This is a genomic window from Lactobacillus sp. A27, from assembly GCF_016742815.1.
Taxonomy (GTDB): Bacteria; Bacillota; Bacilli; order Lactobacillales; family Lactobacillaceae; genus Lactobacillus; species Lactobacillus gallinarum.
In genome coordinates this window covers 1-47902 of the sequence record NZ_JAEHNT010000004.1, presented here as the reverse complement: position 1 = coordinate 47902, position 47902 = coordinate 1, and the positions used below count along the sequence as shown (strand labels likewise).

At 37.4% G+C, this 47902-nt stretch carries 44 protein-coding genes, 1 tRNA gene and 1 other annotated feature; of the genes, 30 read left to right on the top strand and 15 right to left on the bottom strand.

Going from position 1 to position 47902, the window contains the following annotated elements; genetic code table 11:
- Positions 1-139: 139 nt before the first annotated feature.
- Both JEM49_RS00815 and JEM49_RS00810 read left to right on the top strand, forming a co-directional pair.
- Positions 140-1240, top strand: coding sequence for a serine hydrolase domain-containing protein (locus tag JEM49_RS00815; protein ID WP_342211661.1), 1101 nt, complete (start codon positions 140-142; stop codon positions 1238-1240).
- A 9-nt stretch (positions 1241-1249) separates the two neighbouring features.
- The gene (locus JEM49_RS00810; protein ID WP_025006154.1) at positions 1250-1873 is read left to right on the top strand and encodes an NUDIX hydrolase N-terminal domain-containing protein; all 624 of its coding nucleotides are present in this window, start codon (positions 1250-1252) and stop codon (positions 1871-1873) included.
- 36 nt (positions 1874-1909) lie between these two features.
- Here the strand turns inward: JEM49_RS00810 and JEM49_RS00805 are convergent, their stop codons facing one another.
- Positions 1910-3520 carry an Mbeg1-like protein gene (locus JEM49_RS00805; protein WP_201873188.1) on the bottom strand — a complete coding sequence of 537 codons (1611 nt, stop codon included), beginning with the start codon at positions 3518-3520 and terminating at the stop codon, positions 1910-1912.
- Between the two features lie 323 nt (positions 3521-3843).
- On the opposite strand from JEM49_RS00805, the gene JEM49_RS00800 reads away from it, so the two are divergent.
- Together JEM49_RS00800 and JEM49_RS00795 are read left to right on the top strand one after the other, a co-directional pair.
- Positions 3844-4113: an FMN-binding protein gene (locus tag JEM49_RS00800; protein ID WP_025006152.1), complete on the top strand. Its 270-nt coding sequence runs from the start codon at positions 3844-3846 to the stop codon at positions 4111-4113.
- A gap of 10 nt (positions 4114-4123) precedes the next feature.
- Positions 4124-4639 carry an SA1002 family membrane protein gene (locus JEM49_RS00795; RefSeq protein ID WP_087175821.1) on the top strand — a complete coding sequence of 172 codons (516 nt, stop codon included), beginning with the start codon at positions 4124-4126 and terminating at the stop codon, positions 4637-4639.
- Between the two features lie 50 nt (positions 4640-4689).
- Here JEM49_RS00795 and JEM49_RS00790 read toward each other — a convergent pair whose 3' ends face one another.
- A complete protein-coding gene (locus JEM49_RS00790) occupies positions 4690-5619 on the bottom strand; it encodes a nucleoside hydrolase (protein WP_087235613.1) in 930 nt (309 codons plus the stop codon).
- A gap of 137 nt (positions 5620-5756) precedes the next feature.
- Between JEM49_RS00790 and JEM49_RS00785 the strand changes: the two genes are divergently transcribed.
- Positions 5757-6677, top strand: coding sequence for an aldo/keto reductase (locus tag JEM49_RS00785; protein ID WP_201873185.1), 921 nt, complete (start codon positions 5757-5759; stop codon positions 6675-6677).
- Positions 6678-6752: 75 nt separating this feature from the next.
- Here the strand turns inward: JEM49_RS00785 and JEM49_RS00780 are convergent, their stop codons facing one another.
- Entirely contained in the window at positions 6753-8198 is a 1446-nt protein-coding gene (locus JEM49_RS00780; RefSeq protein WP_201873182.1) for a 6-phospho-beta-glucosidase, read from the bottom strand.
- Between the two features lie 84 nt (positions 8199-8282).
- Entirely contained in the window at positions 8283-8987 is a 705-nt protein-coding gene (locus JEM49_RS00775; RefSeq protein ID WP_025006149.1) for a GntR family transcriptional regulator, read from the bottom strand.
- 308 nt (positions 8988-9295) lie between these two features.
- Between JEM49_RS00775 and JEM49_RS00770 the strand changes: the two genes are divergently transcribed.
- The 4 genes from JEM49_RS00770 (at position 9296) to celB (ending at position 12191) form a co-directional block, all read left to right on the top strand.
- A complete protein-coding gene (locus JEM49_RS00770; protein ID WP_025006148.1) occupies positions 9296-9631 on the top strand; it encodes a PTS sugar transporter subunit IIB in 336 nt (111 codons plus the stop codon).
- 27 nt (positions 9632-9658) lie between these two features.
- Positions 9659-10021 carry a PTS lactose/cellobiose transporter subunit IIA gene (locus JEM49_RS00765; RefSeq protein ID WP_014918983.1) on the top strand — a complete coding sequence of 121 codons (363 nt, stop codon included), beginning with the start codon at positions 9659-9661 and terminating at the stop codon, positions 10019-10021.
- A 105-nt stretch (positions 10022-10126) separates the two neighbouring features.
- On the top strand, positions 10127-10639 hold the full coding sequence (locus tag JEM49_RS00760) for a PTS cellobiose transporter subunit IIA (RefSeq protein WP_201873179.1): 513 nt from the start codon (positions 10127-10129) through the stop codon (positions 10637-10639).
- 199 nt (positions 10640-10838) lie between these two features.
- A complete protein-coding gene (gene celB, locus JEM49_RS00755; RefSeq protein WP_087235609.1) occupies positions 10839-12191 on the top strand; it encodes a PTS cellobiose transporter subunit IIC in 1353 nt (450 codons plus the stop codon).
- A gap of 342 nt (positions 12192-12533) precedes the next feature.
- On the opposite strand, the gene JEM49_RS00750 is transcribed toward celB, so the two are convergent.
- The 7 genes from JEM49_RS00750 to JEM49_RS00720 form a co-directional block, all read right to left on the bottom strand.
- Entirely contained in the window at positions 12534-12944 is a 411-nt protein-coding gene (locus tag JEM49_RS00750) for a DUF3284 domain-containing protein (RefSeq protein WP_025006145.1), read from the bottom strand.
- Between the two features lie 104 nt (positions 12945-13048).
- Positions 13049-14530, bottom strand: a complete 1482-nt coding sequence (locus JEM49_RS00745; protein ID WP_201873176.1) for a family 1 glycosylhydrolase — start codon at positions 14528-14530, stop codon at positions 13049-13051.
- 9 nt (positions 14531-14539) lie between these two features.
- Positions 14540-15262: a GntR family transcriptional regulator gene (locus JEM49_RS00740; protein WP_201873173.1), complete on the bottom strand. Its 723-nt coding sequence runs from the start codon at positions 15260-15262 to the stop codon at positions 14540-14542.
- A gap of 122 nt (positions 15263-15384) precedes the next feature.
- Entirely contained in the window at positions 15385-15627 is a 243-nt protein-coding gene (locus tag JEM49_RS00735) for a hypothetical protein (protein WP_013437702.1), read from the bottom strand.
- 18 nt (positions 15628-15645) lie between these two features.
- Positions 15646-17061, bottom strand: a complete 1416-nt coding sequence (locus JEM49_RS00730) for a PTS sugar transporter subunit IIC (protein WP_201873170.1) — start codon at positions 17059-17061, stop codon at positions 15646-15648.
- On the bottom strand, positions 17061-18443 hold the full coding sequence (locus JEM49_RS00725; protein WP_201873167.1) for a glycoside hydrolase family 1 protein: 1383 nt from the start codon (positions 18441-18443) through the stop codon (positions 17061-17063). Before JEM49_RS00725 ends, JEM49_RS00730 begins: the two co-directional genes overlap by 1 nt.
- A gap of 177 nt (positions 18444-18620) precedes the next feature.
- A complete protein-coding gene (locus JEM49_RS00720) occupies positions 18621-19481 on the bottom strand; it encodes an ROK family protein (protein ID WP_087175832.1) in 861 nt (286 codons plus the stop codon).
- Positions 19482-19604: 123 nt separating this feature from the next.
- Here JEM49_RS00720 and JEM49_RS00715 point away from each other — a divergent pair, with 123 nt between their 5' ends.
- Together JEM49_RS00715 and JEM49_RS00710 are read left to right on the top strand one after the other, a co-directional pair.
- Positions 19605-20093: a nitroreductase family protein gene (locus JEM49_RS00715; protein WP_201873165.1), complete on the top strand. Its 489-nt coding sequence runs from the start codon at positions 19605-19607 to the stop codon at positions 20091-20093.
- A 109-nt stretch (positions 20094-20202) separates the two neighbouring features.
- Positions 20203-20856: a DUF4767 domain-containing protein gene (locus JEM49_RS00710; RefSeq protein WP_239442187.1), complete on the top strand. Its 654-nt coding sequence runs from the start codon at positions 20203-20205 to the stop codon at positions 20854-20856.
- Between the two features lie 78 nt (positions 20857-20934).
- Here JEM49_RS00710 and eno read toward each other — a convergent pair whose 3' ends face one another.
- Entirely contained in the window at positions 20935-22221 is a 1287-nt protein-coding gene (gene eno / locus JEM49_RS00705; protein ID WP_098045964.1) for a phosphopyruvate hydratase, read from the bottom strand.
- 226 nt (positions 22222-22447) lie between these two features.
- Between eno and JEM49_RS00700 the strand changes: the two genes are divergently transcribed.
- On the top strand, positions 22448-23281 hold the full coding sequence (locus tag JEM49_RS00700) for a DegV family protein (RefSeq protein WP_201873162.1): 834 nt from the start codon (positions 22448-22450) through the stop codon (positions 23279-23281).
- 52 nt (positions 23282-23333) lie between these two features.
- On the opposite strand, the gene JEM49_RS00695 is transcribed toward JEM49_RS00700, so the two are convergent.
- Positions 23334-23909, bottom strand: a complete 576-nt coding sequence (locus tag JEM49_RS00695; protein WP_013437709.1) for a phosphatase PAP2 family protein — start codon at positions 23907-23909, stop codon at positions 23334-23336.
- Positions 23910-24012: 103 nt separating this feature from the next.
- Positions 24013-24990 carry a choloylglycine hydrolase gene (gene bsh, locus JEM49_RS00690; protein ID WP_087175835.1) on the bottom strand — a complete coding sequence of 326 codons (978 nt, stop codon included), beginning with the start codon at positions 24988-24990 and terminating at the stop codon, positions 24013-24015.
- A 148-nt stretch (positions 24991-25138) separates the two neighbouring features.
- Between bsh and JEM49_RS00685 the strand changes: the two genes are divergently transcribed.
- The 5 genes from JEM49_RS00685 to JEM49_RS00665 all read left to right on the top strand — a co-directional run bounded on the left by JEM49_RS00685 (position 25139) and on the right by JEM49_RS00665 (position 31401).
- Positions 25139-25227, top strand: a tRNA-Ser gene (locus JEM49_RS00685).
- A gap of 134 nt (positions 25228-25361) precedes the next feature.
- Positions 25362-26750 carry an amino acid permease gene (locus JEM49_RS00680; RefSeq protein ID WP_201873159.1) on the top strand — a complete coding sequence of 463 codons (1389 nt, stop codon included), beginning with the start codon at positions 25362-25364 and terminating at the stop codon, positions 26748-26750.
- Positions 26751-26891: 141 nt separating this feature from the next.
- The gene (locus tag JEM49_RS00675; protein WP_098045980.1) at positions 26892-27848 is read left to right on the top strand and encodes a thymidylate synthase; all 957 of its coding nucleotides are present in this window, start codon (positions 26892-26894) and stop codon (positions 27846-27848) included.
- A gap of 9 nt (positions 27849-27857) precedes the next feature.
- Positions 27858-28364, top strand: a complete 507-nt coding sequence (locus JEM49_RS00670) for a dihydrofolate reductase (protein ID WP_087175838.1) — start codon at positions 27858-27860, stop codon at positions 28362-28364.
- Between the two features lie 622 nt (positions 28365-28986).
- The gene (locus JEM49_RS00665; protein WP_087235601.1) at positions 28987-31401 is read left to right on the top strand and encodes a cation-translocating P-type ATPase; all 2415 of its coding nucleotides are present in this window, start codon (positions 28987-28989) and stop codon (positions 31399-31401) included.
- Between the two features lie 46 nt (positions 31402-31447).
- Here the strand turns inward: JEM49_RS00665 and JEM49_RS00660 are convergent, their stop codons facing one another.
- A complete protein-coding gene (locus JEM49_RS00660) occupies positions 31448-32380 on the bottom strand; it encodes a DNA/RNA non-specific endonuclease (protein WP_098043861.1) in 933 nt (310 codons plus the stop codon).
- Between the two features lie 136 nt (positions 32381-32516).
- Positions 32517-32756 (top strand) — a binding site (T-box leader).
- A 42-nt stretch (positions 32757-32798) separates the two neighbouring features.
- Between JEM49_RS00660 and JEM49_RS00655 the strand changes: the two genes are divergently transcribed.
- The 13 genes from JEM49_RS00655 to citF all read left to right on the top strand — a co-directional run bounded on the left by JEM49_RS00655 (position 32799) and on the right by citF (position 47659).
- Positions 32799-33653 (top strand): MetQ/NlpA family ABC transporter substrate-binding protein, encoded by an 855-nt coding sequence (locus tag JEM49_RS00655; protein WP_013437716.1) that lies wholly within the window; start codon positions 32799-32801, stop codon positions 33651-33653.
- Between the two features lie 11 nt (positions 33654-33664).
- Entirely contained in the window at positions 33665-34726 is a 1062-nt protein-coding gene (locus JEM49_RS00650) for a methionine ABC transporter ATP-binding protein (RefSeq protein ID WP_087363398.1), read from the top strand.
- Entirely contained in the window at positions 34719-35420 is a 702-nt protein-coding gene (locus JEM49_RS00645; protein WP_098045755.1) for a methionine ABC transporter permease, read from the top strand. Before JEM49_RS00650 ends, JEM49_RS00645 begins: the two co-directional genes overlap by 8 nt.
- A gap of 130 nt (positions 35421-35550) precedes the next feature.
- Positions 35551-36954: a class II fumarate hydratase gene (locus JEM49_RS00640; protein WP_201873156.1), complete on the top strand. Its 1404-nt coding sequence runs from the start codon at positions 35551-35553 to the stop codon at positions 36952-36954.
- Positions 36955-36965: 11 nt separating this feature from the next.
- Entirely contained in the window at positions 36966-38342 is a 1377-nt protein-coding gene (locus JEM49_RS00635; protein ID WP_087235598.1) for a flavocytochrome c, read from the top strand.
- Positions 38343-38505: 163 nt separating this feature from the next.
- Positions 38506-39432: an L-lactate dehydrogenase gene (locus JEM49_RS00630; protein ID WP_025005791.1), complete on the top strand. Its 927-nt coding sequence runs from the start codon at positions 38506-38508 to the stop codon at positions 39430-39432.
- 125 nt (positions 39433-39557) lie between these two features.
- A complete protein-coding gene (locus JEM49_RS00625; RefSeq protein ID WP_087175846.1) occupies positions 39558-40874 on the top strand; it encodes a C1 family peptidase in 1317 nt (438 codons plus the stop codon).
- 576 nt (positions 40875-41450) lie between these two features.
- Positions 41451-42917, top strand: a complete 1467-nt coding sequence (locus JEM49_RS00620) for a DASS family sodium-coupled anion symporter (protein ID WP_056945425.1) — start codon at positions 41451-41453, stop codon at positions 42915-42917.
- A gap of 78 nt (positions 42918-42995) precedes the next feature.
- Positions 42996-43787 carry an alpha/beta fold hydrolase gene (locus JEM49_RS00615; RefSeq protein ID WP_201873152.1) on the top strand — a complete coding sequence of 264 codons (792 nt, stop codon included), beginning with the start codon at positions 42996-42998 and terminating at the stop codon, positions 43785-43787.
- Between the two features lie 90 nt (positions 43788-43877).
- Positions 43878-44930 carry a [citrate (pro-3S)-lyase] ligase gene (gene citC, locus JEM49_RS00610; protein WP_025005794.1) on the top strand — a complete coding sequence of 351 codons (1053 nt, stop codon included), beginning with the start codon at positions 43878-43880 and terminating at the stop codon, positions 44928-44930.
- Entirely contained in the window at positions 44920-45213 is a 294-nt protein-coding gene (citD, locus tag JEM49_RS00605) for a citrate lyase acyl carrier protein (RefSeq protein WP_025005795.1), read from the top strand. Before citC ends, citD begins: the two co-directional genes overlap by 11 nt.
- On the top strand, positions 45214-46128 hold the full coding sequence (locus JEM49_RS00600; protein WP_201873149.1) for an aldolase/citrate lyase family protein: 915 nt from the start codon (positions 45214-45216) through the stop codon (positions 46126-46128).
- The gene (citF, locus tag JEM49_RS00595; RefSeq protein ID WP_342211660.1) at positions 46118-47659 is read left to right on the top strand and encodes a citrate lyase subunit alpha; all 1542 of its coding nucleotides are present in this window, start codon (positions 46118-46120) and stop codon (positions 47657-47659) included. The genes JEM49_RS00600 and citF overlap by 11 nt, the downstream gene beginning before the upstream one ends.
- Positions 47660-47902 lie beyond the last annotated feature (243 nt).

The following is a 47902-nucleotide window of genomic DNA, read 5'->3' as shown; positions in this document are numbered from 1 at the left end:
AGGCTTATGCCTCTTTTTTTCTACCAAAAAATCCCATTGATAGAATATCATAGAAATCTATCAACAGGATTTATCATAGAGCCTTTTAATTTTGTGGTAGAATATGTCAGGATTAAATGGCAGAGGGGGATTTTTTAGATTGAAGTCAAAAAAGATAATGTTAGCCATTTCATTTTTATCTTCATTTATTTTTTTAGGTAATAGCGCAACAGTTAATGCCAAGACATATTCTAATAGTCAATTACGTAAATATGCTGTTAAAACAATGAATAAGCATCATTTACGCGGCACGATTGAAATTGTTAAGGATGGACATCGTCAAACTGCTAATGTTGGTTATGGCTACTACAGACGTAAAATTAAAAATGGTAATAAGAAATTATTATATCCTGTTGGCTCATTGCAAAAATTTGTAACAGCGGCAATTATTACGCAGTTAATTTATCAAAAAAAGTTTTCACAAAATACTAAAATCTCACGGTGGTATCCAAGATTAAATCAGGCTAAGCATATTACAGTAGGTCAATTAATGACCCATACTTCAGGAATTAATGTGATTGGTACCGAGTCTAGTCATGGTATTAATTTCTCTGAAAAGGGCGCAATTAATTGGACTGTTGCTAAGGCCAATGCTGCATCTCACACCAAGCGGGGAGCTTTTAATTATAATAATGCCAATTATGTTTTGCTTGCAGGTATCATTCGCAAGGTAACAGGCAAATCTTATGCAGCAAACGTAAAAAGCAGAATTATTAAACCACTTCATTTAAAACATACATATATTTATCAAAATATTCCTCGTTCAAAGACAGATGCTATTTCATATCTTTATCGTCATGGTAAAAACTATCAAAGCGCTTCTTATGCTAATAGATATGTAGTGTCTCAACTTACAGGTGCGGGAAACTTATTCTCTACCGCTGGTGATTATTATAAGATTCAACGAGGATTGCATAATGGCAAAGTTTTAACTGAGAAGAAATTCAATTATTTAAGTCATTTAAAATCCAAAGTTAATACATACTCTGGCGGTTTTTATTTAAAAGATGGTGGTAAACTGAAATTAGCTTATGGTAATTTTGGAGATACTCATTTTACTAATTGGATGCAACTTACTACAGACAATAAAAATGGAATTGTGATGTTTTTAAATCAGTCATATGGTAGTAAAAATCAAATTAAAAGCGTAGGTTATAGCATTTTAAAACATATTAAATCTAACACTTTTATTAAAAGATAGAGGCTAAAGATGAAAACAGGAGATCAATTTACTGATTGGGCAATTGAATTACAGAGCATTGCTCAAAATGGTTTGAAATATGGTCATGATGTCTTTGATCGTGAACGATATGAACAGATTCGCCAAATTGCGGCTGAAATGATGACTGTTAAAACAGAGATACCAATTGAAAAGGTGAAAACTTTATTTTGCGGTGATGAAGGTTATCAGACTCCAAAAATAGAGACAAGAGCTGCAATTTTTAAAGATGATCAGATTTTATTAGTTCATGAGAAACTATCTGACGATTGGTCACTTCCGGGTGGTTGGTGTGAAGCCAATCTTTCTACAGAAGAAAACTGTATTAAGGAAGCAAAAGAAGAATCAGGTAGAGATGTCAAACCAATTAAATTGATCGCTTTACAAGATCGAAATAAACATAATAAGCCAATTCGAGCTACTGGAATTATAAAAGCTTTTTATTTGTGCAAGGTAATAGGTGGCGAATTCGAAAAGAATATTGAAACTACAGATTGTCGTTACTTTTCATTAAATAATCTGCCTAAGTTATCACTTGGTCGAAATACGCCTGAACAAATAAAGATGTGTTATGAGGCATCCAAAGATCCCAATTGGCAAACTGTTTTTGATTAACGAAAAAGCAAGATGGAAAAATCCATCTTGCCTTTTTCATCTGTGATTTTTTGGCATCTTGGGCCGCTGATCAAATAATTCTCCAATAAGTTTGAAGAAACCGTAGATAATTAATAAAATTCCCATTATCAGGATAGATTTGCGATCGAATGCTCGTGGATTAATGATGACGATAATTCCTAAGGCAAAGGCGATAACTGCTTCCGTAGCCACGACTGTGATCCGGAATACGCCTGATATTCTATGAAGAATTAGTTGCCGCAGTCTGACATAAGAATAAATAATTAAAAATATTCCCAAGAAATAGTGAGCTAAGAAGATTAACAAACGATTATTAGAAATTAAAGCCGTTGATAGAGCAAAAACAACTAAGTATGAAATAATAAAGAACTGTTTCTGCTTCTCTTTTAAACTAGAATTTGCCGTATCTAAAATTTGATGGACACTAAAGCCAATTCCAGCAAATGCTACTAGAACACCAAAAGCACGTAATGCATATTGAGGCATGGTTAAACTGATGATACCCAGCACTACCAGGATCCAACCAACGATTGTATCAGTCGAAAACAGTACTTTAGTTAGATGGCGACTTTTGATTGTTTGCCAAATTGATGAAAACAAGGAGCCAAAAACGAAGCGAGTTCTACGAGAAGAATTTGTGAATGACAGCAGAATAGCCCCAAAACCACCGAAACCATTTTTATCTAATTCGTTGATCTTGGTAGCGCCACTTGCGCCTAGTGCAGCAAATAAATCATTGGTTAGAGATTCGCGTTCTTCAAGCGTTGCGTTTCCAATCCATTGGTTGATTAGTTGATTGTAAACTTTTGATTGCGGATTTCTATGCCTTTTAGTATCAAAGCTCGAACCAATGATTTGCCAACTGAAAGTATCATGTTGACTCAAATTATTGCGCGTACTATTCACAATAGTTGGATGGATTCCTTCAGGTTCAAATAAGCGGCCGATAACGCTAAACTCTGGCACAAATCTTCTTAACGTGTTTTGTAGATATTTTAATGGAAGCTGTGCACCTACTTCTTCAGCGATACCAGGAGAATCAAAAGTGTAGATCCGCTTAATTCGTTTACGAAGTTTGGGCTCAATATTAATTGCAGCATATTCGGCTAAATTGCCACCTTTTGAGTGACCACAAAGATAATAATCTTGATTGTCCGCTTTTAAAATACGTTCGAGTAATTTAACTGCTTGCTTTTGTGCAACAGTAATTCTGAAACTAATTTCAAAGTCTTCTTTCCAACCGATAAGTGAATCATCTGTACCACGAAAGGCGACGAAATTAGTTCCATCAGTTAATTCGATTTTAATGGCACTAAATTGAGTATGTTTAGTTAACGTGCTAGTAAAATAAGATAATTGCGCCTTTTTAAAACGCTCGGCTCGTGCCATTAATTTAAATAGTTCTTGATATTGCAAATTATCATTACGTGGGTGATCATCTGCAAAATAGAGCTTAGCTGCTTCATCTACAGTAATTGTTTTAGCATCGCCACTAACAATATCATGCAATTCAAGATAAGAAAAAATAGATAAAACAAGTGCATCAATATCATTGAAAGGCGATGTACTAAAGTCAATGTCTCCACGCCATTTTAAATATGTAAGAATATTATTATCTGGATACATGTTTTACCTCTTCAAATGAAAAAACTATAATCCCCTCTACAATTTTAACGTAACTATTGAGAGATAGTGTAATAAAAAACTTTTTTAGCTATTTAACGACATTTGTTATTTTATACTATAACAAAAACAGGTAGAAGGGGATTCAACTACCTGTAATGATGGATTATAATAAGGACTTATAGAAATTATAACCCGCACATAAGTATATCAGTTATTGATAGTTAATGGTATACTTATATCTTTACATTTTTTGAAAAAATTACTCTTGTATGTATTGTACAATATGTATGAGGGCGTTTTTTTATTTTAAAAGGGGAATTTTTATGTTAAAAGATGGAATATATGATGCTGAAGCAAGAGGCATGGCAGGCTTTGTTAAAGTGAAGTTAACTGTTAAGGATCAAAAAATCGTGGCAGCTGATTTAGATTTATCTACTGAAACGCCACAATATGGTCAAAAAGCAGAAAAGCAGCTTGAAAATGAAATTCTGACTAAGCAATCTGCAGATATCGATGCGGTAAGTGGTGCAACTTTTACTTCAAATGGAGTTAAAGAAGCAGTTACGGATGCTCTAAAGCAAGCAAAAAAGTAGAGGAAGATTAATGCACGTTACAACATACTTTGTTATTGGAGCAATTATCATCTTGATTATTGCCCTTTTTCGTTCGGAGCATAAATTTGAATTTTTGAAGGCGGCAATTTTATTTCTTGCTCAAATTTTCTTTAGTACAGTTAACTTTTTGCTCTTTTTTGTAATTGCATATTTCATGATGCAGGATAAGGATCATGTGAATTTAGGGAATCTCTTCTTGTTGCTGGCGGCATTTGTGGTACTTTCCGGGATGTTTATCTATTGGGGAATGCGAGTGGCCGCTCATGTTTTCAAGTTTTCGACGACGACTTTGACTTTGGTTGAATATTATATTCAATGGTCGCTGATTTATGTGACAGTTTATCAGGCAATTTTCAGCAATATTAAGCATATCAGTACGATTACTCACTTCATTAGAGTAGGTAATTTCCTAGATCCGAATTTGCTAGTGGTTGTCGTTTTACCTTCATTTATTTCGGCGTGGATTGCCGTGATTTTATATAAAAAGTTTATTAAGGCAATTTAATTAAAAAGCATCCCAATTCCGGGATGCTTTTATTGTTCATGGTAATGTTATTACTTAGTTCTCTCAAGAATTTCATCCATCTTTTGGAAGAATAATTCCTTGTTTGCTTTAGTAACGATGTCAACTTCACGACCGTTAGGATCACGTCTAAAGCTACCAGCACTCATTCCATCAGTAATAACTGTAGCCTTAGCTTTTTCAGTTTTAACAACTTCTGGATACAATGCACTAACTGTAGTAAGTACATCCCAAAGGTAAAGTTCAGCAGAAGGGATTGAGATAATTAGGCTGTAGCCTTGGCCAACTAAATCCATAGCTGGATATTTGCGCAAACTTGCCCAGTGTTGCCGCAATTCATCATTTAATGGGATCTCTTCAGTACTTTCAAGGCCCACCATTTGAATTGAAATATTGGAATCAAAAACGCGTTTAACAGCGTATGGATCCCAGAATGAATTCCATTCCTGACTGCCATCTGCGTTAACCATGGCTACGTTACCATGATCATCAAGAGAGCCGCCCATCCAGTAAAGTTTTTTGATATGTTTTTCAATATCTAGGTCAACATCAAGAGCACGTGCTAAGTCAGTTAAAGGACCGGTCATAATTAATGTGACTGGTTCTTTTGCATGCTTAAGTTTTTCAACCATATCAAGGTGAGCAGGTAATTCAGCTTGTGGAGTATCGATCGAACCCTTTTCGTTTAAGATAGGTAAATAATTAAAGGAATATGTAGCCATGCGCCAGTCGTGTGGGAATTGGTTGACAGCTCTTGAATTTGAACGGGCAACTGCTAATTTATCTCCGCGCAGATTAAAAAGATCAGTCATCTTACGGCATGCTGCAACAGAGGGATCGATAAAACCGTCGGCATCGATTGCACCGACACCTAACAATTTGATATCAGGAGCTTGCAAAAGAAGCAGGTAAGATACTAAATCGTCAATGTTACCATCATGATTAAAATATATTTGTTTCATTTTTTGAACCTTTCTAACTAATTACATTCATTTTAGCATGTCTAATTAACAAGAAGTATTTTAATTTAAGATATTTGTAAAACCGCTTACATTAATCTTATAATAAGAGTATTGATATACACAGAAAGGCAATAACTATGAAACAAATTAAAATGGGACCATCTACGCTTTCCATTCCGGCTATGGCTTTAGGCATTATGCGGATGGATCAAAAAAGCGTAACAGAAGCGGCGGATGCAATTAGTGCAGCTTATGAAGAAGGAATTAACTTTATCGATTCAGCCGATATATATGGCGGTGGAAAGTCAGAAACAGTTTTTGGGCAGGCACTAAAAGAAACAAAGATTGGCCGAGATAAGCTCTTCGTCCAATCTAAAACAGGGATTGTACCAGGCAAGCGATATGATTTTTCTGAAAAATATATTTTGACTGCTGTAGATGGCATCCTAGACAGAATGCAGGTTGACTACTTAGATAGCTTGGTTCTGCACCGGCCCGATATTTTGATGGATCCAGAGGAGGTAGCGGAGGCTTTTGATACATTGCAGGCACAAGGGAAGGTGCGCTTCTTTGGTGTTTCTAACTTTAATGCTAGTGAAATTGAATTGCTTAAAACAGCAGTGACTCAGCCAATTATGTTTGACCAATTGCAGTTTGGCTTGATGCATACGGGGATGCTTGATAGTATTGTTCATACCAACATGACCGATGAAAAGTCAGTAGATCATGATGGCCAAACGTGGAATTACTTATTGCGGCACAAAATAACATTGCAGTGCTGGTCACCATTCCAATATGGTATGTTTGAAGGAACCTTTATCAATAATTCGAAGTTTCCGCAATTAAATGAAAAATTAGAAAAGTTAGCCGAACATTATCAAGTAGGTAAAAATGCAATTGCAGCCAGTTGGATTTTGCGTTGTCCTGGACAGATTCAAATCTTGGTTGGTTCAATGAATCCTCAGCATATTGCGGATTCAGCGGCTGGTAGCGACATTCAATTAACTAAGCAAGAATGGTACGATTTGTATTTAGCAGCCGGTAATGATTTGCCATAATAAGTTAAAAAGGCCAAATGAAAAGAGTTAGATGAATTTCACCTAACTCTTTTTTTAGTAATTAAGATAATTATTTTAATCTAAATCTTTACCGTTTGATTTGATGACCTTCTTGTACCAGAAGAATGAATCCTTACGTGAACGAGCCAAAGTACCTTCACCGGCATCATTCTTGTCAACGTAGATAAAGCCGTAACGCTTGTCCATTTGACCAGTACCAGCAGAAACCAAGTCGATGCAGCCCCATGGAAGGTAACCCATTAAGTCAACACCGTCGAGTTCAACAGCCTTTTCCATTTCTGAAATATGGTTTCTCAAGTAGTCGATTCTGTAGTCATCGTGAACCTTGCCGTCTTCAACCTTGTCGTAAGCACCAAGACCATTTTCAACGATGAACAATGGCTTGTGGTAACGATCTTGCAATTGGTTTAAGGCAATTCTCAAACCTTCTGGATCGATTTCCCAGCCCCAGTCACTACGCTTCAAAGTAGGGTTCTTAGCTACAGCTTTAGCTAAATCAGTTAAATCATCAGGCTTAACTTTTTCGCTTGAAACAGTAGTAGTTTGGTAGTAACTAAAGCCAACATAATCAACTGTACCTTCCTTTAAGACAATTCTATCTTCATCAGTGATGTCAGGACGGTAGCCATTTCTTTCGATATAAGCTTCAACAGCATTTGGATATTCGCCAAAAACATGAACGTCTGAGAACCAATCACGGCGTTGCCCCCACTTGTCAGCTAATAATACATCATCACTTGATGGAGTAAGTGGACGAACAGGTGAGTAGTTGATCATACAACCAATTTGGAAGTTAGGGTTGATCTTGTGACCAATCTTAACTGCTAATGCAGAAGTAACTAATTCATAGTGACCAGCTTGATACATTGCAGCTTCTTTATCCCTGTCAGTCATGTCATCTTTGAAAAGAATACCAGAATTAGTAGCCATTAAGAAGTCATTGTTAAATGCTGATTGGTTATCAATTTCATTGAAAGTCATCCAGTACTTAACCTTGTTCTTGTAACGCTTGAAGCAAACTTCTGCGAAATGTACGAAGAAGTCAATTACTTTACGGTTGGTAAAACCACCATAGTTCTTAGCCAAATTGAATGGCATTTCAAAGTGGGAGAGGGTAATTACAGGTTCAATGCCGTATTCATGACAGGTATCAAATAAATCGTCATAAAATTTTAAACCTTCTTCATTAGGTTCTTTTTCATCACCGTTAGGGAAAATTCTAGTCCAGGCAATAGAAGTTCTGAAAGCCTTAAAGCCCATTTCTGCCATTAACTTGATGTCTTCCTTGTAGTGGTGGTAGAAATCAATTGCTGAGTGGTTAGGATAGTTCTTACCTGGAAGAACACCATCAGTAATTTCACGTGGCTTAGTAGCGGAACCGACTGTCATAACATCGGCAACGGAAACTCCTTTGCCGCCTTCTTTCCAAGCACCTTCAAGTTGGTGAGCAGCTACAGCACCACCCCATAAAAAGTTTTTTGGCATTTTTGCTGAATACATTAATTATTCCTCTCTTTCTGTATGTAACTGGAAACGTTTACAATAGTCATTCTGACACAGTGTATTTTTAAAATCAAGTTGAATTTAGTCACCGTTGACTGTTAAGGCGCCTCGATCATAGCGATTGCGCGATTCTGATAATTCAAAGGGACGGCCGTCTTCTAAAAACGCTTTTTGTTGAATACATAAGACGGGATCGTCGATGGCACAGTCAAGATATTTCATATCGTAGGCATCAGATTTTTCTGCGGTAATGATCCGATCGTCCTTGCCAATTTTAAGCCCCAGCTCATTTTGAATATAGGAGTAAACTGATTTGTGCAGAATATCCATTGTAATTCCGGGGATGCGCTTAATCGGCATGACGGTATATTCCAACCTAGCTGGTTTTCCATTTAAGATACGTTGTCTAATAATGTCATAAACCTCATCATTTTTGTCTAGACATAAAGCTTTGCATTCTTCAGCGCTCGGCCGTCGAATATTAAACGAAATTACATTGCTAGTTAATAGAAAGGCGCTATTGACATGTCTGGTGAAGCCGGTATGTTCGTTGACACCAGAGTTAAGAAAAATATCAGGAATCGACTTGCTAGTAATGAAGGTACCGTGTCCCTTGACAGCTTTGATTAATTTTTTGCTTTGCAAAATTTTAAGAGCATGAACAATAGTTACTCGGCTAGTATGATATTTCTTAGCCAAATCAAATTGCTCAGGCAACTGTCTAACATACTTCTTTTCAATAATATCTTTTTCTATATCATTGGCTATTTCTTGATAACGACTCAAGGGTAAGCCTCCTCTCTATTGTAAAGGGAAATGTTTCATTGCTATTTTACCAGTTTTCTTTATAATTGTGTAAGCGGTTGCTAATTTTTATACAAAAATTGTAAGCAATTTCATAAGTAAAGTGGTATGCTTTACATGTAGCTTGTATGTATTTGAAAAGGCATACAAGTGATGCATAATATTTAGTGATGGGAAAACAAAAGTATATATTTTTGTTTACAAAACAATGAAAGCGTTTTATAATAATTGGCGTAGATCAATAAAAGAAATTTAAATATAAAACGTAATGATCAGGAGGATTTTATATTATGGCTGAACAAACTATTATGTTAAATTGTAGTGCAGGTATGAGTACTTCACTTTTGGTAACTAAGATGCAAGAAGCTGCTAAGGAACAAGGCATTGATGCAGAAATCTTTGCTTGCCCAGCTTCAGAAGCTGATGACAAGATTGCACAAAAGGAAATTGACTGTGTTCTTCTTGGGCCTCAAGTAAGTTACATGAAGGGTGACTTCGAAAACAAAGTTAAAGGCAAGGGTAAAGACGGTAAGGACATTCCTTTGGATGTTATCAACATGCAAGACTACGGCATGATGAACGGTAAGAACGTTTTGGCTCAAGCCGAAAAAATGATTAAGGGTTAATTAACTAATTAAAGGAGAGACAGATTTATGGCAGAAGAAAAGCAAACTCCAGAGCAAAAGGAACAAGAAACATTAATGGCTGCTATGGGCCTTATTGCTAATGGTGGTAACGCAAAAAGTTTAGCCTTTGAAGCAATTCGTCTTGCTAAAAAAGGCGATATTGAAGGCGCACGTGAAAAGCTTAAGGAAAGTGACAAGTCACTTCTTGAAGCTCACAATTCACAAACCAATATGCTTACCAAAGAGGCACAAGGTGACCATATGCATGTCACTTTATTAGTGGTACACTCACAAGACCACTTGATGAACGCTATTACCTTTAGGGACTTAGCTGGAGAAATGGTAGATCTTTATGAAAAGCTATATGAGTCTGGCTCTCTTAAGAAATAATATAAGTAATCGCTATAAAAATAGATCTCACGAAAAAGTGGGATCTATTTTTTTACGCAAAAATGCTAAAATGAAAATAATTAAGTTTAGATTGAGAGAAGAAATATGAATCAAAAAGAAGTCGAAAGAGAAAAAGCAGAGGTTGCGAAGACTAAGCACCGTGAAAGTATCAAATACATGTATTTTAGTCGGTATTTGATGATTAGATATATAGTAACTATCTTTTTATTTTGCAATCTGATGTGGTTTATTATTAGTGCATATTATGGTTCACGATTTGGAATTTTTGCTGCGCTAATTGTGGGAGTTTATTCTGCTGTAGCTAGTTTTGAGCAGTTATCTAAGATGCACAATCGTAAGCGTGACATTCCAATTACTAGAATATATTTATACGTCCAGATGGTAGTTAATGCATTGCTGGCAATCGGTTTGTTTACTCCACTTAAAAAGATGATTTTTCCATTTGTAATTAACAATGATATTTTGTATTTCATGGTTGCTTTCCTGTTAATCGGAATTGTTTTAGCGGCTTTATGCGAATTCAGAATTCATCAAATTTTGAACGATAAGGATCGTTATTACCGTGTAATTGAAGTTTTCAAGAAGCATCAACAATAGATTATATGAAGAAACTTATAAATAACTATAAGTTTTTTTATTTTGCCCAAAAGCCCATGATAATGGGAAAAGTAACGACTTTTGATTTCAACGGTATACCGTATGTAAAGAAAAAGCGTTTACATAAGAAATCGCTTTCGATATAATAAAGTTGTTCAGATTTGATGAATGTTTCAGAAATATTGAGGGGGAAAAGAATATGGCTGATTCTAATTCAGCTTCTTTCAAAGATAAGATTGCGGCAAAAGCCGGGAAATTTGCCTCATCACGCTTTGTTAGAGCTATCATGGACGCTGGCTATAGCGTTATTTCATTTTCTATTATCGGAGCAATATTCTTAATTTTAACTGTATTGCCACAAGCATTTCCAATTCCTGGATTTGCTGAATTTTATGCAAATACTTTAGGTCGTTTTACCAACTTATTCCAAGTTGTTTACAATGCTACTATGGGTATTTTGGCATTGATCTTTGCCGGTACTTTTGCATATTCATATACAAATATTTACCGTCAAGAAGAAAAACTTGATTTGGTACCAATGAATGGTTTATTAATGTTCTTAATGGCCTTTTTCATTACTGTGCCAGAACTTGTTTGGAAGAATGGTTCAATTCAATTTGTTACTATTCTTACTAAGGCTAAGATGGTTGCTGGTGGTTATGAGGCTTCAACTGGTGGTATTACTAGAATTGCCTCAGTTGGTATCTTTACCGGTTTGGTAGTTGCTTGGTTAACAGTTCAAATCTACCGTTACACGGTTAAGCATAACTGGAGAATTAAGATGCCTGCATCTGTTCCAGCTGGTGTATCTAACTCATTCAGTGCTTTGATTCCAGGTTTCTGTATTGCTTTAACTGTTGCAGTTATTGAATTGATTTTAGTAACTTTAGGAACTGATATCTTCAAGGTTCTTTACATTCCATTCTCATTCATTAGTAATATCGCTGATACTTGGTGGGGATTCCTCATCATTATCTTCTTGATCCACTTCTTATGGTGGTTTGGTATTCACGGTGCCACAATTATGAGTGCTTTCTATACGCCAATTGTTTTGGCTAACATGGCTGCTAACGTAAATGGTGCTTCACACTTCTTCGCTGGTGACCCAATGAACTCATTCGTAATTATTGGTGGTTCTGGCGCCACTTTAGGTATGGCTATCTGGCTTGCCTTTGGTTCACGTTCAGTCCAATTAAAAGAAATTGGTAAGGTTGAATTAGTCCCAGCTATCTTTAACATTAACGAACCAATTCTTTTCGGTTTACCAATCGTTTATAACATTAACTTATTGATTCCATTTATTTGTGCTCCGCTTGCTTCAGGTATTATTGGTTATGTTGCTGTAACAACTCATTTAGTACCTAAGATCATCGTACAACAACCATGGCCAACTCCAGTTGGTTTGAGTGGTTTCATCGCAACTGCTAGTTGGCAAGGTGCCGTTCTTTCAGTAGTTTGTGCGATCGTTGCATTCTTGATCTGGTTCCCATTCATTAAGCACTACGACAATGTATTGCTTAAGCAAGAACAAGCAGATACTGCTAAGAATTAATAAATTAAAATAAAACTTTGTTAACTTTGAACGATAAAAAACGTTGTCTAATCTGGCAACGTTTTTTGATTAATTAAAAATTCAGTTCATATTAATTTAGTTAACTTTAAGTAGTAATTCATAATTGGCAACAAATTTGAAAAGAGCAGTAGACGAAAAGATGTTGACGAGTATTATTGGGTATTTAAATTGAATAAGAACGGAAGAGTAATATGCATGAAGCAGAAACGTATTATTTACTTAATTAGCATTGATACTCAATTTAACCAATACCAGCATTGATCCATAAAAAAGACCGTAATTCAAACGAACTACGGTCTTTTTCATGCTGAGAGGGTGATTCTAAGCAGCCATATTGGCATAAACGTTGTCACCCATACGTTTTAATTCTTTTCTAGCGCCCATCTTAAGCTGCCAGTTATAGAACAAGGTCTGTAACTTACCATGCTTTTCACGGTCAAAGCTGAGCATATCTTCACTGAAGGTAATCTTTACGCCTTCGGCATTATCTTCAGTTACATACTTAATCTGGAGCTCAAGACGGCTAGTCTTGAAGTGAGCACCATAGACCTTGTTACGCTCATAATCGGTAATTTCAACCTTAGCACCGTCCATTTCGTACTTAGTACCCTTGCTTAAAACAACGGGCATATCATTGCCTCTAGCTTTTTTAATAGCAGGGATTAGTTGTTCTTCTAAATAATCAAAGAAATCTTTAGCTTTAAAGTTGAATTGTCTTGTAATAGTTATCAATTTTTCTCTTCTCTCTATTTCTATATTACTTATATCTTAATTATATTTATTTAAAAAAATAGAGTCTAGCTTTTTCATAAGTTAGGCTCTATTTTAGGATTAAATTAGTCTAAATCTTCACCGTTTGATGAGATGACTTTCTTGTACCAGTAGAATGAATCCTTAGGGTAACGCTTAAGTGATCCATTGCCACGATCATCACGATCGACATAGACGAAGCCATAACGTTTCTTCATTTCACCGGTACCGTTAGATACTAAATCAATTGCCGACCAAGTAGTGTAGCCCATTAAGTCAACGCCATCAATTGTAACGGCATCCCTCATAGATTTGATTTGACTACGCAAGTAATTAATACGGTAATCATCATGGACCTTGCTGTCTTTTTCTAAAGTGTCGGCGGAGCCTAAACCATTTTCAACTACCCAGAGAGGCTTGTGGTAACGGTCCCAGAGATCATTAAGAGCAATTCTTAAAACATCTGGGTCAGTTGCCCAACCCCAGGCATTACTTTCAAGGTAAGGGTTCTTAACGCCACCTGCGCTAACATTACCAGATGCTTTAGCTTCTGCTTCATGAGTAGTTAAAACATTTGAAGTGTAGCAGGAGAAACTTAAGAAGTCAGCAGGGTACTTAGCGATCAATTCGTAATCCTCTGGAGTATCATCCAGCTTAATTCCATCGCGTTCATACTTCTTTAAACGATATTCTGGATAGTGACCACCAGTTTGAACATCACTATAGAAAAGCATATCTTGCTTTACTTCCATAACTTTAATTTGATCCTTAGGATCACAAGTGTATGGGTAGTAAGCAGAGTAGGCTAACATTTGGCCAACGCGATTATTTGGATCGATTTCGTGAGCCAACTTAACTACTTTAGCACTTGCTACAAATTGATTGTGGGCACCTTGAGCCCGATTTTGTTCACTACCATCAATTAGGCCACCGCCCATGTATGGAGCCATATCCATCGCGTTAATTTCGTTAAAAGTAAGCCAGTATCTAACTTTGCCTTTGTAATGATTCATTACAATATTTGAATAATGAACAAAAGCATCGATTAAACGACGATCTTTCCAGCCACCAAAGCGAGTGATTAAAGAGAGAGGAGTTTCGTAGTGAGATAAAGTAACTAATGGTTCAATACCATACTTGGCACATTCATCGAATACCTTGTCGTAAAATGCTAATCCTTCTTCATTAGGCTTTTCATCATCGCCATTTGGTAAAATTCTGGACCAGTTCATTGATAAACGGAAAACATCAAAGCCCATGTCTGCCATATATTTAATATCTTCCTTGTAATGGTGGTAAAAGTCTGTACCTTGGTGACTTGGGTAGTAGTAACCATCAAGCAAAGCAGGAACAGCTTCTTCAGGTAAGCTGAAGTCCTTACCCCAAACTAGAGGTGTGACACCTGTTTCGCCATTAGGCTTTTTCCAAGTTACTTTACGTGGTTCAGTTGCTGAACCATTAGTTAAAACGTCAACGGCATTTAAGCCTTTGCCGCCTTCATCATATCCGCCTTCATATTGGTTAGCAGCAGTAGCGCCGCCCCAAGTAAATTCTTTTGTAAATGACATATATTACCTCTAAAAACGATTATTATCTAATAGTACGTAATCACGTGTATCATAACGATTCTTGCTGACAGAATATTCGATAGGTTGACCATTAGTAAGCCAAATAATCTGTTCCAATTCGAGAATAGGATCATCTTTTTTAGCATTTAAATATTTTTGATCATATTTGTCTGCTTTATTAGCGCGAATCTTACGATAGGCGTGTCCAAATTTTAAATTAAGATTCTTATGAATGTAGTCATAAATTGATTTATGCAAAATGTTTTCATCAAGATCAGGAATTAATTTAACCGGCATGTAAGTATGCTCAAGGATAAGTGGTTTATCATTATAAAGTCTTAACCGCAGAATATTATAAATCGGTTCTGTTTTTTGGATTTCAAGATTCTTTTGCATTTGTTCATCAGGAAATTCTACGAAGAAATGAATAATTTGACTCTTAATGGCATCTTTACCCATTTGATTTCTTAAACCAATGAATGCGTTAGCTGGGGCATCAATTTTTTCCTTAATTGGAATTTCTCCAGTAACGAAGGTGCCAAGTCCGGATTGTTTATAAACCAGACCCTGTCGTTCAAGACCATCAAATGCTTTTTTGACAGTTAAGCGACTGACATTAAATTCTTGAGCAAATGTCTCTTGATCGGGAAGAGGCTCTTGCTTATTGTAGATGCCTTGTTTAATTCTTTTTCTTAATTCATTTGCTACTTCTAGATATTTTGCCTTTGCCATGTTTTTTCATCTGATTTCTATATTAGATTTACATCTTTATTGTATAGCAAAAGTCTATACTTTAGTAAAAAAGAGACATTATTTTACTATTTTTATAGCTTAACAACGTCTCTTTTTATGAATTATTTCAAATCTTTAATACCTTGATCAATTGCATCATCACAGTCAATAGGGAGTCGTAAAACCATTTGACCATCGATTTCAATTCCTTTAGGGATTTGAATAACACCAGGGAAGTGATATCCATGATGAGCTTTGGTTTCATCATCTAAGTATACAGATACTTGGCCATCGGCTTTGACGCCAATTTTATAATGATGACCGTCACGATCAAATTCATTTACAATTTTTTCTTCATTATTCAATTTTAAATGCCTCTTTTATTATTTAGTTTCGTTTGCTTGTTCACGTTTAAGTAAGATATTGTCATACTTCTTAGCAAATGGCCAATAGATCAAAGTAGAAATTACTAGAGTACATGCTTGCCAAATGGCCATCTTCCAACCTCCGATTAGGAATCCGGAAATAACAGCTGGCGTAGTCCAAGGTGCAGCCATACCATTTAATGGTGGAACAATACCAAATCTGATTACGCAGTAAGTAGAGATAGCTACGACAATTGGAGTTAAGAAGAATGGAATTGCAAGGAATGGGTTCATAACGATAGGCATACCGAAGAGGAATGGTTCGTTAATGTTGAAGATACCAGGTACTAATTCCAATTTACCTAATGACTTCATTTGTGCTGATTTAGCAGCAATTAAGATGAAGATAACTAAACCGATAGTAATACCAGAACCAGTTAAGTTAATAAAGTTGTTGTAGAATTCGTTAGTAACAACGTGAGCACCGTTGGCAATAGTTAATTTGCCGGCTCTGTATAATTGAGCGTTGTCAAATGAGTTTGCTTGAAGAAGTGAACCAGCAATGGAACCAACAATCAAACCACCGTGAACACCGAAGAACCAGAAGAATGGTACTAAGAAAGCGATAACAACTGCACCACCAAATGAATCTGATACACCTTGTAATGGTGATTGAATGGTTTTGTATACCCATTGTAAGAAGTCAGTGTGTGCAAAGTTATTAAATGCACCGAAGATAAGCATAGTAACAGTTAAGATTACACCAGCTGGAATCATAGCAGTAAATTGGTTAGATACTGCAGGTGGAACTTGCTTAGGAAGCTTAATAGTCCAACCAGCTTTCATCATTGCTGAGTAAGCCCAACCAACAATCAAACCTACGATAATGGCAGCGATCATACCGTCACCACCAAGCCAAGTGATGTTGATAACACCAGTTACAGGAGCTTCCAAGAATGTTTGTAAAGCATGAGGTAACTTATCAATATTTTCAGCAACTACCTTGCCGCTCATTTGACCGTTATTGATACCGGAAGTTAAAGCGGCTTTTAATGGGCTGTCGATTGCTAAAGTTTGGAGCATTAAGAAGGAAGCACATGCAGTAAGCCCACCAGCTAATGGTTCATAGCCTTCATTTTTGACATAAATATAAGCAATACCAATTGAGCCCCAAAGTGCCATAATGTTAAAAGTTGTGGTGTAAGCTTGATTGAAAATTGCCCCCCAACCAGAAGCATTAATTGCATTAGCCACTGCTGGAATAGGGATGTTGGATAAAATTAAGAAAATAGAACCAACAATAATGAATGGCAAAGTATAAATCATACCATTCTGTAAAGCAACAATAGCTTTAGTATTAACAAATTTCATAATAGGTGGCAGAATTTTGCTGTTCACAAAATTACTGAACCCAGATTGTTTTTGATCAGTCATTATAATTCATCTCCATTATCTTTAAGTACCTTTTGAAACCAATAGAATGATTTCTTAGGCACACGTTTTAAATCTTTTAAATCGTGGTTTGATCTGTTGACGTAAACAGCACCGTAGCGTTTTTCCATATCAGCATGAGAACTTGGAATATCAATCAATCCCCAGCCGAGATAACCAAGCACCTTGGCGCCGTCATCGAAAATAGCATCTTTCATAGCTTTGATATGGTCGCGGTGATAAGTGATACGCTCATCATCTTCGATCATATGCTCGCCGTCCCAAGTTTCCTTGAGGCCGATACCATTTTCAATAGGGAAAATAGGAATGCGGTAGTAGTTATACATTGTAGTAATTGCATTCCTAAATCCTAGTGGGTCAATTGCCCAACCCCAATCGTTGGTCTTAACATATTTGGATTCAACTCCACCTTCGTTAAGGTAACGGTTAGGAGCTTCACCATCAGGAATTTTATCGCTAGATAAAACCCAGGATGAATAGTAAGAAAATGCCAAGAAGTCGGCTTTAGCTTTCTTCATTATTTCTTTGTCTTCATCTGTAATGTCCATTTCAATGCCATGATTTTTGGCATATTGCATTACTTCTGGTGAATAGCCACGGCCGGTGTCAGCATCGTAAATATTAAAGTTTAAAAACTCTTGTACTTGTTTTGCTGCCCAGACATCTTCAGGCTTGCTCGTTGCTGGATAAATTTGTTGGTAAGCAAGCATTCCACCGATTTTTACATCTGAGTAATTCTCGTGGATGTAATTTGCCAATTGAATATGACACATCATCGTGTGATGGAAGATAGTGTACATATCATCCAAACTCTTATCTCCAGATTCGTAACCTGAGATATTAAAAACTTCATCTTGGAAATATAGGTTATGTTCGTTGAAAACAATCCAATATTTCACTCGATCACTAAAATGATCGATTATCTTTTTACCAAAACGGACAAAGGCGTCAACTACATGCCGTGACATAAAGCCATTGTACTTTTTGGCTAAATTAAGCGGCATATCAAAGTGGTAAAGACAGATCATTGGTTGGATGCCGCGCTTAAGCATTGCATTAACTAATCGATCATAGAAGTCGATACCCTTTTGGTTGAAGTCGCCATCTCCATCGGGACAGACACGAGACCATGAAATTTGAATACGGTACATGTTCATGTTCATGTCCTTCAGTAAGTCGAGGTCTTCATCATATCTATGATATTCATCGATTGCTACATGCCAGTCACTGGTATTGTCAGTAGCGGGTCGAACATCATAAACTGAAAGACCTTTACCATCTTCATTCCATGCACCTTCAGTTTGCATACTTGAAACTGAGTTGCCCCAAAAGAATGTGGATGGCAATTTGCGCTTTTCAGTCATCTAGATCCTCTCTTCCCTCTGTAAGTGCTTTCAATTCTTTACATGAATAAGTATAGCATAATGCATATAAAAATAAATAGTTTTTAATTAAAAATCTATACTTTTTATAATTGCAAAATAAAAAGCCCATTACATTGGGCCTTTTAGAAGGGTTAAATAGCAATTAGCGTTTAGCTATTAATGTGTTTGCTCAAAATTTGCTACCGCACCGCGTAAGTTTGCATCACTCTTTAAACTGCAGAGAACGATCTCAGGTTTAATGCTTGATGGATTAATTTGAGTTTGAATATGATCGATTTCACGATTCAGCAATGGAATTAATTCTGGATTATTGGAAATTCCACCACCGATTACAATTTTTTTAGGGTCAAAACTTTGTTGAACGTTGTAAATTGCCAGAGCTAGGGAATGAATTAAAGTTTGACGTTCATCGCTAGCTACTGGATCATCTTCATCTGCTAAGGCAAAGACGGTTTTACCATCAAGTTTTTTGCCAGTTCTTTCATTGTAGCGGTTGGCCATTGCTACTGGGGAAGCGAGGTCACTGACGGATTCTGTATCAAACCCCATGTAGCCAAATTCACCACCAAATAGGTGAGCACCATGCCAAACTTTTTGGTTAATAATAATGGCGCCACCTATACCTGTGCCAATTACGAAGAAGGCCATACTATCGGAGCCTTTACCTGCCCCTTCTGCTAATTCGCCTAAAGCAGCAGAGTTAGCATCGTTTTCCATGGAAACAGGTAATTCAAAGCGTTTTTCTAATTCGTCAACAATTTTAAAGTTGTGAATGTATGGAAGTGCACTAGTACCACCGATAATGCCCGTTTTTTGGTTTACAGCACCGGGTGCAGAGATTGCGACACCTTTAATATCAGTATCTTCTTTTATTTTGTTTACTTCATCAGTTAAAACAGAATAAAAAGTGTCTAAATCTTTGGGAGTATCTACGGCATGTTTATTTTGTAATTTGCCATCTTTCCAAGTTGCTATCTTAATTGTTGTACCACCTATATCAATTGCGGCTAAATTCATGATCAAAAATCTCCTTAGTAAAAATATATACTTTTTAAGATAATCATAAATATTTTTGAAAGCGTTGTCAACAATTCACCTAATGATAAAATAGGAATGTAAGGAAGCTTAGGAGGATTATATATGGTAAATTCAATTTGTGAAAATAGAAGAGCAGTCCGTAAATATTCTAATGAAGCAATTTCTGATGAGAAGATTCAAGAAGTGATTGCCGCTTTTCAAACCACACCTTGTGGCATGCACCAAGCAAATGTGATGAACTTAGTTGTAGTTAAAGACGAAGGCCTACGCAATAAGATAGAAGAGGTAACTAATAATTCTTGTTATAATGCACCAGTTTTATTTTTGATCAATACTAAAAAAGATAGTGAATTTGGTGAACGGGATGCATCAGTTGCTGCAGAGAATATTATGCTTGAAGCAACTGATCTGGATTTAGGCTCAGTTTATATTATGGGCGGTGCAGCAAGACTTAATGATTTTAACGATCTGCAACAAGAATTAGGAATTGATCCCGCTTTTCAAACTACAGTAATCGTGGCTGTAGGAAAAAGTGCAGTGGAACCTGAAAAAGAAGATCGTTCTAAGAGATATCAAGTAACTATTTATTAATAAAAATAAAGGACTGACATTAGTTAGCCCTTATTTTTTGATTAAATTAGCTATTTGTAAGCCTTTTATCATATAATATTCGTAGTTATATGATAAAAATGAGGAAACTATGAATAAGAAAGTTTTAGTAGGAATATCTACACTATTTTTTATGACAACGCTGACGGGCTGTAGTCAAGTGCATTTTGGAAAAGATGCAGTTACAATCGGCAGTGAGAAAAAGGAAAGTTCTCAAACTAAGGTAAAAAAGGCACAATCTTCAAGTAAGAAAACTGTGCCGAAAAAGAAAAAAGTAGTTAAAAAGAAAAACACAAAGAAAGTCACTAAGAAAAAGACCAAGGCTCCTAAGAAGAAAATTGTAAATAAGTGGGATACCGCAAAGACGCAAAAATTGCAAAAAGCTGTTAATCAATGGGGTAAGGCAATGGGACAAAATTATCGTTTTTATGATGGTAAACGTGTTTTGAAAACTAAAAATGGCCCCACTTATCCTGACGTTCTTAAGAAGAATAGATTTTTACTTAATAAAAAGGTTATCAAGATTGGCTATAGTCCACTAGGAAAAAATAATTATCAATATAATATTGTAGCCATTGCTAATGAGGACTTTAAGTCATGGCATAATACCTATTTATTCTGCTTGATGAAGAATAAACCAGTTATTTTATTAGATCAATCTAAAAATGCTAATCCAGTAATAGTTAAAGTAGTAAAAGATAAGGAGCTAAATAAAAATTTTAGCAAGATATATACTGAAAAATAATAATTAAAGATAAAACAAAAAAGCATGTAGAAATTAATCTACATGCTTTTTGTTGAAATTGTACTCGGTTAATCGAAATTAATCGTGGTCAACATCATCTGGGAAGAATGCAAGACGTTCGCCCTTGCCAAGTTCTTCTTCGATTTCAAGCAAACGGTTGTACTTTTCAACACGTTCTGAACGAGCTGGAGCACCAGTCTTAAGTTGACCACCGTTGATAGCAACAGCCAAGTCAGCGATGAAGGTGTCACCAGTTTCACCTGAACGGTGAGAAATCATAGTGTTGTAGCCGTTCTTACGTGACATACGGATAGTTTCAAGAGTTTCAGTAACAGTACCGATTTGGTTCAACTTGATTAATGAAGCGTTGCCGGCACCTTCCTTGATGGCTTTCTTCAAAAGTGCTGGGTTAGTACAAATGAAGTCGTCAAGAACGATTTGGATACGGTCCTTGTGTGATTGAGTGAACTTAACCATACCGTCAACATCGTTTTCGTCGTATGGGTCTTCCATTGACATTAATTCTGGGAATTCTTCCAAAAGCTTGTCGTAGTATGCAGCTAATTCTTCATCGTCAAGAACCTTGCCTTCAAGGTGGTACTTGCCGTCTTCTTTGTTGTAGAAGTATGAAGCAGCACAGTCACATGCAATACCGATATCTTCGCCTGGCTTGTAACCAGCCTTAACGATTGATTCGTGTAAAGCCTTCAAAGCTTCTTCTGAGTTCTTCATGTTAGGTGCGAAACCACCTTCGTCACCCAAGCCAGTTTCGTAACCCATGTCTTCAAGAACTTTCTTCAAAGTATGGTATACGTTAACGATCTTTTCGAAACCATCACGGAATGAAGTCTTAGCAATTGGAGTGATCATGAATTCTTGGATGTCGATACCGTTGTCAGCATGTTCACCACCGTTGATAACGTTGTGGAAAGTTTGTGGCATTTCAAGATCAATACCGCCAAGGTAACGGTAAAGAGGTTGTTGACTAGCCTTAGCTGCAGCAACAGCAGTAGCCATTGATACACCTAAGATAGCGTTAGCACCAAGACGACCCTTGTTTGGAGTACCGTCTAAGTCGATCATAGTTTGGTCAATCTTAGGTTGGTTAAATGGGTCCATACCCTTTAAAGCGTCGTTGATTTCAGTGTTAACATTGTTAACAGCCTTTGAAACGCCCTTACCACCAAGACGTGAACCACCGTCACGTAATTCAACGGCTTCGTTTTCACCAGTTGAAGCACCTGATGGAACTTCAGCCTTACCTACGACACCGTTTGAAAGGGTAACGTGAACTTCAACAGTTGGGTTACCACGTGAGTCAAAAATTTCGAGTGCGTGTACATTTTCAATAACTGATTTGAGCATTATAAACCTCCTCAAAAATTATGGCATGTAACAAAAATTTTGCATGCCATACGGAACAATTTTTGTCCCGCTTACAATTCAAATTTTAGCCTAACTTTGTGATCATGTAAACATATGAAAGCGGTTTACATTTTAAAAATTAATAAAGGCAATAATAAATTACTATATCAACGCGCTATAATACATGTATTAAAATAATTGTTTATGATAAATAAGGAATTTGATTATGGAGAATATTAAATTAATTATTGATTCTAGTAGCAATATGAAAAGCAATCCTGACCACAACGTGGAAGTAGTACCTTTGACTATTTCTTTCGGCGGTAAGGATTATATTGACGATCAAAATTTGAATATCAGAGAATTTTTGAATGATATGAATCAAAATCAAGTTGCCGGTAAGACTACTTGTCCTAGCATTCAAGCTTGGCTTAATGCACTAGAAGGTACCGAAAAAGCTATCATCATCACGATGACTAGTGGTATGAGTGGTACTTTTTCCTCAGCACTTCAAGCAAAAACAATGTATGAGGAAAAGCATCCCACCAGTCAAATTATTGTAGTTGACTCAAGAAGTGCGGGCCCTGAATTAACTATTGTTTTGCACGGTATTGAGAAAATGATTCAAGGCGATATCCGCTTTGTTGATCTCGAAGAAGTAATTGCCAAATTCAGAATGCGTACGCATTTGCTCTTTATTCTGCAATCACTACATAATTTGTCTCTGAATGGGCGTGTCTCACCAGTCGCAGTCAAGGTTGCCAGTCTTTTGAAAATTAACTTGATCGGTACGGCAAGCAAGGAAGGTAAGCTTGAACCATTAACTAAGGCTAGGGGTATGAAAAAAGCAATGCGTGAATTGCTTAAATACATGAAGGACGACAATTATCATGGCGGTGAAGTGATTATTGACCACTGCGAAAATGAAAAAGATGCCGAGATTATCAAAGATAAGATCTTGGCTGAATATCCTGATGCTCAAGTTACGATTCGTCCAATGCGCGGCCTTTGCAGTTTTTATGCTGAAGAGGGCGGCATTATGGTTGGTTTTCACGAATAAAAGATAAATTAAAATAAAACGAGTATGTTCCAAGAAACATACTCGTTTTTGTTTAGAGTGCTAAAAATAATTGTTGTGAAATGCTAAAGCAAACGATTGCCAAACTAGTTGCACCAATTATGTCTGATGGGTAATGGGCTTTTAAACTCAAGCGAGAAATGATTACCATTATCCAAACAGCAATAACTGTGATGATGAAGGCGAGTCCTAAATCTTTAGCAAAAAGCTGCAATAGAATTAGCCCCATGGTCGTTGCTCCTAAAACGTGCCCACTAGGAAAGCTGTAGCCTTCTTCCATGTCTGAGTGGAGAATAGGACGCTTGCGCCGGATCAATCTCTTTAAAATGATGCCGGAAATATCCGCAAAACCTAAGGTACCCAATACCCAAAGTGCAGTTAAATTGCGCTCTTCATTTAACAAAAGGCCAGCTAAGAGCACGTCCCAAACGACCATCAATTTGGGATCGTTAATAAAGGCAATTACTTGCCATTTGTAACCACTGCGTTTTTTAACTAATTGATGGTGTAGCCAGTGGTCAAATAGATTAAAACGACGTGAGGTCTTGATATTAAAAATGAGTAACAATAAAACAGTTGCTGCAAGGAGCAACACTAAATAATTATTCAATGATGCACAATATCCCCAATAACTTATTTGTAAAATCTATTTTAACCGCAAAAGAAAAAATAATGCTAATCTTTAAACAAAATTAACATTATTTGCGCAATTTTTAGTTTTGATGATTAAATTTACCTTTAGTGAGCATATCGTAAGTAATTAAATCACTGCTGTCTAAATCTTCTTTATTCATATCAACTACGTTGATTTGCTTATTAGTGTAAGTAGTGTAGTAGAAGATACCTTTATCCAAATTGATACCATCAGAGTAAATAGTGTACTCAAAAGCATCTGGGCCGACTTGATCCAGGCCTTTTTGTTGTTCTACTGAATGCAGAATATGGAAGTAAGTGTCCACGTTTTCTTCTTCAGAATCGGAAGTAGGGGCGTTAAACTTGTTGAAGGCTACTCTGACAAAACGAGATTCTGAATCCATACCACCTGGCAAATTGCGTGAACCTAAGCCGCGGCTGTAGCCGTCCATTTTAACTTGATCTGAGAAGTTGTTCTTTGGCATTGCGGCAGAAACATCTGCGTAGTTGTTTAAGTTGAACAATTGCTTAGGGAATTGTGGGTTGTTAGTTAAGCAGCCAACAGGATTATCGTAAACGTGCATACCGTCTGCATCAGTTTCAACAACAATAGAAACACCAGTTTTATCTGCAATGATCCAGTGAAGTGGGGATGCTTGCATCTTGTCACTGAAGTTCTTCTTGGTAATGTTGATGGTAGATAATAATTTCTTAGCTTCTGCAACAGTAGCTGCTTGGCCTAAGATCCAAGGAATAAATTCGAATGAAGCAATATTGTCTTTGCCTTCTTTTACGTCGTAGTAAATGGCGTTATCTGGATAGTTAAGACCGACCATTCCTAAGCCTTTTTCGTTAGCTGCATCAAAGTATAATGGGTAACTATCTGCATTTAATGCAATACCAACCATTGCATAGTGATGATCGATTTTAGGCATGTCACGAAACTTGAATACGTAGTCGCGTGGAGTAATAACAACTTGTTGTCCAAAAGTAACTTCAAGGTCAAGGTTGCGGCCAAAGTAGTGATCCCTTGGACTAAATATAATAGATGTACACATAATTGTTCTCTTTTCTATCAACTATATCTAAAAATAGAGTACCGATATGATGCTTTAGGGATAGTTTAGCACAATAAATTTTGAAATTATATAAAATTCTAGTTTGTTTTTGATTATCTATAATAATGAGTTATAATGATAACGTTATGGAGTGTTGGCAGAGTGGTAATGCACCGGACTCGAAATCCGGCGAACCAAGTTTTCCTTGGCGCGCAGGTTCAAATCCTGTACACTCCTTAGAATTTTTAGCAAACTACCATGTAATGAATGGTAGTTTTTTTTCTTTTTCTCTTGACAAATCATCAAGTTTAAAATTAAATTTATCGAAGAATATTTTAATAGGATAGAACTGATTTTTTTGGAGTTGTTATATGAGTAAAAAGAATAACGCACCCCAACTGCGCCGTACCATGTCTGCTGGCCAAATGGAGATGATCTCACTTGGTGGAGCAATCGGTGTCGGCTTATTTATGGGGGCTACATCAACTATTAAATGGACTGGTCCGTCTGTACTTTTAGCCTATATGTTTGTGGGTTTAATTTTGTATATTGTCATGCGAGCTCTAGGGGAAATGCTCTATGTCAATCCAGGGACTGGATCTTTTGCTGATTATGCAACGGAATACGTGCATCCCTTAGCTGGGTATCTTGCCGAGTGGGCGAATGTCTTTGAATACATCGTCGTAGGGATGTCCGAAGTTGTTGCCGCGACCGAATATCTAAAATATTGGTGGCCGAATATCAGCGTGCTTTGGTCGGGGATAATAATTATCGCCTTTCTTTTGTTAGCTAACCTTGCAAGTGCCAAAGCCTATGCGTCCTTGGAATTTTGGTTTGCTATGATCAAAGTCGTTACCATTATTTTAATGATCATTTTAGGCTTTATCGTTATCTTCTTTGGCGTGGGTAACGGTGGTAAACCTACCGGTTTTAGCAATCTATGGGCACATGGTGGTTTCTTTACCGGTGGTTTTAAAGGTTTCTTCTTCTCTATGTCTATTATTGTAGGTTCTTATGAAGGTATTGAACTTTTAGGAATTTCTGCAGGGGAAGTTGCCAACCCACAAGAAGCAATTGTCAAAAGTGTTAAATCTGTTTTATTCAGAATTTTGATTTTCTATGTTGGTGCCATCTTCGTAATTGTGACTATTTACCCATGGGATCAATTGAGTAGTCTGGGGTCACCATTTGTAACTACTTTTGCTAAAGTGGGAATTACCGCAGCTGCCTCAATTATTAACTTTGTGGTGTTAACGGCTGCGCTTTCGGGTGCCAACTCAGGTATTTATTCTTCAAGTCGAATGCTGTTTAAATTGTCACATGATAAAGAAGCTCCTGGAATTTTCAAGCACATTTCTAAGCGAATTGTTCCAGATCGTGCAATTATGGGTATTTCAGGTGGTATTTTTATCGGTTTTGTTTTAAATGTAATTGCTTCACAATTTAATCATTCAGCTTCTGATTTGTTTGTAGTAGTCTTCAGTTCATCAGTTTTGCCGGGAATGATTCCATGGTTTGTAATCTTGTTAGCTGAACTTAGATTTAGAAGACACAATAAGGACGTAATGGCAAATCATCCATTTAAGTTGCCACTATATCCATTTTCAAATTACTTCGCATTCTTAATGCTCTTAGTCATCGTTGTCTTTATGTTTATCAATCCGGATACTAGAATTTCCGTTATTGTGGGTGCCTTAGTATTGATTGCTGCGACAATCGTATATTTGGTAAGACATAAAGGTGAATTTAAGAAAAATTAGAAGAAAAATCCCAAATTAAGTTTTGGGATTTTTTTCTTTGCTTAATTTATATAAACTACTAAATATGACTATATCGCATTATCAAAACCACTATATCTATGGTATTGTAATAGAAAATGATTTTTTGAAAGGTGAACAAAAATGGCGATTCTTGAACAACCATATTTAGATCTATTGCAGAAAATTATGACAGAAGGATATGATAAGGATGATCGAACGGGGACAGGTACTAGGAGTTATTTCGGTGCTCAAATGCGTTTCGATCTTTCGCAAGGTTTTCCATTGTTGACTACTAAAAAGGTGCCATTTGGCCTGATTAAAAGTGAGTTGTTGTGGTTTCTAAGAGGAGATACTAATATTCGCTTTTTATTAGAGCATAATAACCATATCTGGGATGAATGGGCCTTTAAAAATTGGGTTAATAGCAGCGAATATCAAGGTCCCGATATGACGGATTTTGGCTTGCGCAGTCAAAGTGATCCAGAGTTTAACAAGATTTATCAAGCAGAAATGAAAAAGTTTGATCAACGGATTTTGGATGATGAAGATTTTGCTAAGAAGTATGGCAACTTAGGCGATGTCTATGGTGCGCAGTGGCGACATTGGGAAAAGCGGGAAGGCGGATTTATTGATCAGATTGCCGATGTGATCAAGCAAATTAAGGAAACGCCAGATTCACGCCGCATGATTGTTACCGCTTGGAATCCTGAAGACGTTCCGACTAGTGCACTTCCACCTTGCCATGTCATGTTTCAGTTTTATGTGGTTGATGGCAAAATCAGTGTACAGCTTTATCAACGATCAGGGGACATGTTTTTAGGCGTGCCATTTAATATTGCATCATATTCGCTTTTACTTAATTTGATTGCTCGAGAAACGGGTTTGCAAGTTGGTGAGTTTATTCATACATTGGGGGATGCCCATATTTATCGCAATCACTTCAAGCAAGTTGAAGAATTGCTTAGCCGTAAGCCGTATGATTCACCACAATTATGGCTTAATCCTGAAAAGAAAAATATCGAAGATTTTGAAATGAAGGATATTAAAGTGGTTGATTATCAGCATCATGGCACGATTAAGGCGCCGGTTGCAGTTTAGGAGGACGCGATGATCGAGTATGTTTGGGCAGAAGACCAAAAACATCAGATAGGATTAGACGGACATTTGCCATGGCATTTGCCAGCAGATCTGCATCATTTTAAAGAGAAAACCATTGGTCATCCAATTATCATGGGTAGAAAAACTTTCATGAGTTTGCCAAGATTATTGCCTCAGAGAAAGCATATCGTTTTAACTCATGATCAAGATTTGAAAAAGAAGTACCAAGATAATGATCAGGTATTGATTGTTAATTCGGTTGCTGAATTAAATGATTATATTCAAAATCATCAGGGTGAAAAGCTTTGCGCGATTGGTGGGGTGTCAATTTTTAAGACATTGCTTGAGCAAGTAGATGTTTTGGAAAAAACGGAGATTGACGCTACTTTTGAAGCAGATACTGTTATGCCAGAGATAGATTATGATCAGTTTAAGTTGGTGAAGAAAAAACATCATGAAGCCGATGAAAAGAATAAATATCCTTATACTTTTTTGACTTATCAGAGAAAGAATTAAAATAGAGAGCACGTTACTATGATTGTTAGTAACGTGTTTTTACATCTAAAATTTTAGCTAATGCTTTACTATGAATTCATAGTGAAATCCTATATAATTTAGTTATATTAAGGGGAACGCTATGACTACTTCAATTAAGAACTATACCAACACTTTCAATATTAGAGGCAAAGAAATCAAAATAACTGCGCCTGCATGATTTGATGATAGTACTCAAAAAGTTGTTCCAGATATGACTCTAGATAATGCAGCTATAAAGATAGCTCAAGATAAATATCGTGAAATGTTTGATTTCGTTAAACCTGAAGAGATTAAAGCATTACGACAAAAGTGGAATTTAACGTAAAAGCAATTTGCAAAAGTAATAAGGTGGAGGGAGCCCTTCTACTGTAGCTTTATATGAAGTAGGTGAAATTCCTACTAAAAGTAATAATCGGCTACTAAAAATGATGATCAAAGATTAAAATGTAATGAAAGAATTCATTGTTGAAAGTAAGGCCGATAGTGATTTAGAAGAACTGTAAAGAAAAAATTAAATCCATTAAAAAAGAGCTTGCAAGTTGCGGGCTCTTTTATTTCTTCGGTATAATAGTACGTAAAAATATTTACTTAGGAAAAGAAAATGAACGAAGAAAAGACAAATTTAGAAACAGGATTAACTACAGCTGAAGTTGAACAAAAAATTGCAGCTGGAGAAGTCAACAAAGCTGTTGACGATCAATTTAAAACAAATAAGCAAATTATTCGTGAAAATGTTTTTACCTACTTTAACTTGATTTTCTTAGTTCTATCTATTTTGCTGGTAGTGGTTGGAGCATATAAGGATTTGACCTTTTTGCCAGTAATTATCTTGAACACCGTGATCGGGATTGTACAAGAAATTCGAGCAAAGAAAATTTTAAGCAAGTTAAATGTGATGAATGCCACGGATATTGGAGCCTTGCGTAATAGAAAAGAAGAGCAAGTTCCGATTGAAAAACTGGTTAAGGGCGATATTGTCTTATTGAAAACTGGGGATCAGATTCCTGCCGATGGTCAAGTCATTAAAGGAAATATCCGCGTCAATGAATCACTGTTAACAGGTGAATCCGATGAAATTACTAAAGAAGTGGGCGATGAATTGATGTCTGGTTCTTTCGTAGTTTCAGGTTCTGCATACATGCAACTAGAAAAAGTTGGTAAAGAAAGCTATATTTCTAAATTAACTATTAAAGCAAAAGCCATGGGAAATAGTGAGCAATCAGAGATGGTTCGCTCCATTAATAAATTGATTAAATGGGTCGGAATCATTATTATTCCCCTGGGAATAGCCCTCTTTTCAATGAGCTTTTTCGTTAATAAAATGTCGCTTTACCGCAGCATCGTTTCCATGGAAGCAGCCATTATCGGGATGATTCCAGAAGGCTTATACCTTTTGACAACGATTGCGTTGGCTCTTTCTGCTGTAAGATTGGCACGCAAACAGGTAATGCTGCATGATATGAAGAGTGTTGAAACTCTAGCTCGCGTTAACGTATTGTGCGTTGACAAAACTGGTACAATTACTGAGCCAAAAATGAGCGTGGAAAAGGCTGTTCCTTCCAAAAATTATCAAGGTGACTTGGATAATGTAATTGGTGATTTTGCTCAAAATATGCCAGCTGATAATGCTACGATGAAGGCTGTTCACGGCTTTTTCACTCAAAATAATGGCAAAAAAGCCAGCAGCATTTTACCTTTTACCTCTGTTAATAAATACAGCGGCGTCATTTTTGACGATCATACCTTATTAATTGGGGCACCAGAAATGGTGTTGAGAGACCAATTTGAGGAATACCAAGCTGAATTTGAAAAATATGCCAAGACTGGTTATCGTGTCTTAATTGTGGCCGACTATCCTGGAATTTTAACTGAAGATGATTCTAAGTTGACTAAGCCAGTTGAAGTCTATGGCTACATTCTTTTGACTAATCCGATTAGAAAAGAAGCTAAAGCAACCTTTGAATACTTTGCTAAACAAGGTGTGGCTATTAAGGTGATCTCCGGTGATAATCCTGTCACGGTTTCGCGAGTAGCGCAGCAAGCCGGTATCCAAAATTCAGATGCATATATTGATGCTTCCGAAATTCCAGAAGATGGTTATGAAGAAGCAGTTCAAAATTATAGTGTCTTTGGCAGAGTGAAACCAGAACAAAAACGTAAATTTGTTAAGGCTTTACAAAAACAAGGTAATACTGTGGCAATGACAGGCGATGGTGTTAATGATATTTTGGCTATGAAGAAAGCAGACTGTTCAATTGCGATGGCATCCGGTAACAGTGCGGCTGTTCAAGCCTCTCAAGTAGTATTGCTTGATTCAAATTTTGCTAGAATGCCTAAGGTGGTAAATGAAGGTCGGCGCGTAGTTAATAACATTCAGCGTTCAGCCAGTTTGTTCTTGGTAAAGAATATCTTCTCATTTTTGATGGCTATCTTCTCACTCGTAATGGTCATTGATTATCCATTACAGCCATCACAGATTACCTTGATTTCTGCCTTCACCATTGGCTTACCATCATTCTTGTTGGCTCTAGAAAGTAATCACAATAGAATTCGCGGACAATTTATTCCCAATATTTTGGCAAGAGCAATCCCTGGTGGGGTAACCGATATGCTGGCGGTAAGTATTTTGGTGGTTGCAGGCGGCTATATATCGCTTGATCATAATGATGTAGGTACAACGGCAACACTTTTATTGGTGGCAGTGGGAATGATGGTACTTTACCACATTTCAGCTCCATTAAATAAATTCCGTTTATGCGTAATGATTGGATCATTCGCCGGGTTAGTTTTAGCGATTATCTTCTTACACAATCTGTTCTCACTGACCATGATTTCTGATAAGGCAATGTTCATTCTATTTATCTTGTTCTGTGCGGCAACTACAATTTTCCGCTGGTTATCAAGAATTTTGGATGGTGTGCAAGAAGTATTGGTTGTCTTTGATCAAAAGGGCAAGAATATGACTTTTGCGGAACTGCATGAAGCTTATCAACGCGGGCGCAAGAGCGTTCAATAAAAAAATTAAGAGCTATCTGTTTAAAAAAGCAGATAACTCTTTTTCATTATCTTAATGATTTACGATAACCAGCACGTCTAGCAGCAGCTTCTGAAGGGAAGTAAACTGCATTGGCTGAACTCATATGATAGTTTTCACCACTGGCAACATGATAAATCTTGCTGCGTTTGTTACCAATTACACGGTAATTTGCAGTAGAAATCTTGTGCTTAATGTTATGAATGGTTCTTGCTTTAGTCACATGATGGCTTCTAGCTTTTACATGTTCAGCAATCGTACTTGAACCATGTTTAACGCGACTAGTACCATCTTTGTAGTTTAAGATTACGCCAGGTTGCTCATTGAAAATATAAACATTGAAATCAACAGCATTGCTGCCGATTGATTTAGCTTCCATTTCAACACCGTTTGCTAACAAGTCATTACCTTTGAAAATTGGTGTAACTCTGTAGCGAACGTAATTACTTGAAGAGTCTTTCAAATAATTGGCAACTTCATTTTCGTACTTGAGCATGTCTGGATCGTTTAATTCACGTGTTCCAGTAATTAGGTTGCGCGGATTATTATTTTGACCGGTTAATTGATAGCCAACTAGGTGACAACGGTTGTAAAGCCAGCCACTAGCAATGCGTTTGTTGTGCCAACCAGTTGGATCCCAAGTCAAACCAGCTCTTGGACTATGGGGCATCAATCTCCTATTCAAAAGGGCATTAGCCGCCTGAGCTCTATTTAAGTAATCTAAATTACTGTATTTTTGCCAGGGACCATTTTTCTTTGACAACGTACTTTTAGAGAAGCGCGGTTCATTATGGTCGACCGTAACAATTTCTTGTTTATGAAATTTCAGATTAGCGAGTGATTTATCTGAAACGGCATAAACGGTTTGGTTATTGCATGGGACATTAGTATTGGCAAAGGAAATCAAGCCTACTGCCGCTACTAATAAGAGAGCCAAACTTCGAAAGTGATTTTTCTTCATTTCTTTCTCCTTAGCAATTATTAAATTATAAGATATAACCACATTATAAAATAAAATCGCTTACTCAGAAGAATAATTAAAAAATATGTTGACTAGATTAAAAAATGATGATAACTTATTTATAACAAATTATTAATCAAACATCTTGAAGAGCTGAGTAACTGGTTTCCTATTTATAAAGAGAGCTAACGTGGTGGTGAAAGTTAGCAAATAGGCCCTAGCGAATATGGGCTTGGAACGATGACTGATAGTGATATTTAGCTATCAGCGGATTTGCACCCGTTAACAGTGCAGGCTATTAATTTGATAGCTAATGAGATTTATCGCGTGAGTGATAAATGAATTAAAGGTGGTAACACGAGCATTCGTCCTTTTAGGATGAATGCTTTTTTATTTTCATTATTAGGAGTTGAGTTACATGCGTAAGCGTAGACGGAGAAATACAATTATTTGGACAATTATCGGCGTTTTAATCTTAATTGCTGGTTGGTTTAGTTTTGGACCAGGAATTCCAAGTAAAACCCAAGCCAAGACTGTAACAGTTGGTGTTGTCTCACAAAGTAAACAAGATGCAGCTATTTGGAAGAGCGTTGCTCAAACGGCTAAAGATAAATATGGTATTACGATTAAGATAAAGAATTTTACTGATTACAACCAGCCAAACAAGGCTTTGAAATCTGGCGATGTTGATTTGAATGCTTTCCAACACTACGCCTTCCTTAAAGCATGGAACAAGTCAAATGGTGGTGGTGTAGTTCCAATCGGTAAAACTTATATTGCACCAATTCGTTTGTACTCTAAGAAATACAAGAAGTTGTCTCAATTGCCAGATGGTGCAACTATTGCCATTCCAAATGATGCAACTAATGAATCAAGAGCATTGTTTGTTCTTAAAAACGCTGGCTTAATCGGTTTAAGAAAGGGCAAGACACTTGTTACTGTAGCCGATATCACTAAGAACCCACGCAACCTTAAGTTAAAGGAAGTTGGTGCTGAACAAACTGGTCGAGTAATCAACTCAGTTGATGCTTCAGTAGTTAACAACGACTATGCTGGTCCAGCTGGTTTAGGCGATAAGCAAACTATTTACGTTGAACCAGTTAACAAAGATTCTAAGCAATGGATCAACATCATTTGTGCTAAGAAGGGTCAAGAAAACAACCGACTTTACAAAGATGTGGTTAAGGCCTACCAAACCGAAAAGACAAAGAAGATGACTAAGCACTACTACGGTAATTCACAAATTGCTGCTTGGGATATCAAGATTAAGTAGGAGGGGTTAGAATGAGCATTATTCAATTAGATCATATTGATATAGATTTTCCTCAAAAAAAGGGTAAAGTTGTCAAAGCAGTTAGCGATGTAACTTTGCACGTTGAAAAAGGCGATATTTATGGAGTTGTCGGTTTCTCTGGTGCCGGTAAGTCAACCTTGGTTAGAACGATTAACCTCCTGCAACATCCTAGCAAGGGTAATATCAAGGTCAACGATGTCGATTTTGTTAAAGAGGGCAAACAAGTTATTTCTAATAAACAATTGCAACTGGAACGTCGAAAAATCGGCATGATTTTCCAAGGCTTCAACCTATTAAATGAAACAACGGTTTTAGAAAATGTTGCTTTTGCATTAAAGCATGCAAAACTTTCCGATGAAGAATTAGAAAAACGTTCATTAGAATTGCTTGATTTAGTTGATTTGAAAGATAAGGCTAACTTTTATCCAGTTGAATTATCAGGTGGTCAGCAACAAAGAGTAGCTATTGCTCGTGCTTTGGCTAACCACCCCGATATCTTGATCTCTGATGAAGCTACTAGTGCGCTTGATCCACAAAATACACAACAAATTTTGGATCTATTGAAGCGACTCAATAAGCAATTAGGTTTGACTGTAGTTTTAATCACCCACGAAATGGATGCCGTTAAGAAGATCTGTAATAAGGTTGCTGTAATGGAACACGGTAAGATGATTGAAAAAGGCAATTTGCGTCAAGTCTTCTTGCATCCTAAGAAGGAATTGACTAAACGCTTTGTTGGTGGTGGCCTTGAAGCTATTCAAACTTTAGAGGCCTTGAACCTTGGCAAACTAGAAGCAAATGAAGAGGTATATCAACTGGTTTACAGCATTGCCAATGTGACTAAGTCCATCATTATTGAACTTTACCGTCAAATTGGAGTAGAGGTTTCAATGCTTTATGGTAACGTGGAACTGTTAAATGGCGAAGCGATCGGTACTTTGGTTGTTTTGGTTAAAGGGGATGCCGATAAGCAAAAGCAAGCTAGAGAATTCTTGGAGAAGCAAAACGTTACTTTGACTAGATTGGATGAAAAGGGGAATTTAGATGATTAGTTGGTTTGAAAAAGTTTGTCCAAATGTCGTACAACTCGGCTGGGGCGGAGACGCTGGCTGGGGAACTAGTATCTTTCAAACATTATTCATGACTTTTTGGGCCACAATCTTCGGTGGCATTCTCGGAATTATTTTTGGTGTTTTGCTTGTTGTAACCAAAGAAGACGGTATTCGTCCAAACAAGTTCTGGTATAACGTTTGCGATAAGATAGTTTCAATTTTTAGAGCTATTCCATTTGTAATCTTGCTTGCCTTTGTTGCACCTGTTACGCAAAAGATTGTTGGTACTCAAATCGGGATGAAGGCAGCCTTAGTTCCATTAACTTTAGGTGTTTTCCCATTCTACGCTCGTCAGGTACAAGTTGCCCTTGAAAGTGTTGACACAGGTAAAGTAGAGGCTGCTCAAAGTTTAGGCGCAACTGTTTCAGATATCATTTTTGATGTTTACTTACGTGAATCACGTTCAGAATTAATCCGCGTTTCAACAGTAACCATCATTTCATTGATTGGTTTAACTGCAATGGCTGGTGCCATCGGTGCCGGTGGTTTAGGTAACACAGCTATTTCATACGGTTACAACCGTTTCAACAATGACGTTACTTTAGTTGCCACTATCTTAGTCATCATTTTGATTTTCATTGTTCAAATTGTCGGTGACTTCTTTGCTAAAAAGATGAACCATCAAAATAGGTAGAAATTTTTAAGATGAGATCTAGGCTATCCTAGATCTTTTTTCTTTAATTGAAAAAGAAAGCCTTTACAGGTATCATAAAAGGTGATTGAAAACTAACAAAAACCTTATGCTTATGTAAGGAGGAAAAATAATGAGCGAAGAAGAATATCGTATTGAAAGTGATACTATTGGCCCTGTAAAAATTCCTAAGGATGCTTTGTGGGGTCCACAAACAGAAAGAAGTTGCAATAACTTCCCAAGCGGTGAATTAATGCCAATTCAAATCATCCGTGCCTTTTTGCATTTGAAGAAGGCGGCAGCTGAATCAAACGTTGAGGTTGGGGATGAACCTAAAGAAAAAGGTGAAGCAATTGAAGATGCAATTGATCATCTTTTAGCACTTAATGATACAGATTTAAGAAAAGACTTCCCATTACACGTACTTCAAACTGGTTCAGGTACTCAAAGTAACATGAACGTTAACGAAGTAGTGGCTAACTTGGCCAACAAGCTTCACCCAGGTTTAGGTATTTTGCCTAACGATGATGTTAACCGTGGTCAATCATCTAATGATACTTATCCAACTACTATGAATATCGTTGCTGTTGAAGCCTTAGACAAGCTTGAACCCGCTATCAAGCATTTAATTGATGAATTAGTAGTTAAGGAAAAGAAGTACTGGAAAACTGTTAAGGTTGGTCGTACTCACTTGCAAGATGCAACTCCACTTACTTTTGGTCAAGAATTATCTGGCTACATTTCCGCATTGAAACATGATCTTTCATACATTCAAGAATTGAAGCCAACTCTTTATGAATTGGCTATCGGTGGTACTGCTGTAGGTACCGGACTTAACGCTGCACCAGGCATGACTGAAAAGATTGCTGGTAAATTATCAGAAGTATATGGTCACGAATTCAAGGTTAAGACCAACAAGTTCTGGGGCTTAGCTCACCACTCAGGTCTTGATGTAATGCATGGTGCACTTAAGACGCTCGCAGCCGACATGTTTAAGATTGCTCAAGATATCAGATTCTTGGCATCAGGTCCAAGAGCTGGTTACGGTGAATTAAATATTCCTGCTAACGAACCAGGTTCAAGTATCATGCCAGGTAAGGTAAACCCAACTCAAGCCGAAGCTGTAACTATGGCTGCTGCTAAAGTATTTGGTAATGATACCACGATTACTTTTGCTGCAAGTCAAGGTAACTTTGAAATGAACGTCTTTAAGACTGTCATGATTGCTTCATTCCTTGATTCTTGTGATATATTAACTGGTACAATTACTGGTTTTGCTGATAAAATGATACATGGCTTAACTGTTAACGAAGAGCGTATGGATGAATTGCTTGAAAATTCACTTATGACAGTTACTGCTTTATCACCACACATTGGGTACCATGCTGCTGCTAAAATTGCCCAAGCTGCACAAAAAGAGGGCACTACTTTGAAAGAAGCTGCCTTAAAGAGCGGCAAGGTTACCGAAGAGCAATACGATGAATGGATGGACTACATGAAGATGACTAATGTCGACAAGTCCACTCCAGAAGAATAATAGGGGATATTATGCCAAATAATAAAGAATTAAAAAATAAATATGATGCAATAATTGTTGGTTCAGGTGGTACTGGTTTAACAGCAGCACTTCAAGCTCGTGAACTTGGTTTGAATGTTGTTATTTTGGAAAAGAACGGTAAAATTGGTGGTAACACTAGTCGTGCTTCTAGTGGTATGAACGCATCTGAATCATTGGTTCAACTTGATGAAGGAATCATTGACAACAACCGTGACTTTTACGAAGAAACTTTAAAGGGTGGCGGTTTATTAAACGACCGTGCAATGCTTAAGTACTTTGTTAACCACTCTGCTATTGCAATTAGCTGGTTAATGAAATATGGCGTTCGTTTGACTGATTTAACCATTACCGGTGGGATGAGCGTAAAGAGAGCTCACCGTCCAGGTTCAATGGAACCAGTTGGTTTCTATTTGACTTCACGTTTAACTAACCAAGTTAAAAAGGCCGGTGTAGACATCTTTACTGGTGCTAAAGTAACTAAATTGTTGCAAGACAAGAATGGCAATGTTAACGGCGTAGAAGTTGAAACTGATAAAGGCGTTAAAACAATTAAGGCTAAGGCAGTTTTGCTTGCTACTGGTGGCTTTGGCGCTTCTAAAGAAATCATCAAGAAGTATCGTCCAGATTTAGTTGACTACAAGACTACCAACCAACCAGGTGCTACTGGCGATGGGATTAAGCTTGCTAAAGAAATTGGTGCGCAATTGATGCAAATGAACTTTATTCAAGTTCACCCAACTGCAGATACTGATAACCCACACGTTTACTTAATCGGTGAAGGTTTACGTGGTGAAGGTGCTATTTTGGTTAACAAGGCCGGCAAGCGTTTTGTTAACGAATTAAACACCCGTAAAATTGTTTCAAGTGCGATTACTGGTTTAAACGAAGACGGTGCATACTTGGTCTTCGATTCAGGTGTTCGTGCTCATTTTGCAGCTGTAGAATTTTATGACCACATTGGCTTGGTTAAGGAGGGCAGCACTTTGGCCGACTTAGCTAAGGAAATTGATGTTGATCCAGAAAACTTAGCTGCCACAGTAGATGAGTGGAACAAGGCCGTTGAAAACCACAAGGATAAGGAATTTGGCAGAACTACTGGTATGGATCGTGAATTAAACCTTGGACCATACTACGCTATTCACATTCACCCAGCTATTCACTACACTATGGGCGGAATTCATATCAACACCGAAACTCAAGTATTGGATACCAACGGTAACGTAATTAAAGGTCTTTATGCAGCTGGTGAAGTTTCTGGCGGACTTCACGGCAACAACCGTATTGGTGGTAACTCAGTTGCTGAAACGGTTATCTTTGGTCGCCAAGCTGGTATTCAAATGGCTAAATACGCTAGAGAACACAAATAAATCTAACCGAAAAAGAGACAATGAGAGTTGTCTTTTTTTCAATATATTTGTTAAGAAAAGCACAATATTAACGTAATTAATTAATAAATAGTGTCTAATGTAAGCGCTTAGTGTATAATGGAATATGTAGAAAATTACGTTTATGAAAGGACTAATATAACTTATGAGTAGAAAAGTATTTCTTGTTGGTGATGGTGCCGTAGGTTCAACTTTTGCAAATGACTTATTGCAAAACGCTACTGTTGATGAATTGGCAATTTGCGATGTAGCTAAGGATCGTCCAGTTGGTGACTCAATGGACCTTGAAGATATTACTCCATTTATGGGTCAAACTGATATCCATCCAGCTGAATACAGTGATGCTAAAGATGCTGACGTTTGTGTAATTACTGCTGGTGTTCCTAGAAAACCTGGTGAAACTAGACTTGATTTGGTTGCTAAGAACGTTAAGATTTTAAAGAGCATTGTAGAACCCGTTGTTGAATCAGGATTTAAGGGTGTATTCGTTGTTTCCGCAAACCCAGTAGATATCTTAACTACTTTAACTCAAAAGTTATCAGGCTTCCCTAAGAACCGTGTAATTGGTACTGGTACTTCACTTGATTCAATGCGTCTTCGCGTTGAACTTGCTAAGAAGCTTAATGTTCCAGTTGCCAAGGTTAACTCAATGGTTCTTGGTGAACATGGTGATACTAGTTTTGAAAACTTTGATGAATCAACTGTTGATGGCAAGCCGCTTCGCGACTATGCAGAAATTAATGACAATGTTTTAAGTGAAATTGAAACTGACGTCCGCAAGAAGGGCGGCAAGATCATCGCTAACAAGGGTGCTACATTCTATGGTGTTGCAATGATGCTTACCCAAATCGTTAGTGCCATCTTGGACAACCGTTCAATCTGCTTGCCATTATCAGCACCAATTAACGGCGAATATGGCATTAAGCACGACTTGTACTTAGGTACTCCAACTGTTATCAACGGTGAAGGTATTGAACAAGTAATCGAAACCAAGCTTTCAGATGCTGAAAAGGCTAAGATGCTCAACTCAGCTGATAAAATGCAAGAAGTTTTATCAGGTATTGAACTTTAATTGATATAGATATATTAAGAAAAAGGCGTTCATTGAACGCCTTTTTTTGCTTGCTAGATAATACAAAAGAAGGTATTATTATGATTAAAGAATTAATAAGAAATTAGAGACTGACGAGGTAGGATATGACAGTTATTTCTGATCAAGAGATCGCAGACTTTTCTGCCGATTTCAATACTAATAGCAAAAATCAAGTTGCTTCACGTGCTGCTCGTCGTAGCGGATTACTTGAAGCATCCTTTAACGATCGCGTTTCAGAACGTTTAAACCATGTTTTTTCAACTGAACTTGATGTAGGTGGCGTAACTGACCAAAAGCATTCTGGTCGTTGCTGGGAATTTGCCACATTGAATGTTTTGCGTCATTACTTTGGCAAGCAAAACAAAGTAAAAGATTTCACTTTCTCACAAGCTTATAACTTTTTCTGGGATAAGATTGAACGTGCAAATGCCTTTTATGATGCAATGATCCGTTTGGCTGATAAGCCACTTAACGACCGCGAAGTGCAATCATGGTTAGCTTTTGCTGGTGAAGATGGCGGCCTTTGGAGCATGGCCATCAACCTAGTTAAAAAATATGGTGTTGTACCTTCATACGCAATGCCTGAAAGTTTTAACTCCAACAATACTACTGGTTTGATCGATTCTTTAGCACGTAAGGAAAGAAAAGATGCTATTGCTTTACGTAAATTAGTGAGTGAAGGCAGTTCACAAGATGAAATTGAAAAGGCTAAGAAGCACTTTTTGAATGAAGTTTACCGCATGGTATCTGTTGCCTTAGGCGAACCACCAAAGAAGTTTGACTTGGAATACCGCGATGACGACAAAAAATATCACTTGGAAAGAGACTTAACTCCACGTGAATTCGTACAAAAGTATTTCAAGGACTTTAAGTTTGATGATTATGTAGTTTTATCAAACTGTCCTAACCACGAATTTAACAAGCTTTACCATATGCCACTTTATGACAATGTTGATGGCGGTGATCAAATTAAGTTTTTGAATGTGCCAATTGAATACTTGGCTCAAGCTGCTGTAGCACAACTTAAATCTGGGGATGCCGTAATCTTTGGTAACGACGTTTTAAAGCAAATGGAAAGAAAGACTGGTTATCTTGATACCGAACTTTACCAAACCGATAAATTATTTGGTGTTGATACCAAGATGAGCAAGGCTGATCGTTTAGCGACTGGCGAAGGTTTTGCTACTCACGATATGACCTTAGTCGGTGTTGATGAAGATCACGGCCACATTCGCAAGTGGAAGGTTGAAAATTCATGGGGTGACAAGTTTGGTCACAAGGGCTTTTACGAAATGAGTCAACCATGGTTTGAAGACTATGTTTATGATGTCGTAGTTAGAAAAGAATTTTTGACTAAGGAGCAAGTTGAACTTGCAGAAGGTCCAGCAGTAGACTTGAAGCCTTGGGATAATATTGGCTAATGTGATATAATTAGAAATGAAAATAGAGGCCGGCATTACGACTGCCGCACCTCTTTAGTGCAAAACCGTTAAAAAACGGTGGTACTGTTTAGGATTAATTAAAAACCGCTAAACTTCTTCCAAAAGCTATTGAAGCGGTTTTTAATTTCGCTATTTTTTTAATGTTCGAATTAGAATAACTAATCGAATAGTCTGGGTGATTAGATATACAAGCTCCGATGCCAGGCAACATAAGAAAAATGTTACACCAAGGATGAATACAAGAAGATTCATCAAGTAAAATTGGTCCTCCTTTCTTTAGAATATGAGCAAAATGATTTACACCATAAGCATCAACTTCTTTCTAAAAGAAGTACCACCGCTAATTTAACTTTTTTGCAGATATAATTTTATCAAACTAATGTTTGTTAAGACAGCGAACAAGTGCAGAAATGCACTTGTTTTTTATTTTAAAAAACATAAAAAATAACTTTCTTTTTAAAATAGTTTAAATTTCCCTTGAAAGGTATATAATACTATGTGAAAAAATTCATTTTTGAATTGATTTTTTTAGTGAATACTCATCAGGGGAGAAAAATGAAAAATTTAGAGAAGGTAAATTATAAAGGCTTCATTTGGCCTTTAGTAGTAGGTATAGTGCTGTGGTTGATCACACCATGGCGACCAAGTGGTTTATCACTTCAAGCCTGGGAAATGTTTGCAATCTTTGTTGCAACGATTGTGGGATGTATCACAAAGCCATTGCCAATTGGTGGTACAACATTGCTCGGAATGGTAGTAACTGTCTTAGTTGGCTTAGCTCCAGTTAAAGACATAGTTAATTCCAAGGGCGTGGTAGTACAAACTGGTATTTTGAGTTCTTTTGGCAACTCTGCTGCTTGGCTAATCGCTATGGCCTTTATCATGGCTCATGGTATTAGCAAGACCGGTTTAGGTAACCGTGTAGCTTACTTAATGATTAAAAAGTTCGGTAAGCGATCAATTGGTATCGGTTATGCCGTTACCGGCTTGGAATTAATCATGGGTGCGCTTATTCCATCTAACAGTGCTCGTACTGGTGGGGTAACTTGGCCTGTAGTTGAATCTATTTCCAAGAGTTACAAGTCTAATCCTCACGATCCTTCAAGAAAGAAGATCGGTGCATACTTAGACTTCACCGCCTTTCACGCTAATATTTTATCAACAGCACTATTTATTACCGGTGCTGCTCCTAACTTGGTTGCTCAACAGATGGCCGCACAAAAGGGCTATCAAATGAGCTGGATTAGCTGGTTCTGGGCAGGCTTAGTTCCAGTAATCGTGGCTACATTGATTATTCCAATTGTAATTTACAAGATGTATCCACCTGAGATTAAGGAAACTCCTAATGCTAAAAATTGGGCTGATGGCAAATTAAAAGAGATGGGTCCAATGTCCGAACCTGAAAAGATCATGGCAATTGTCTTTTCTTTAGCTATTTTACTTTGGGTTCTTTCAGGATTCTTCAAGATTCCACAACTTAACTCAGCCTTTGTTGCATTTTTAGCAGTAACGCTTTTATTAATTACTGGTGTGTTAAGCATGGAAGATGCCTTGCATGAAACTGGTGCTTGGAACATTTTGATTTGGCTTTCAATCTTGATCTTCATGGCCGGTAAGTTGATTTCTTACGGCTTTATCGATTGGTTCACCAAGTTTATTCAAAGCGAAGTTCACGGCATCAGCTGGGGCCTTGTTTTAGTAGTACTTATTTTGTTAATGTTCTACACTCACTACTTCTTTGCTAGTGGTACAGCTCACATGACAGCTCTTTATTTGCCATTCTTAACTGTAGCTACTGCAATGGGTGCACCGCTTGGCCTTTCAGCTATGCTGTTAGCATTTACTGGTGTAATTAACGCTTCAACTACTCACTATGCTAACGGTCCTGCTTCAATTTTGGCTACGACAGGCTACGTTAAGCAAAAAGAATGGTGGAAGATGAATTTCATCTTGGGTATTCTCTACATGCTGATCTTTGGTATTGTAGGTTCACTTTGGATGAAGATTATCGGTGTTTGGTAGAAAAAGGCAATCTGGGAAACCAGGTTGCTTTTTTGTGTAATAATAAGGTTAAAACTAAGAATACAAAGAAGGATCAAAATGAAATTTAAAACAAATGATGATGTCATGCTGCATTACAGCGATACAGGGGAAAAAGATCGCTCTGTTTTATTAGGCATCCCCGGTATCGGTGGTTCTAGTCAAATGTGGCAAGACCTAATTGCACTTTTTAATGATCGTTATCGCTTCGTCATGCTTGATCCGCGCAATCAAGGACAATCCGAGCGCACCTACCGCGGTCAGCGAATCAGTCGTCATGCCGTTGACCTGGAAGAATTGATGGAAGAGCTGGATTTGCACGATGTTGTTGCTATCGGTAATTCCATGGGTGCGGCCAACATCTGGGCCTACTTGTCCATTTATGGTAAGGGCCGGCTTAAGGCGATGGTTGATCTAGATCAATCACCTAAGATGATCGCCGACAAGACCTGGCAATATGGCTTTAAGGATTTAACCTGGGATAATTATCCAGAAATGTTAAAATTCGATTTTGGCAAGGCTTTTTACCATCATATTGATGAAAAAATGTTCCAAGATGCCAAGAATGAATATCAAGCTTTTCCTTATAATCCTGAGGAAAACTACAATTGCTTGGTAGAGCATGCGGAACAAGATTGGCGCGATATGATTATAGATAGTCCAGTTCCGATGCTGGTAATTGCTGGTGAAAAATCACCATTCTTTAATCCTGATTTTACGAAGGCAATTAAATTCCTGAATGAGAAGGTTGAAACCGCAATTGTTCCGGAATGTGGGCACTTGCCTCAGGCAGAACAACCAGCAAAAGTTCATCAGATTATTAGTGAATTTTTGCAAAATTTAAAAAACTAAGCACAAATTTGAAATATTAAAACGGCAAGAGTAAACTATTCTTTGTGAAAAAGATTACTTGCTCTTTGATAATAGTAAGGTGGCATATCAATGGATAAAGTAGTTGATTTGTTTTTAAGTGATGCCGCAACTCGTCAAAAGTGGGAGAATTTGCTTTCATCTTTAGATCTGCATAATTTTAGTGCACGTGAAGTTGATCAAATCGACCATACGATTGGTTTAGTAGATGAGGATGGCAAGCTAGTTGGTACAGGCAGCGTTGCCGGGAACGTGTTGAAGTATGTGGGCGTGATTAATGAAGATACTCAAGGCGCCCGCTTTAACAAGGTGGTTACCAACTTGCTCCAGTATTTAGCTGAGCAGAAGATTTACCATTCATTCGTTTTTACTAAAGCCAAGTATGCGTCTAGTTTTGAGCACTTGCATTTTAATTTGCTGGCTAAGACAGATGAGGCAGCTTTTTTAGAGAACGGGATGCCAGATGTAAATGATTTCTTGAGTGATTTGCCAAAGGTAGAAGATCAAGCTGATAAGAAGATCGCAGCGATTGTGATGAATGCCAATCCTTTTACCTTGGGTCATCAACACTTAGTTAAGATGGCAAGTGAAGAAAATGATTTAGTCTATGTTTTTGTGGTAGCTAATGATGTTTCCTTGTTCAATTTTAACGAAAGAATGAAGCTGGTGCAGGAAGGGACCAAGCAATTTGCTAATGTAAAAGTTGTTTCAGGTGGCGATTACATGGTTTCTCCAGCAACATTCCCAGCTTATTTCTTAAAATCACCTGATGAATTGATTGACGTCCAAACCTCAGTCGATGCTGCAGTGTTCAAGAATAAAATTGCACCCGCTTTGAACATTGCCCGTCGTTATATCGGTCAAGAACCTATTTCACGTACGACGCACTTTTATAATGTTAGTTTAGCTCATGAGCTTGGTCCTGATATTGAAGTGATTACTGTTAAGCGCCTAGAAAAGTCAGGACAAATTGTGACTGCTACTCAGGTAAGACAATGGATCAAGGATGGAGATTTGGCAAAGATCAACAAGTTTGTACCCGAATCTACCTATGAGTTTATTAAGCAAAATATGAGTGAATTGCAATCGAGAATTGAGAAAGGAATGAATATTGATGGAAATTAAAACTACTGCCGTAGCAGGAACCCTCGAAAGTTCTGATATTCAAATCATGATCTCTAAAGGTTCTAACGGTATTGAAATCGATTTGGAATCTGAAGTTAAAAAGGCATATGGTGATCAAATTGAAAAGGTGATCACCGAGACTTTGAAGAAGTACGGTTTAGAAAATGCCAAGGTTAAGGCAACTGACAAGGGTGCGCTTGATTGTGTGATTAAGGCTCGTACTTTAGCAGCTGCTCAACGTGCTACTGAAACACAAGATAAGCCTGACTTGGAGGTGCTTTAAATGACTTACGTTAAAAATCGTTTACGTAGAACCATGATGTTCGTTCCTGGTAATAACCCTGCCATGATCAAAGATGCCGGCATTTATGGCGCTGATTCAATCATGCTCGACTTAGAAGACTCAGTATCTTTGACTGAAAAAGACGCAGCTAGAATGCTTGTTTACGAAGCAATTAAGACTGTTGATTTTGGCGGTAGCGAAATCGTAGTTAGAGCAAATGGTCAAGACACGCCATTTTATGATGAAGATGTTCGTGCCATGGTTAAGGCCGGCGTTGATGTTATCCGTTTGCCAAAGACCGAATCAGCAGCAATGATTCAAAAGTTGGTCAAGGACATTGAACACTGGGAAGATGAATATGGCATTGAAAAAGGTTCAATCGGTGTCATGGCTGCCATTGAAAGTGCCAAGGGTGTTTTGAATGCTCCAGAAATTGCGACAGCTACACCATTGATGATGGGACTTGCTGTATCTGGTGAAGATTACACTGCTGATATGCACACTCACCGTTACCCAGATGGTCGTGAACTTGAATTTGCACGTAATATGGTATTGCAAGCAGCTCGCGCCGCCGATGTTTATGCCTTTGATACTGTCTTTTCCAACATGAAGGATACCGAAGGCTTCTATCGTGAAACTAATTACATCCACGAATTGGGTTATGACGGTAAGAGTTTGGTTAACCCACGTCAAATTGCGATGGTTAACAAGGTCTTCAATCCAACTAAAGAAGAAATTGAACAAGCTAAAAATGTTGAAAATGCTATTCGTGAAGCCAAGGCTAAGGGTAGCGGCGTTATCTCACTTAACGGTAAGATGGTCGATAAGCCAGTTGTAGAAAAAGCAACTCGTGTACTTGAAACTGCAAAAGCTTCTAACTTGATTGATGAAGAAGGTAACTACATTGGAGAATAAAGTAAAACGCGAATTACCAGACGATTTAATGAATAAAATGGATTTAAAGCCATTTGAAACTACTGAAATTGGTCATCCAGAAGTAAAGCGTGTAGCTCCAAAGGTTCGCGTAACTACTGGTCAAGATAAGGTCGTTGCTTCTCTTGATGACGTAATCAAGAACAACTTGAAAGATGGCATGACTATTTCATTCCACCACCACTTTAGAAATGGTGACTACATCTTTAACATGGTAATGGACAAGATCATTGCTATGGGGTACAAGGATTTAACTTTGGCTCCAAGTTCATTAACTGGTGTTATGAATGATAAGGTAATTGAAGCTATTAAGAAGGGCGTCATTACTAACATTACTTCTTCAGGGATGCGTGGTTCACTTGGTGACTTCGTTTCTCACGGCGGCTTGAAGAATCCTGTGATTTTCCGTTCACACGGTAATCGTGCTCGTTCAATTGAAGAAGGAGAAATCAAGATCGATGTTGCCTTCTTAGGTGTGCCTGTTTCTGATCCTGCAGGTAACGCTAATGGTCAAGATGGGGATGCTGTCTTTGGTTCATTAGGTTATGCCTTAATGGATGCTCAATATGCTAACAAAGTTGTTCTTTTAACTGACAATATTGTTGATTATCCAAATACCCCAGCTTCAATCAAGCAAGACCAAGTTGACTACGTAGTCAAGGTTGATAAAGTAGGTGACCCTGACAAGATCGGTTCAGGTGCTACTCGTTTTACCAAGGACCCTAAGGAACTTAAGATTGCGCAAATGGTTAACCAAGTTATTGTTAACTCACCATACTACAAGCAAGGCTTCAGTTTCCAAACCGGTTCAGGTGGTGCCGCATTAGCTGTTACTCGTTACCTTCGTCAAAGCATGATTAAGGACGGTATTACTGCTTCATTTGCTTTGGGTGGTATTACTAAGCCAACTACTGATTTGCTTGAAGAAGGTCTTGTTAGAAAAGTAATGGATGTTCAGGACTTTGATAAGGGTGCTGCTCAATCTATGGCTAATAACAAGAACCAACAAGAAATTGATGCTTCATGGTATGCCGATCCTCATAACAAGGGTGCGGTTGTTAATAACCTTGATGTTTCTATTTTGTCCGCATTGCAAATTGATACTAACTTCAATGTTAACGTCATGACTGGTTCTGATGGTGTAATTCGTGGTGCCGTTGGTGGTCACCAAGATGCTGCCGCAGGTGCTAAGATGACCATTATTACTGCTCCACTTGTTCGTGGTAGAAATGCTACTGTTGTACCTAGTGTTGAAACTATCGTTACACCAGGTTCATCAATCGATGTATTGGTTACTGAACGAGGCATTGCAATTAACCCAGCCCGCAAGGACTTGATTGATGCATTTAAGAATGTGCCTGGACTTAATATTTTGGACATTTATGATTTGCAAAAGACGGCAGAAAAGCAAGTTGGTGTACCAAAGCCACTTGAATATACTGACCGGACTGTAGCTTTAGTTGAATACCGTGATGGTACAATTATTGATGCTATTAAAGAAGTAAAAGACTAAAAATTGATTCTGTTGAAAGACATGTGCTGAGGCGCATGTCTTTTTTATACAAAAACGAGCCTATCTTGGTAGATAGGCTCTGCGTATACATATATTTGTCTAAGTATCTTTATTATGACATTTTAATAATAAGTTTTCACTTATTTTGACTTGAGAAAAAAGTAAGCGTCATATAACCGAGTATCTTTTTTAGTCCGTATTTTTCAGGTATTCTAATCTCATCAATTTAATGGAGGTTAAGAA

What these genes read in the sequence shown, in the direction of transcription:
- JEM49_RS00615 (WP_201873152.1), top strand. Translation starts at nt 42,996, where the DNA reads ATGAAATTTAAAACAAATGATGATGTCATGCTGCATTACAGCGATACA.
- JEM49_RS00645 (WP_098045755.1), top strand. Translation starts at nt 34,719, where the DNA reads ATGATTAGTTGGTTTGAAAAAGTTTGTCCAAATGTCGTACAACTCGGC.
- JEM49_RS00770 (WP_025006148.1), top strand. Translation starts at nt 9,296, where the DNA reads ATGGCTGAACAAACTATTATGTTAAATTGTAGTGCAGGTATGAGTACT.
- JEM49_RS00625 (WP_087175846.1), top strand. Translation starts at nt 39,558, where the DNA reads ATGACAGTTATTTCTGATCAAGAGATCGCAGACTTTTCTGCCGATTTC.
- JEM49_RS00810 (WP_025006154.1), top strand. Translation starts at nt 1,250, where the DNA reads ATGAAAACAGGAGATCAATTTACTGATTGGGCAATTGAATTACAGAGC.
- JEM49_RS00655 (WP_013437716.1), top strand. Translation starts at nt 32,799, where the DNA reads ATGCGTAAGCGTAGACGGAGAAATACAATTATTTGGACAATTATCGGC.
- JEM49_RS00800 (WP_025006152.1), top strand. Translation starts at nt 3,844, where the DNA reads ATGTTAAAAGATGGAATATATGATGCTGAAGCAAGAGGCATGGCAGGC.
- citD (WP_025005795.1), top strand. Translation starts at nt 44,920, where the DNA reads ATGGAAATTAAAACTACTGCCGTAGCAGGAACCCTCGAAAGTTCTGAT.
- JEM49_RS00700 (WP_201873162.1), top strand. Translation starts at nt 22,448, where the DNA reads ATGGAGAATATTAAATTAATTATTGATTCTAGTAGCAATATGAAAAGC.
- JEM49_RS00715 (WP_201873165.1), top strand. Translation starts at nt 19,605, where the DNA reads ATGGTAAATTCAATTTGTGAAAATAGAAGAGCAGTCCGTAAATATTCT.
- JEM49_RS00680 (WP_201873159.1), top strand. Translation starts at nt 25,362, where the DNA reads ATGAGTAAAAAGAATAACGCACCCCAACTGCGCCGTACCATGTCTGCT.
- JEM49_RS00745 (WP_201873176.1), bottom strand. Translation starts at nt 14,530, where the DNA reads ATGTCATTTACAAAAGAATTTACTTGGGGCGGCGCTACTGCTGCTAAC.
- JEM49_RS00760 (WP_201873179.1), top strand. Translation starts at nt 10,127, where the DNA reads ATGAATCAAAAAGAAGTCGAAAGAGAAAAAGCAGAGGTTGCGAAGACT.
- JEM49_RS00805 (WP_201873188.1), bottom strand. Translation starts at nt 3,520, where the DNA reads ATGTATCCAGATAATAATATTCTTACATATTTAAAATGGCGTGGAGAC.
- JEM49_RS00790 (WP_087235613.1), bottom strand. Translation starts at nt 5,619, where the DNA reads ATGAAACAAATATATTTTAATCATGATGGTAACATTGACGATTTAGTA.
- JEM49_RS00630 (WP_025005791.1), top strand. Translation starts at nt 38,506, where the DNA reads ATGAGTAGAAAAGTATTTCTTGTTGGTGATGGTGCCGTAGGTTCAACT.
- JEM49_RS00665 (WP_087235601.1), top strand. Translation starts at nt 28,987, where the DNA reads ATGAACGAAGAAAAGACAAATTTAGAAACAGGATTAACTACAGCTGAA.
- JEM49_RS00620 (WP_056945425.1), top strand. Translation starts at nt 41,451, where the DNA reads ATGAAAAATTTAGAGAAGGTAAATTATAAAGGCTTCATTTGGCCTTTA.
- eno (WP_098045964.1), bottom strand. Translation starts at nt 22,221, where the DNA reads ATGCTCAAATCAGTTATTGAAAATGTACACGCACTCGAAATTTTTGAC.
- JEM49_RS00740 (WP_201873173.1), bottom strand. Translation starts at nt 15,262, where the DNA reads ATGGCAAAGGCAAAATATCTAGAAGTAGCAAATGAATTAAGAAAAAGA.
- JEM49_RS00710 (WP_239442187.1), top strand. Translation starts at nt 20,203, where the DNA reads ATGAATAAGAAAGTTTTAGTAGGAATATCTACACTATTTTTTATGACA.
- JEM49_RS00720 (WP_087175832.1), bottom strand. Translation starts at nt 19,481, where the DNA reads ATGAATTTAGCCGCAATTGATATAGGTGGTACAACAATTAAGATAGCA.
- JEM49_RS00730 (WP_201873170.1), bottom strand. Translation starts at nt 17,061, where the DNA reads ATGACTGATCAAAAACAATCTGGGTTCAGTAATTTTGTGAACAGCAAA.
- JEM49_RS00765 (WP_014918983.1), top strand. Translation starts at nt 9,659, where the DNA reads ATGGCAGAAGAAAAGCAAACTCCAGAGCAAAAGGAACAAGAAACATTA.
- JEM49_RS00640 (WP_201873156.1), top strand. Translation starts at nt 35,551, where the DNA reads ATGAGCGAAGAAGAATATCGTATTGAAAGTGATACTATTGGCCCTGTA.
- bsh (WP_087175835.1), bottom strand. Translation starts at nt 24,990, where the DNA reads ATGTGTACATCTATTATATTTAGTCCAAGGGATCACTACTTTGGCCGC.
- JEM49_RS00670 (WP_087175838.1), top strand. Translation starts at nt 27,858, where the DNA reads ATGATCGAGTATGTTTGGGCAGAAGACCAAAAACATCAGATAGGATTA.
- JEM49_RS00725 (WP_201873167.1), bottom strand. Translation starts at nt 18,443, where the DNA reads ATGACTGAAAAGCGCAAATTGCCATCCACATTCTTTTGGGGCAACTCA.
- JEM49_RS00650 (WP_087363398.1), top strand. Translation starts at nt 33,665, where the DNA reads ATGAGCATTATTCAATTAGATCATATTGATATAGATTTTCCTCAAAAA.
- JEM49_RS00660 (WP_098043861.1), bottom strand. Translation starts at nt 32,380, where the DNA reads ATGAAGAAAAATCACTTTCGAAGTTTGGCTCTCTTATTAGTAGCGGCA.
- JEM49_RS00675 (WP_098045980.1), top strand. Translation starts at nt 26,892, where the DNA reads ATGGCGATTCTTGAACAACCATATTTAGATCTATTGCAGAAAATTATG.
- JEM49_RS00635 (WP_087235598.1), top strand. Translation starts at nt 36,966, where the DNA reads ATGCCAAATAATAAAGAATTAAAAAATAAATATGATGCAATAATTGTT.
- citC (WP_025005794.1), top strand. Translation starts at nt 43,878, where the DNA reads ATGGATAAAGTAGTTGATTTGTTTTTAAGTGATGCCGCAACTCGTCAA.
- JEM49_RS00600 (WP_201873149.1), top strand. Translation starts at nt 45,214, where the DNA reads ATGACTTACGTTAAAAATCGTTTACGTAGAACCATGATGTTCGTTCCT.
- JEM49_RS00785 (WP_201873185.1), top strand. Translation starts at nt 5,757, where the DNA reads ATGAAACAAATTAAAATGGGACCATCTACGCTTTCCATTCCGGCTATG.
- JEM49_RS00780 (WP_201873182.1), bottom strand. Translation starts at nt 8,198, where the DNA reads ATGTATTCAGCAAAAATGCCAAAAAACTTTTTATGGGGTGGTGCTGTA.
- JEM49_RS00795 (WP_087175821.1), top strand. Translation starts at nt 4,124, where the DNA reads ATGCACGTTACAACATACTTTGTTATTGGAGCAATTATCATCTTGATT.
- celB (WP_087235609.1), top strand. Translation starts at nt 10,839, where the DNA reads ATGGCTGATTCTAATTCAGCTTCTTTCAAAGATAAGATTGCGGCAAAA.